Raw genomic sequence first — 54385 nt, forward strand, 5'->3', positions numbered from 1 at the left:
CGCCGTGGCAGACGCCGCCTTGGCCGTAGCGGCCGTGCCAGCCGCTGCCGCCACGGCGCGCCGCAACAGCGCCACCCGTACCCAGCAGGCCGCGCGTGGCGTGGCCAGCCGTGTCGCCGAGCCGGTGCGTGCCGTGGCCAGCCAGGCGCCGCTGGCGCCGACCGTCCCGGCGGCGTCGGCACGCGCGCTGCCGTTTGGCGACGTCAGCAGCCTGCAGGCCCGGCCGTGGCCGCGTTCGACCCTGGGCGACAACGGCGCGATCAACGCCAGCTTCCGCGCCCAGCAGCCGCCGGCCGCGTTCTATCCGTTCGAACCGCGCCTGCAGGATGACGGCGCCGATTGAGCCTGCTGCACGCCCTGTTGCTTCCCTCTCCCCCTGATACCCCTGACCCGGAGGTTCGAGTCTGATGACCGCCCGTATCCGTACGCATGCCCTGGCCCTGCTGGCCATCACCCTGCCGCTGGTGGCCTGCGCGCAGTCGCCGTCCCCGGCCGCACCCGCCGCCCAGGCCACGGCCGCGCCGCGTGCGCCGGCCGCGCCGCTGGTCAGCGGGCTGCCCGATTTCACCCACCTGGTCGAACAGGTCGGCCCCGGCGTGGTCAACATCGAAACCACCATCGTGCGCAGCAACCGCCAGGCGCGGGGCCCTGCAGGTCCAAGCGATGACGAGATGCCGGAATTCTTCCGCCGCTTCTTCGGCCCGGACTTCCAGATGCCGGGCCAGCCCGGTGGCGGCGATGACCAGGGCCCCAGCATCCGCGGCCGTGGCATGGGCTCGGGCTTCATCATCTCGCCCGACGGCTACGTGCTGACCAACCACCACGTGGTGGCCGACGCCGGTGAGGTGAAGGTCAAGCTGGGCGACCGCCGCGAGTTCACCGCCAAGGTGGTGGGCAGCGACCAGCAGTACGACGTGGCCCTGCTCAAGATCGACGCGAAAAACCTGCCGACCGTGCGCGTGGGCGATTCCAATACGCTCAAGCCGGGCCAGTGGGTTGTCGCGATCGGCTCGCCGTTTGGCCTGGACCACTCGGTCACCGCCGGCGTGGTCAGTGCGGTCGGGCGCAGCACCGGCGGCCAGGACCAGCGCTACGTGCCGTTCATCCAGACCGACGTGGCGATCAACCAGGGCAATTCCGGCGGTCCGCTGCTGAACACCCGCGGTGAAGTGGTCGGCATCAATTCGCAGATCTTCTCCGCCTCGGGCGGCTACATGGGTATCAGCTTCGCGATCCCGATCGACCTGGCCATGGGCGCGGTCGAGCAGATCAAGAAGAATGGCCGGGTCAGCCGTGGCCAGCTGGGTGCGGTGGTCGGTGCCATCACCGGCGACGTGGCGCAGGGCTTCAACCTGCCCGACAGCCGCGGTGCGCTGGTCAATGAACTGGTTCCGGGCAGCGCTGCCGCCAAGAGCGGGCTGGAAGTCGGTGACGTGATCCGCTCGGTCAACGGCACCCCGATCAACACCTTCAGCGACCTGCCGCCGCTGATCGGCGCCCAGGCGCCGGGCAGCAAGGTCCGCCTGGGCGTGCTGCGCGACGGCCGCGAGCGTGAAATCACCGCGACCCTGACCGAGCTGGCCGAAGACGCCGAACGCGGCGCGGCCGCCCCCGCCGCCCCGGATGCGGCGCCGCAGACCGGTGCCAACGCCCTGCTGGGCCTGGACGTGGCCGACCTGACCGCGCCGCAGCGCCAGCAGCTGGGCCTGGATCCGGGCGAGGGCGTTCGCATCACCGGCGTGAAGGGCCAGGCCGCGCGTGACGCCCGCCTGTCCCCGGGCATGGTGGTGCTGCAGGTCGGGCGCACCCCGGTCGGCAACGTGGCTGCGCTGAACAAGGCGCTGGCCGGCTACAAGAAGGGCGACGTGGTGATGCTGCTGGTCCGTGCCAGCGGCAACACCGCCTTCGTGGCGGTCCGCACCGGGGAGTAAGCCCCCGCCACCGCTGCGTTTCCGGGCCCGCTTCGGCGGGCCCGGTCGTTTCCGTGCGATAATCACCCGTTACCCTGACGACGCGCCGCGCCGCCGCCACCTATGTCCTCTGATTCGATGCGGAATATCCGCAACTTCTCCATCATTGCCCATGTCGACCATGGCAAGTCGACGCTGGCCGATCGCATCATCCAGCTTTGCGGCGGCCTGCAGGCCCGCGAAATGGAGGCGCAGGTGCTCGACTCGAACCCGATCGAGCGCGAGCGCGGCATCACCATCAAGGCCCAGTCGGTGTCGCTGCCGTACGTGGCCAAAGATGGCCAGACCTACCACCTGAACTTCATCGACACCCCCGGCCACGTCGACTTCTCCTATGAAGTCAGTCGCTCGCTGGCCGCCTGCGAAGGCGCGCTGCTGGTGGTTGACGCCGCCCAGGGCGTGGAAGCGCAGTCGGTGGCCAACTGCTACACCGCCGTGGAGCAGGGCCTGGAAGTGGTGCCGGTGATCAACAAGATCGACCTGCCCACCGCCGACATCGAACGCGCCAAGGCCGAGATCGAAGCGGTCATCGGCATCGACGCCGAAGACGCGGTGCCGGTCAGCGCCAAGACCGGCCTGAACGTGCAGGACGTGCTGGAAGCGATCGTGCACCGCATTCCGCCGCCGGTGCCGCGCGACACCGACAAGCTGCAGGCGCTGATCATCGACTCCTGGTTCGACAACTACCTGGGCGTGGTCTCGCTGGTGCGCGTCATGCAGGGCCAGATCAAGGCCGGCGACAAGCTGCAGGTGATGTCCACCGGCCGCAACCACCAGGTCGACAACGTCGGCGTGTTCACCCCCAAGCGCAAGGTGCTGCCGGCCCTGCGCGCGGGCGAGGTGGGCTGGGTCACCGCCAGCATCAAGGACGTGCACGGCGCGCCGGTCGGCGACACCCTGACCCTGGCCGCCGACCCGGCGCCCAAGCCGCTGCCGGGCTTCCAGGAAATGCAGCCGCGCGTGTTCGCCGGCCTGTTCCCGGTCGACGCCGAAGACTACCCGGACCTGCGCGAAGCGCTGGACAAGCTGCGCCTGAACGACGCCGCGCTGCGCTTCGAGCCGGAAAGCTCCGAAGCGATGGGCTTCGGCTTCCGCTGCGGCTTCCTGGGCATGCTGCACATGGAAATCGTGCAGGAGCGCCTTGAGCGCGAGTACAACCTGGACCTGATCAGCACCGCGCCGACGGTGGTCTATGAAGTGCTCAAGACCGACGGCACGATCATCAACATGGACAACCCGGCCAAGCTGCCGCCGGTGAACATGGTGACCGAGATCCGCGAGCCGATCATCCGTGCCAACGTGCTCACCCCCGAGGAGTACATCGGCAACATCATCAAGCTGTGCGAGGAAAAGCGCGGCAGCCAGATCGGTATCAACTACATGGGCAGCCAGGTGCAGATCAGCTACGAGCTGCCGATGGCCGAAGTGGTGCTGGACTTCTTCGACAAGCTCAAGTCGGTCAGCCGTGGCTATGCCTCGCTGGACTACCACTTCGTGCGCTTCGATGCCGGTCCGTTCGTCCGCGTGGACGTGCTGATCAATGGCGACAAGGTCGACGCGCTGTCGCTGATCGTGCACCGCAGCCATGCCGACCGGCGCGGCCGCGAGCTGTGCGAGAAGATGAAGGACCTGATCCCGCGGCAGATGTTCGACGTGGCCATCCAGGCCGCCGTCGGCTCGCAGATCATCTCCCGCACCACGGTCAAGGCGATGCGCAAGAACGTGCTGGCCAAGTGCTATGGTGGCGACGTTTCGCGCAAGAAGAAGCTTCTGGAAAAGCAGAAGGAAGGCAAGAAGCGCATGAAGCAGGTCGGCCGCGTGGAGATTCCGCAGGAAGCCTTCCTGGCCGTGCTGCAGATGGACAAGTAAGGCCCCCGTTCCCAAGGACACTGCATGAAACTGTTTGAGATCCTGCTGGTCGTACTGACCCTGGCGTCGGGCCTGATCCTGCTCGCCGACAAGCTGTACTTCGCAAAGCGCCGCGCCCAGCGGGCCGGCCTGCTCGACAGCGAGCCGGTGCTGGTCGACTACTCCCGGGCGTTCTTCCCGGTGCTGGCGATCGTGCTGATCGTGCGCAGTTTCATCGCAGAGCCGTACAAGATCCCGTCCAGCTCGATGATGCCCAACCTGCTCATCGGCGATTTCATCCTGGTCAACAAGTTCGCCTACGGCCTGCGCCTGCCGCTGAACAACGCCAAGGTGGTCCCGATCGGCGAACCGGCCCGCGGCGACGTGGTGGTGTTCCACTTCCCGGGCCATTCGGACAACGACCCGAACAAGGGCGAGAACTTCATCAAGCGCGTCATCGGCGTGCCGGGTGACGAGATCGCCTTCCAGGGCGACCAGGTGATCCTCAACGGCACCCCCCTGAAGTACGAGAACAAGGGGTTGTATGCTGGGCACCGTGGCCAGGGGGAGGGCACCTCGCTGCTGGTGGAGCACCTGCCGGGCCGCACCCACACCATCCTGGAGACCGATTACCCGCGGGGCGAGGGGCAGTGGACCGTACCGGCGGGCAAGTACCTGGTGATGGGCGACAACCGCGACAACAGTGACGATGGCCGGTTCTGGGGCCTGCTGCCAGAAGAAAACCTCCGCGGCAAGGCGTTCCTGATCTGGCTGAACTGCTCGGGCTGGTTCTGCAAGGACGGCTTCGAACCGTCCCGGATCGGCACCGGGATCAACTGATCCACTCACACAAGCGCATCTGGGGAGATCGCAATGAAGATGATGAAGACGCAGCGTGGCATGACCCTGACCTCGTTCCTGGTCGTGCTGGCGGTGGTGGGGTTCGGGCTGTACATCGGCATGAAGCTGTTCCCGATGTACTCCGAGTTTTACGCAGTGAAGAGCGCGCTCAAGGGCGTCGCGCAGGAACCGGGCGTTGCCAACAAGGAGCCGGGCCAGGTGCAGGAGATGTTCTTCCGCCGCCTGTACATCAATTACTCCGACAACGTGAAGCCGTCCAACGTGAAGTTCGAACGAGTCAGCGGTGGTTGGAACATGAAGGTCAACTACGAAGTGCGTCGCCCGATGATCGGCAACCTCGACGTGGTTGGAAAATTCGAAGCACACCAGGAACTGACCCTCAGCGGTGCCGACTAACACTTTTCAACGTGGTGACCGCATCGGTCACGTCTTCTCCGATCCGGGCCTGCTGCAGCAGGCCCTGACGCATCGCAGCGCCGGAACCCCCAACAACGAACGGTTGGAATTCCTCGGCGACAGCATCGTCAACATGATGGTGGCCCACGCGCTGTACCAGCGCTGGCCCAAGGCCGACGAAGGGGCCCTGACCCGGGCCCGCGCCGAACTGGTGCGCGAAGGCGCGCTGGCGGTCATTGCCCGCACCCTGGAACTGGGCGAGCGCCTGACCCTGGGGCCGGGTGAAATGAAATCCGGCGGCCACCGGCGCGACTCGATCCTGGCCGACGCGGTGGAAGCCGTGGTGGCCGCGATCTACCTGGATGCCGGCTTTGCCGCGTGCCAGGCGGTGGTCCTGCCCTGGTTCACCCCCTCCATGGAGGCGCTGCCGGCCACCGGCAAGCCCGCCAAGGACCCGAAGACCCGCCTGCAGGAATGGCTGCAGGGCCGACAGAAGGCGCTGCCCCAATACGAATTGGTGTCAGAATCGGGCGACGATCATGCCAAGACTTTCCGGGTACGCTGCTGCGTAGCCGACCCCGCTGTCAGCACCGAAGGCGAAGGTGCCTCGCGACGGCTGGCCGAACAACAGGCGGCTGCCGCCGCCCTCGAGCAACTGGATTCCAAGTGAGCGAAGCAACCCCCCATCATTGCGGCAGCGTGGCCGTCATCGGCCGCCCCAACGTCGGCAAGTCGACCCTGACCAACGCCCTGGTCGGCGCCAAGGTCAGCATCGTGTCCAACCGGCCGCAGACCACGCGGCACCGGCTGCTGGGCATTGCCAGCTTCCCCGAGGGCCAGCTGGTGCTGGTCGACACCCCCGGGCTGCACCGCGTGCAGAAGCGCGCCATGAACCGGGTGATGAACCGCGCCGCGCGCGGCTCGCTCGAGGGCGTGGACGCCGGCATGCTGGTGATCGAAGCCGGTCGCTGGGACGAGGAAGACACCCTGGCCTTCAACGTGCTCAGCGACGCCGGCATTCCGGTGGTGCTGGTGGTGAACAAGGTGGATCGGCTCAAGGACAAGGCCGCGCTGCTGCCGTTCCTGCAGCAGGTCACCGACGGCCGCACCTTCGCCGCCGTGCATCCCATTTCCGCGCAGAAGCGCAACGGCCTGGAAGCGCTGGTGCGCGACCTGCTCAAGCTGCTGCCCGAAGCCCCGCCGATGTTCGGCGAGGATGAAATCACCGACCGCAGCCAGCGTTTCCTGGCCGGCGAACTGGTCCGCGAACAGCTCATGCGCCAGCTGGGTGAAGAGCTGCCGTATGCGACCACGGTGGAGATCGAGCGCTTCGTCGAAGACGGCAACCTGCTGCGCATCGGCGCGGTGATCTGGGTCGAGCGCGAAGGCCAGAAGGCGATCGTGATCGGCAAGGCCGGTACCCGGCTGAAGGAGATCGGCGCCAAGTCGCGCCTGCAGATGGAGCGCCTGTTCGGCGCCAAGGTCTTCCTGGAGACCTGGGTACGCGTGCGTGAAGGCTGGTCGGACGACGAAGCCGCGCTGAAGGCGTTCGGCTACGAGTAAACCCGGCAGGGTTGCCTCGCCACGCCCCTGGCCATGCGCATCGAAGACGAACCGGCGTTCGTGCTGCACGCCCGCTCCTGGCGGGAGACCAGCCTGCTGGTCGAGATGCTCACCGAACAGCACGGACGGATCGGGGTGCTGGCGCGCGGCGTCAGCAGTCCGCGCAGCCAGGCGCTGCGCGCCGCGCTGCAGCCGCTGCAATGGATACGGCTCGGCTTCGTGCAGCGGGGCGAACTGGCCCAGTTGCGGGGCGCCGAAGCGCTCGACGCAGCGCCGCGATTGAGCGGCGATGCGATGCTGGCCGGCTTCTACGTCAACGAGCTGGTGATGCGGCTGGCGCCCCGCCAGGACCCGCTGCCCGAGCTCTACGCGTATTACGGCCAGATGCGACAACGGCTCGGCGCCGGGGAATCGCTGGCTTGGACCCTGCGCCGGTTTGAGCGCGATCTGCTGGAAGCCTTGGGGTTTGGTTTTGACCTGTCGCATGGCAGCGATGGCGAACCGATCGACCCGGCGGCCCGCTACGAGCTGGACCCGCTGGAAGGGCCGCGGCGCCTGCTCAGCGAGCGGGGCGCCGATCCCCGGCGCGGCACCGCCACCGGCAGCGCCTTGCTGGCGCTGGCCGAAGATGAAATGCCGGGCACCGACGACCTGGCCAGCCTGCGCCGTGGGATGCGCGCGGTGTTGTTGCACCACCTGGGCGGGCGCGGTCTGAAGTCTTGGGAAATGCTCGAGGACCTACGCCGGTAGAGCCACGCCCTGCGTGGCTGTTGTTCGCGGGTTGCCGCAGCCACGCAGGGATTTACGTGCGCAGGGTCATGGCGTTGACACGCATGGCGTGTCACTACGATCCTTGGTCGCTCGGGATTGGGGTCGAACGTTGACGGTGGGTTGCATGTGTCGACCGTCGAACGTTGGCGGCACCCGCGTAGGGACACGCCATGCGTGTCTGCTCTTCGCCTAATGCAACAGGGAATCGACCGCCGCTTTGAATTGTGTGTGGGCGCCGTTCGACTCGGGCGCCTGGTGCAGCTGCCGCACGGCGCGGCCCAATCGGGCGGCGCCGACGAACCCGCAACTCGCCTGCAGGCGGTGCAGCTGACCTTGCAAGGTCCGCACATCGTGCTGCTGGACCGCCTGCGCCACCGCGTCCCGGACCCCGGGCAGCTCGGCCAGGAACAGTTCGCGCAGGGCGATCAGGTGGTTGCGCTGTCCATTCAGGGCGGCCAGCGCGGTGATTTCGTCCCAGTCCTCACGCTCGCCCACGCCCACGCCCGCGCCCTCGCCGGGGGCGGCCGGGGCGCTGGGGCCGGGGCTGTTGACCAGCGCACGGCGGACCGCCTGCAGCAGCTGCTCGCGGCTCAGCGGCTTGACCAGGGTTTCGCTGAACCCGGCTTCGCGCAGGCGCGCATGGATGCTGGTGTCGCCATCGGCCGTGTGGGCCAACGCCGGGGTCTCTGGATGGGACTGGCGCAGCGCCTTGAGCAGCTCGCTGCCATTGCCGTCGGGCAGGTTCACGTCGATCAGCCAGAGGTCGTGCTCGCTGCGGCGCCCGCGCTCCAGCGCGGTGGCCAGCGAATCGGCGGTTTCGACCTGCGCCGGCAGGGTTTCCAGCGCGGCCCGGAAAAAGCCGCGACTGATGGTGTCGTCCTCGACGAGCAGGAATCGGGGCATGGGAACCCTCGGGGTCATCTGCATTGGGGCTGCCTCCATGTCAGCTATGCGCATATTAAACACGATATGGCGCCCTGCAAGCCCTGCAGCCTGAACGCGGCAGGCCACGCCGCGTATCTGCGACAATACGCACCCTTTTTGCCCGCAGCCTGTTGCCACGTGGCCCGATCCCGCTCCCGACTCGACCGTACCCCGTTCCAGACCGACATCCTCGACCTCAGCCATGACGGCCGTGGCGTTGCCCGCCGTGAAGGCGAGGGTGGCAAGGTCACCTTCATTTCCGGCGCGCTGCCGGGCGAGGTGGTATGCGCCGAACCGACCGCCCGCAATCGCCATTTCGATGAAGCGCGCACCGTGGAGGTGCTGCAGGCCTCGCCGCAGCGCGTGACGCCGCGCTGCCCGCATTTCGGCGTCTGCGCCGGCTGCGTGCTGCAGCACCTGGACGAAGACCAGCAGATCGTGGCCAAGCAGCGCGTGCTGCTGGACAACCTGACCCGCATCGGCCACGTCACCCCCGGCACGGTGCTGCCGGCGCTGGTCGGCGACAGCTGGGGCTACCGTCGCAAGGGCCGCTTCTCGGTGCGCCGGGTGGAAAAGAAGGACAAGACCCTGGTCGGCTTCCGCGAGCAGGACCCGCGTTTCGTGGCCGACCTGACCCAGTGCCTGACCGTCATCCCGGAGATCGGGCTGAAGGTGGCGGCGCTGTCGGCGTTCATCGAAACCCTGGATGGCAAGCGCGACATCCCGCAGGTCGAATTCATTGCCGGTGATGACGCGATCGTCCTCACCATCCGCCACATGCAGCCGCTCAGCGACGCCGACAAGGCCGCGTGGGCCGGCTTCGGGGCCGAGCATGGCTTTGCGATCTTCCTGCAGCCGGGCGGCGTGGAATCGGTGCACCCGCTGCTGCCGGGCGAGGTCCCGCTGTCGTTCCGGCTGGCCCCGTGGAACGTAGAACTGGCGTTCCGGCCGCTGGACTTCATCCAGGTCAACGCCAAGCTTAACGAGAAGATGATCGCGCTGGCACTGGAACTGCTCGATGCCGGTGCGGACGAGCGCGTGCTCGACCTGTTCTGCGGGCTGGGCAACTTCACCCTGCCGCTGGCGCGCACCGTGCGCGAAGTGGTCGGCGTGGAAGGCGAGGCCGGGCTGGTGGCGCGTGCGAAGGAAAATGCCGCGCGCAATGGCCTGGACAACGCGCAGTTCTTCGCCGCCGACCTGACCCAGGACCAGCGCCAGACCCCGTGGATGCGCCAGGGCTTCGACAAGCTGCTGCTGGACCCGCCGCGTTCGGGCGCGATCGAAGTGCTGCAGCAGCTGCCGCTCAAGCAGTTCAAGCGCATCGTCTACGTCAGCTGCCACCCGGGCTCGCTGGCCCGCGATGCCGGCTACCTGGTCAACGAACAGGGCTTCACCCTGGTCTCGGCCGGCGCGATGGACATGTTCCCGCACACCGCGCACGTGGAAAGCATCGCCGTGTTCGAGAAGCGCTGAGATGGGCGTCGAGATCGAGCGCAAGTATCTCGTGACCAGCGATGCCTGGCGGACCGCCGCGCATGCGGTGATCCCGATGGCGCAGGGCTACCTCAACGACACCGCCTCGATCGACAGCGGCGCCCAGAAGGCCTCGGTGCGCGTGCGCATCCAGGGCGACCAGGCGTTCCTGAACATGAAGTCGCGCGAGATCGGCCACACCCGGCAGGAGTTCGACTACCCGATCCCGGTCGAGGACGCGCGCGCCCTGCTGGCCCTGTGCGTGGGCGGCCTGATCGACAAGCGCCGGCACCTGGTCGAGCACGGCGGCCTGCTCTGGGAAGTGGACGAGTTCCTGGGCGACAACGCTGGGCTGGTGGTGGCTGAAGTGGAATTGGCGTCGGCCGACCAGGCCATCGACCTGCCTGAATGGGTGGGGGAAGAAGTCACGGACCAGGTGCGGTATTACAACCTGGCCTTGGCCGCCAATCCGTACACGCGCTGGTAAAGCAGCCGGGCAGAGCCCGGCTCTGCGCCCGTAGCGCCGGGCTCTGCCCGGCCGGTAGAGCCACGCCCTGCGTGGCTTGCGTACATCATGCGACAATGCCGCAGTGCGCCATCGCGGCGCCCCGTACTGGAGATCCACCCATGCTTCTGATCGGCGTTGCCGGCACCGAACTGACCGCCCAGGAACGCGACTGGCTGCAGCACGATGCCGTGGCCGGGGTGGTGCTGTTCAAGCGCAACTTCGATTCGCGCCAGCAGGTCGGCGAGCTCACCGCCGCCATCCGCGCCGCCGCGCCGCGCCCGCAGCTGATCTGCGTGGACCAGGAAGGCGGCCGCGTGCAGCGCTTCCGCGAAGGCTTCAGCGCGCTGCCGCCGCTGCAGGAGATCGGCGCGCTGTACGCCCGCGACCCGGAGCAGGCCCTGGCCCTGGCCGAGCAGCACGCCTGGCTGATGGCCAGCGAAGTGCGCGCCAGCGGCGTAGACCTCAGTTTCGCCCCGGTGGTCGATCTGGGCCGCGGCAACCGCGCCATCGGCAACCGCGCCTTCGACGAAGACCCGCAGGTCGTCGCCGCGTTCACCGCCGCCTACGTGCGCGGCATGCACGCAGTTGGCATGGGGGCCACCCTCAAGCATTTCCCCGGCCACGGCACCGTGCTGGAAGACACCCACGTGGACACTGCGATCGACCCGCGCGCGCTGGACGAACTGCGCGCGCAGGACCTGGTCCCGTTTGCCGCCGGCATTGCCGCCGGTGCCGATGCGGTGATGATGGCGCACGTGATCTACCCGCAGGTCGCGCTGGAACCGGCCGGTTACTCGCCGCGCTGGATCCAGCAGATCCTGCGCGACGAGATGGGCTTCCGCGGCGTGGTGTTCTCCGACGACATCGGCATGGCCGCCTCGCACAGCGCCGGTGGCGTGCCGGCGCGCGTGCATGCGCACCTGGACGCCGGCTGCGATGTGGTGCTGGTCTGCCACCCCGAACTGGTCGACGACGCACTGCAGGCCGTGCAGGGCCGCACCCTCAATTCCGCTGCGCTGCTGGGCCTGATCGGCCGCGGCGGGCTTGGCTGGGACGGCCTGCTGGCCGACACCCGCCACGGCAGCACCCAAACCCGTTTGCTCGAATCCCTTGGAAGAACCGTCTGATGCCCAACCTCACCATTTCCCAGGCCCTGGCCCAGGCCGACCTGCTGGTCGACCGTCCCACCATCGATGCGGCCATCGCCAGCATCGCCGATGGCATTGCGGCCGACTACAAGGGCGAGGTCCCGCTGTTCCTGTCGATCATGCACGGCGCGCTGCCGTTCGCCGGCCAGCTCGCGCTGGAACTGGGCGCACGTGGCCAGGACCTGCAGTTCGACTACCTGCATGCCACCCGCTACCGCGGTGAACTGACCGGCGGCGAGCTGGTCTGGAAGCACAAGCCGGCCACCTCGCTGTTCGGCCGCCGCGTGCTGCTGGTCGACGACATCCTGGACGAAGGCTTCACCCTGCAGGGCGTGCGCACCTGGTGCCTGGAGCAGGGCGCCACCGACGTGCGCATCGCCGCGCTGACGGTGAAGAAGCACGACCGCGCGCTGCCCGACGTCAAAGCCGACTACGCCGGCATCGAACTGCCCGACCGCTACGTGTTCGGTTTCGGCATGGACGTCAACGAAGGCCTGCGCGGCGTGCCGGCCATCTATGCGATGAAGGAATAAGCAGCGGCCATGGAACCTATCGCCCTGGCCGTGATCGGCGGCACCGGTGTGTACAAGCTGGCCCAGCTCGATGATGTGAGCAGCCATTCGGTGGAAACCCGCTATGGCACGCCGTCCGGCCCGATCCGGGTCGGTACGCTGCTCGGCCAGCGCGTGGCGTTCCTGGCCCGCCATGGCGAGGGGCACTCGCTGCCGCCGCACAAGATCAACTACCGGGCCAATCTTGCTGCGTTGCAGCAGATCGGTGCCACCCGTGTGCTCGCCCTCAACACCGTGGGCGGCATCACCGAGCACTTTGGCCCGCGCGTGCTGGCCTGCCCGGACCAGCTGATCGACTACACCTGGGGCCGGATCTCCACGCTGAGCGAAGAACCGGGCAGCGACGTGCTGCATGTCGATTTTGGCCATCCGTACACCCCGATCCTGCGCAGCAAGGTCCTGGCTGCGGCCAAGGTTACCGGCGTGCGCCTGCAGGACGGTGGCTGCTACGGCGCCACCCAGGGGCCGCGGCTGGAGACCAATGCGGAAATCGCGCGGATGCGCCGCGACGGCTGCGATCTGGTCGGCATGACCGGCATGCCCGAAGCAGGCCTGGCAAGGGAGTTGGGGCTGGACTACGCCTGCCTGGCGATCGTGGCGAACTGGGCCGCCGGCTGTGGCGATGGCGACGAGATCACGATGGCCGAAGTGCTGGCCAATGTCGACGCGGCATCGGCCGGATTACCGGAACTGATTGGCGAATTGGCGCGCGGGTGATTGTCATTGCATGACAAGCTTTGCATACTCCGCCAGTGCGCTGGTTGAGCGTACACCACCCATTCATTGAAGAAGGTCTCGCATCACCATGCCGAACGGTACCGTCAAGTGGTTCAACGACGCCAAGGGATTTGGCTTTATCTCGCCGGAGGACGGCAGCGCCGACGTCTTCGCGCACTTCTCCGCGATCAACTCCAAGGGCTTCCGCAGTCTGCAGGAAGGCCAGAAGGTCACCTATGACGTGACCCAGGGCCCGAAGGGCGCCCAAGCTTCGAACATCCAGCCCGGCGAGTAATCCCCACGCCGAGCTTTGAAAACCCCGCTTCGGCGGGGTTTTTTTTAGCGCCCGACAGGACGTCAGATGAAAAAACGCAGCATCGCGATCGTTGGCTACGGCACCGCAGGCCAGACGCTTTCGATCCTTCTTTCACGCGACCATCACAACGTGCACGTCTTTGAGCGGGCACCCACGCCCGGCCCGGTCGGCGCGGGATTCCTGCTGCAACCCAGCGGGCTGGACGTGCTCTGGCAGATGGGTCTGTTGCCGCAGGTGCTGGAGCACGGCGCCAGCGTGCGTCGCCTGTACGGCGACACGCCGTGCGGGCGTGCGGTGATGGACATGCGCTACACGGCGCTGCATCCGCACCTGCACGGCATGGGCATGCAGCGGGGGGCGCTGTTCTCGTTGCTGGCGCAGGCGTGGAACGAGCCGGGCAACCTGCAGGCCGACACCCCGATCGTCGAGGTCGATACCGACACCGGCCGCGTCCGCGATGCACGCGGCACCTGGCACGGTCCGTACGACCTGGTGATCGCGGCCGATGGCGCGGCGTCGTCGCTGCGTGCGCAGGTGCAGGGCACGCGACTGGACCGGGAGTACCCGTGGGGCGCGTTGTGGTGCCTGCTGCCCGGTAGGGACTGGCCGCATCCTGACGAGCTGCGCCAGCGCTACGTCGCTGCGCGCAAGATGATCGGGCTGCTGCCGGTCGGCACCCGTCCCGGCGATGCGCAGCCACGGCTCAGTTTCTTCTGGAGCCTGCCGCGAACGCAGTTCGCGCAATGGGAGCGCGACGGCATGGAACGTTGGCTCGATGAGATTGCAGCGCTGTGGCCGGAAGCCCACCAGCGCCTGCAGGGCGTCAGCGAGTGCGCGCAACTGGCCCGCGCGGGTTACCGCGACGCGGTGATGACGCGCTGGCACCGCGGGCGGCTGGTGCTGGCAGGCGATTCGGCGCATGCGATGAGCCCGCAGCTGGGGCAGGGGGTGAACATGGCGCTGATGGACGCGCTGGCGCTGCGCGATGCGTTGCGCGCGCATGCCAACGCTGATGCGGCGCTGCAGGCCTACCAGGCCCAGCGAAGCGCACACGTGGCCATCTATCAGTTCTGGAGCCGCTGGCTGACGCCGCTGTTCCAGTCCGAGCGCGATCGGCTGGCACAGGCGCGCGATGTGCTGTTCAAGCCGATGGGCGCGCTTCCCGGTGGTCGCGGCCACATGCTGCGCGTGCTCAGCGGGACCCAGCGCGGCTGGTGGGGAAAACTCGGACTGTCGCCGGGTTTCGTCGAGGCCATGGCGGCGCGTTGACGATCATGTGTGCGCGGGCAGCGCGATCGCCGCGTCCTCCACGCAGGCCACCAGCTGCTCGCCAGCCTGCATCACCGGCGCGATGCCGGCGGTGAATCGCGAATAGGCGGGCAATACCGTCAGGCGATCGCGCAGCCAGAATGCGGGCCAGCGGCGCTGCATGCCCGGCAGTCGAACGAGCGGATGCAGGTGGCCGCACAGCACGTGCAGGGTGGGGTGCGGCTGCGGGTCATGGCGTAGCAGGAACGGGCCCTCCTGCACGCGTTCGCCCAGCAGCGTGATGCCCAGGTCGGCCTTGGGCAGCACGCGGTCGTGGTTGCCGGCCAACGCGCCGATCTCCAGCGCGGCATGCTGTTCGCGCCAGCCCTGCCATTGCCGGTACCACGCCGCGCGATGCGCCGCCCCGTGCAGTACGTCGCCCAGGATCCACAACGTGCGCACCGGTCGCTGCTCGACCAGTCGCGTCAACCGCGCAAGGTCATCACCGGTACCGCCCACCGGCAGCCCGATGCCGGCGCGCCGGAACAGGTCGGCCTTGCCCAGGTGCAGGTCGGCGATCAGCAGCGCCTCGCGCGCCGGCCAGTACAGCGCACGGTCGCCGAGCAGGTGCATCTGCTCGTCGGCAAGGGTCAGCACGCACTTATTCGGCATGGCGTTTCTCCAGCTGGCCGACCGCGCGCAGCACGCGCGTCTTCCAGTCTTCGTTGCTGAGCTGGCCGCGCAGGCGCTCGGCCCACAGCGGGAACGAGAGCGGCCCCAGCGTGGCCGGCTGCTGCACGCACAGCGTACGCGCCTGGCAGCGCTGCAGCGTGGTGGCCAGGCTGGACAGGTCGAGCTGGCCGTGCAGCACTTCGCGTTCGGCCAGGCCCAGCAGGATGTGATCGGGGTCATGCTGGCGCAGCACGTCGTAGAGCAGTCCGGCCGAGGCCTGCAACTGGCGCAGGCTGCGCGGCGTGCGTCCCGGCAGCGCCGGAATCAGCAGCCCGGACACGCGTGCGATGTCGCGGAACTGGCGGCGTGCCAGCTCGCCCAGGTTGAGGCTGTCGCGCAGGTCTTCGAACAGGCCGTCGGGCTGCAGCAACGCGGCGATGCGCCCCGCGTCGACCTCGACCGCGCGCGCTGGCGCCAGGACGAAACCGTAATCGTTGGCCGCATAGCCGAAGGTGTTGGCCTGCAGCCGGGTCCAGCGCAGCGCCATCAACGCGGCAATGCCTTCGTTGACCTGGCGTCCGGCGAACGGATACACGAACACGAACTGTCCTTCGCGCCGCCGCACGCTTTCCACCAGCAGCAACGAAGGACCGGGCAACGCCGACACGCGTGCCTGCAGGCGCAACAGCGGTTCCAGCCAGCGCATTTCCGGGCTGTCGGCGGCGCTGCCCAGCACCGCCTCCATTTCCTGGCCGAGCGCGTCGGACAACGGCAGGCGGCCGCCCTGCCAGCGCGGCACCACGCCGTCGCCACCGCGCGCCAGTTTCACGTACGCGGTCAGGTTCTCCAGCCGCACCAGCTCCAGCAGGCGGCCGGCGAACTGGAAGCGGTCGCCCGGGCGCAGCCGTCCGACGAACTGTTCTTCCACCGTGCCCAGCCGGCCGCCACGCAGGAACTGCACCACGGCGCTGCCGTCGCTGGTGATGGTGCCGATCGACAGCCGGTGGCGCAGCGCCACGCGACGGTCGTGCACGCGGTAGAGGCCGTCGTCGTCGCGCACGACCTTGTGGAAGTCCGGATACTGCGCCAGCGCGTGGCCACCCTGCACGATGAAGTCGAGCACGCCCTGCCAGTGCGCGGCGTCGAGCGATGCGAAGGCGTGCGTGCGACGCACCTGCGCGAGCAGTGCATCCGCTTCAAAGCCACCGCCGAGCGCACAGCTCACGCAATGCTGGGCCAGCACATCCAGCGACAGCTGCAGCGGCCGCCGCGCTTCGATCACCCCATCGGCCAGCGCGCGTCGCGCCGCCGCGTACTCGACCAGCTCCAGCGCATGCGAAGGCACGCAGACGATATGACCCGATTCGCCCGGTCGATGCCGGGCGCGTCCGGCGCGCTGCACCAGCCGCGCGATGCCCTTCGGGCTGCCGATCTGCAGCACCTGGTCCACCGCCGGGAAATCCACGCCCAAGTCCAGGCTGGAGGTGGCCACCACGCAGCGCAGTGCGCCGTCACGCAGGCCCTGTTCGACGATGCGGCGTTGCGCCGGGTCCAGCGAGCCGTGGTGCAGCGCAAGCGTGGCCGGGTCTTCCGGCCACACTGCGGCCAGCGCCTGGTGCCACAGTTCGGCCTGCGCGCGGGTGTTGGTGAACACCAGGCTGGTGCGCACCGCGAACAGTTTCTGCTGCACGCGCTGCAGTTGCGACAGGCCCAGGTGCCCGGCCCAGGGGAAGCGTTCGCCCTGTGCCGGCAACAACGTCTCCACCGCCACCGGGCGCGGTCGCGCGCCGGACACCAGCGGTGCATCGGGCAGATCGGGCAGCAGGACCTGGCGCGCTTCGTCCAGGTTGCCCAGCGTTGCCGACAGTCCCCACACCTGCAACGCCGGCAGCGCATCGCGCAGCCGGCGCAGGTTCAACTGCAGCAGCACGCCACGCTTGTTGCCCAGCAGTTCATGCCATTCGTCCACCACCACGCAGCGCAGCTGGCGCAGCCTGTCCATCGTGTCCGGGTAACTCAGCAGCAGTGCCAGCGACTCGGGCGTGGTCACCAGCACATCCACCCGGCCTTCGCGGGCCAGCCGTTTGTCGCGCGCGCTGGCGTCGCCGGTGCGCAGTCCGACCTGCCAATCCAGCCCCAATCCTTCAATCGGTTCGCGCAGGGCGCGTGCGGTGTCGCTGGCCAGCGCGCGCAGTGGGGTGATCCACAGCACCTGAAGCGCCGGCACGGTCTTGCCGCCGCGTCCGCGTTTCGCGCGTGGTATCGGGTCGGCCAGCGCCTGCAGCAGCGGCCCGCCGAACATCGCCAGCGTCTTGCCGCTGCCGGTAGGCGTATGCAGCAGCCCCGAGTCGCCGGCCAGGTAGTGCCGCCACATCGTCTTCTGGAATGGCAGCGGTGCCCAGCCACGGCTGGCAAACCACGCGGCCATCCGCGCCATCGCCGCGCGTCGGCTCACCGCGCCAGGGCCTGCAGCTGCGCCAGGGTATCTGCTTCACTGGCGGGCTTGTCGTGGCGCCAGCGCAGGATCCGCGGGAAGCGCACCGCAATGCCCGACTTATGCCGGCTGCTGCGGTTGACCGCTTCAAAGCCGAGCTCGAACACCTGCTCGCCGCGCACGCTGCGCACGGGGCCGAAGCGCTCCACGGTATTGGCGCGGATCCAGCGGTCCAGCGCCAGGATCTCCTTGTCGTCCAGGCCCGAGTACGCCTTGGCCACCGGCACCAGCGTTTCGCCGTCCCACACGCCGAAGGTGTAATCGGTGTACAGCGTGCTGCGGCGGCCGTGACCGGCCTGCGCGTAGATCATTACCGCATCGATGGTGAGTGGCTCGATCTTCCACTTCCACCAGTCGCCGCGCCGGCGCCCACTCTGATAGGTGGAACTGCTGCGCTTGAGCATCAGGCCTTCCACCCCGCGTTCGCGCGCCTGGGTGCGCTGGGTTGCCGCGTCGTCCCAGTTGGCCGCATCTACCGTGGGTGAAAGCACCACGCGCGGATCGCCAAGCGCAGCGAGTACCTCCGCCAGCTGCGCGCGACGTTCGACGAGCGGTTGCTCGCGCAGGTCGACGCCCTTCAATTCCAACAGGTCGTACGCAAGCACCCGCACCGGCGTATCGGCCAGGGTTTTTGGCCCGGGCTTGCGGCGCTGGATGCGGGTCTGCAGCGCGGTGAAGGGCATCGGCTGCGTTTCGCCGTCGCGCCAGGCCAGCAGCTCGCCATCGATCACGGTGCCGTCGGGCAGCGCCATGGCCGCGGCTTCGATTTCCGGAAAGCGTCCGTCCAGGCGTTCTTCGCCACGCGACCACAGCGCGACCTCGCCTTTCCGCCGCAGGAGCTGCAGACGGATGCCGTCCCATTTCCATTCCAACGTCCAGTCGCCAATCGGTCCCAGCCCGGCGACATCGGTTTCAATCGGCGAGGCCAGGTAGAACGGGTAAGGCTGCTGGCGGTCTTCGGGGAGTTCTTCCGCGCTCAGCAGCGTGGCAAGCAGGCCGGGAGATGGCACCCAGTCGCCCAGCATGCGCTGCGCGATGCGCGCGATATCGATGCCCGACAACTCGGCCAGCGCCTGCTGCACCAGCCGTTGCGACACACCCACCCGCAACGCGCCGGTCAGCAGCTTGTTGAAGACCAGCCGTTCGGACGCCGGCAACGTGTTCCAGCCGGCCTCGACCGCCGCGCGCCGCACCGGTTCGGGCTGGTTGGCCACGGCAAGCAGGTGCGTTTCAATCCAGTCGGCCAGCGGACGGTCCGGTGCGCTCTCCACCGGATCGTCGAGCAGCAGGGTCAGGGTTTCGGCGAGGTCGCCCACTTGGTCGTAACTGTCGGCCACCAGCCACGTCGGCAGATCGGCAGCCTCGGCGATCCACGCACGCAGTTCGCCGCTGGCGGCAATCTTCCGCCGCGCACCGCCGACCTTGCCGCCGCTGAGCAGGTACAGCGCCCACGCGGCATCGTGCGCGCGCGCATCGCGGAAATACGCGACCAGCGCCGCGCGCTTGTCCAGCGTTGCGGTGCTGCGATCCAGGCGCTGGTACAGCGCGGCGAAGGCTCTCATTCCTCGCTCCCGAAATCGGTGCGGAACGCTTCGGCGGCAATGCCGCGCTCGCGCAGGAAGGGAATCAGCGCATCGGTGTTGCCGTGGGTGGCGATCACACGCTGCGCGCCGGTCTGTTCGATGGTCTGCAGCAGCGCCGGCCAGTCGGCGTGGTCGGACACCACGAAGCCGCGGTCGTAGTTGCGCCGGCGACGGTTGCCACGCAGCCGCATCCAGCCCGAGGCAAACCCGAGCTGATGCTTGCCGAAGCGACGCAGCCAGGTGGTGCCTGCGGCGGACGGCGGGGCCAGGATCAACTTGCCGGCCGCGTCCGGTTCGCGACCCTGCTCGGCCACGGTATGCGTTTCCAGCATCGGGATGCCGGCCTCGCGGTACACCGCCACACCGTTGGCGATGGCGCCGTGCAGCCACGCCGGCTGGTCGTCCAGCGGCAGCAGTTCGGCCAGCACGCGCTGCGCCTTGCCCAGTGCATAGCAGAGCAGGATCGCCGCTTCGCCACGCTGTTCGCATTCGCGGCGCCACGCCACGATCTCGGCTGCAACCTCGCGCGTGTCCTGCCAGCGGTAGATCGGGAGGGCGAAGGTGGCCTCGGTGATGAACACGTCGCAGGGCACCACCTCGAACGGCGCGCAGGTCGGGTCGGGCTGGCGTTTGTAGTCGCCCGAGGCCACCCACACCTGGCGGCCATCGTCGATGCGCACCTGTGCCGAGCCCAGCACGTGGCCGGCCGAATGCAGCGAGACCTGGACGTCGCCCAGCGTGAACGGTTCACCGTAGTCGTACGCCTGCAGCGGTACGTCGCCCAACCGCCAGCGCAGGATCGGCACGCTGCCGGTGCTGCTGTAGTACTGCCCCATACCGCTGCGTGCATGGTCGCCGTGGCCATGGGTGATCACCGCACGCGGCACCGGGCGCCATGGGTCGATGTGGAAATCGCCGGCCGGGCAATACAGCCCCTCCGGACGCAGCACCACCAGGTCGTTGGATGCAGCACGTTCGCTCATGCCTGCACTGTGCCGCCGCGCTCGTGCAGGAGGTGAGAATCCGGCTGAACGGCGGCCCGCGCGCGGATGCGGCAGAATCAGGGCTTCTGCCAGGAGGCCCGCACCATGATGTCCGCTCTGCCTGCATTTGAAACCCACGAGGTCACCAACCAGCCACCGCCGTTCGGCGGGCGCAACCTGTGGGCCGACGATGTGGCACTGGCTGACGCCGTGCAGCGCGAAGGCGGCGCCGCATTCATTGGTGCACTGCAGGCGTACGGTGGCATCGCGGGCGATACGCTGTACCGGCTCGGCTTCGACGCCAATCGGGATCGGCCACGGCTGCGCACGCACGACGCGCAGGGCCACCGCATCGATACGGTGGAGTTCCACCCGGCCTACCACCAGCTGATGGACCTGGCCAAACGCCACGGCGTGGCCGGGCTGTCGTGGCAGGACAGACGAAGCGGCGCGCACGTGGCGCGTGCAGCGCTCAGTTTCCTGCATCACCAGGCCGAAGCGGGTACCAGCTGCCCGCTGACCATGACCCATGCGGCGGTGGCCGTGCTGCGCCAGGATCCACTGCTGGCCGACTGGGCCGAGAAGGCTGCCGCGCCGGTGTACGACCCACGCGATGTGCCGATGGCCGACAAGGCCGGCATTACCCTCGGCATGGGCATGACCGAAAAGCAGGGCGGTTCGGACGTGCGCAGCAACACCACCCGTGCCGAGCTGCGCGAAGACGGCAGCTATGCGCTGGTCGGGCACAAGTGGTTCTTCTCCGCGCCGATGTCCGATGCATTCCTGGTGCTGGCACAGGCGCCGGCCGGGCTGACCTGTTTCCTGATGCCGCGGCGGCTGGCCAACGGCAACCGCAATGCGTTCCGCGTGATGCGCCTGAAGGACAAGCTGGGTGACTGGTCCAACGCGTCCAGCGAGGTGGAACTGTGCGGCGCCTGGGCGCGCCGCGTCGGCGAGGAGGGCAGGGGCGTGGCCACCATCATCGGCATGGTGATGATGACCCGGCTGGACTGCATGCTCGGCGCGGCAGCCGAAATGCGCATGGCGCTGGCCCAGGCGCTGCACCACACCCGCCATCGCAGCGCGTTCGGTCGACGGCTGAGCGAACAGCCGTTGATGGCCAACGTGCTGGCCGACCTGGCGATCGAATCCGAAGCCGCCACGGCCTTTGCGATGCGTGTGGCGCGCGCGGTCGACCAGGCGCCGCACGATGCACACGAAGCCGCCTTTGCGCGGATTGCCACGGCGTTAGGCAAGTACTGGGTGTGCAAGCGCGCGGCGGTGTTCGTCAACGAAGCGCAGGAGTGCCTGGGTGGGGCTGGCTACGTGGAAGAGTCGATGCTGCCGCGCCTGTACCGGCAGGCGCCGTTGAACTCGATCTGGGAAGGCAGCGGCAACATCCAGTGCCTGGATGTGCTGCGCGCACTGGCGCGCGAACCGCAGGCGCTGCCGGTGCTGGAGGCGGAACTGGAAACCGTGTCCGGGATCGATGCGAGCTACGACGCGGCGGTGCAGGCGCTGCGTGCGGTGTTGTCGGCAACACCTTCAGAAGCCCAGGCGCGGGTAGTGAGCGAGCGCCTGGCGTTGTTGCTGCAGGCAGCGGTGTTGCTGCGTGCGCAGAGTCCGGTGGCTGAGGCGTTCGTACGTTCGCGGCTGGCCGGCGAACATGGCATGGCGTTTGGTACGTTGCCGGAAGGCATCGACCTTCAGGCGGTGATGGCGCGGGCGCTGCCCTGACCCGGTGACCGTAGAGCCGGGCTCCGCCCGGCTCTACGCAACACATCAATGCTTCGCTTCGTCCGCGTTCTGGCGGGCGTCGTCGGCCACGTCACGTGCCTTGTCGGCCACTTTCTCAGCCGCGTTGGCGGTAGCGTCGCTGGCATGCGCGGCGGCGTCGCGCGCAGCCACCTTGGCATCGGCCGCCGCCGCAGCGGTCGCATCCGCCGCACGGTCCAGCGCCGGCTGCACATCGGCGGCAGCGCGTTCGGACGCAGCAGCGGCTTCGTCGGCGGCATTGCGGGTGGAGGCGGCCGCCTGGTCCACGGCAGCGCGCGCAGCCTCGCCGGTGCTGTCTGCAGCCTGCGCGGCATCGGCGCGCGCCTGCTCGGCTTCCGGGCCCTTGCAGGCGACCAGCGCCAGCAGCAGCGAAGCGGCCATCAGCGGGGTGGTGATCGAACGAATCTTCATGGCGCTCTCCGTCACGTGTAAGGGAGGCCGATCCTATTCACCGGCCCGTGAAGGCGCGGTGCGTGCCGGAAGGCACCCAAAGAAAAAGCCGCTGGCGAACCAGCGGCTTCTTCAGACTTGCTTGAAGAAAGAAGTTATTACTTCTTGGCTTCTTCAGCAGCGTCCTTGGCCTGCTCGGCGGTGGCTTCACCGGCCTTGGCAGCGTCGGCAGCAGCGTCGGCGGTCGCGTCGGTGGCAGCGCCAGCAGCCTGGGCAGCGGCATCAGCCGAAGCGTCAGCAGCGGTGGTGGCGGTGTCGGCAGCAGCCTGGGCAGCGTCGGCGGTCTGGGCGCCAGCAGCAGCGGCCTGGTCGGCAGCGACCTGGGCGTCGGCAGCGGCTTCGTTGGCCGAAGCGGCGGCGTCAGCAGCCTGTTCCTGCTTCGAGCAGGCGGTCAGAGCCAGGCCCAGGGCCATTGCGATCAGCAGCTTGTTGATGCTCATTAGTGTGAATCCTCGTCGTTAGATTAGGCAACGCGCTATTGCGCGCCCGGCAACATGATGACAAGCCACGTTGGGCTGTCAAGCGATCCCGCATTCATTTTTGCGAAACGGGTGTTAATTCCAATCAAATCAATTCGATGGCGATGGCCGTTGCCTCACCGCCGCCGATGCACAGTGTAGCAATTCCGCGCTTTGCATCACGCTTGCGCAAGGCGTTGACCAGGGTGACCACCAGCCGCGCACCCGAAGCACCGATCGGGTGGCCCAATGCGCAGGCACCGCCATGCACGTTGACCTTTTCATGCGGGATGCCCAGTTCGCGGATCGGGGCCATGGCGACAACCGCGAACGCTTCGTTGATCTCGAACAGGTCGACCTGGTCCAGGCTCCAGCCGGCTTTTTCCAGCACTTTGTGGATCGCGCCGATCGGTGCCGTGGTGAACCATTCCGGTTCCTGCGAGTGGGTGGCATGGGCGACGATCCGGGCCAGCGGCTGCAGACCACGCGCGGTCGCGTCGTCTTCAGCCAGCAGGACCACGGCGGCGGCGCCGTCGGAGATGCTCGAGGAGCTGGCGGCGGTGACCGTGCCGTCCTTCTTGAACGCCGGGCGCAGGGTCGGGATCTTGGCGATGTCCGAGCGGCCCGGCTGCTCATCCTGGGCGTACTCGACCTCGCCCTTGCGACCGGCGACCTTCACCGCGACGATCTCGTCGTCGAACGCACCGGCCGCCTGCGCAGCCTGGGCCCGGCGCACCGATTCGATGGCGTAGGCGTCCTGCTCCTCGCGGGTCACCTGGTACTTGTCCACCGCGCACTCGGCGAATTCGCCCATGGCCTTGCCGTCGTAGGCGTTGACCAGGCCGTCGTGGGCCATGTGGTCGACCGCCTGGAAGTTGCCGAAGCGGTTGCCGGTGCGCGAGTTCGGCAGCAGGTGCGGCGCATTGGACATCGACTCCATGCCGCCGGCGACCACGATGCTGGCGGTGCCGGCCTTGATCAGGTCATGGCCCAGCATGATCGCCTTCATGCCCGAGCCGCACACCTTGTTGAGGGTGGTGGCGCCGGTGGAATAGGGGATGCCGGCGGCGACCGCAGCTTGGCGGGCCGGGGCCTGGCCGAGGTTGGCCGGCAGCACGCAGCCCATGATCACTTCGGAAACGTCCGCTGCCGGCACGCCGGACTGGGCCAGGGCGGCCGCGATGGCGGTGGCGCCCAGGGTCGGGGTGGGCACGCCGTTGAACTGGCCGAGGAAGGAGCCGATGGCGGTCCGCTTGGCCGCGGCGATGACAATATTGGACATGGCAATCTCGTTTGTTGCGTGAGCGATTTACGAAATGGGAACCCATGCCATGGATTACGGCGCGGTTTCCCGTCAGACTGCGTGGGGGGACCCAGTATAGGGGGTCAAGCTTTACCACCGGTGTCGGCCGGCCAGGCAGGACGCTGTACGTGGTTTTCAATTACGTTTCGGGGGAGCAGGGATGAAGCAGGCAGTCTTTAGCAGGAACGTGCTGGCCGGTGCGCTGGCCGTAGGGTTGACCGCGTGTGGCGGCGGCGGTGGCGGAAATACCCGGGGCGACATGCCGCCGGCGCCGGTCGTGCCGCCCGTCGCGCCGCCGGTCGTTCCGCCGGTCACGCCGCCGGTGGTTCCGACCCAGCCGGCGATCAACAGCCACCTTGCGCTGACCAACGCGCTGGATCGCCAGGACCTGACCGGCCAGGGCGTGCGCATCGGCATCGTCGACTCGGGCGTCAACCGCGCCCATCCGACGCTGGCCGGCCGGGTCGTGGCCAGCCACACCTACGTGGATCCGGCCACCAACAACCTCCGGGTCGACGACGTGGTCGGGCACGGCACCACGGTGGCCGAGCTGGCCGCCGGCGCCGCGTTCGGCGACTGGCCGGGCGGCATCGCCCCCGGTGCGCAGATCGTCTCGGCGCGGATCATCGCCGACAAGGCGCCGGTCGACGACGGTACCGGCAACGGCAACCAGGTCAACGGCGCGCTCGGCCTGGCGGCGGTCCACCAGGACCTGATCGCCGACGGCGTGAAGATCATGAACAACTCCTGGGGTGGCCTGTACTGGACCAACCCGGCGGCCACCGCGCCGATTGCCGCGGAATATCGTCCGTTCATCACCACCAACGGCGGACTGGTGGTGTTTGCGACCGGCAACGAGAGCAAGCCCAACCCGTCCAGCATGGCCGCGCTGCCCAGCCAGGCCGGTCCGAACGACACGCGTCCGGCCGCCGACCTGGAGAAGGGCTGGCTGGCCGTGACCGCGGTCAACTTCGCCAAGCCGGACACGCTGTCCAGCTACGCCAATGCGTGCGGCGTGGCGGCCAACTACTGCCTGGCCGCGCCGGGCGAGTCGGTGTTCGTAGACCCCGCCAGTACCGGTGGGACGCCTGTCTACAAGTGGGGCGGCGGTACCTCGTATGCTGCGCCGCTGGTGTCCGGTGCGGCTGCGCTGGTCTGGCAGAAGTACCCGTATTTCAGCAATGACCTGGTCCGCCAGACCCTGCTGGGCACGGCAACCGATCTCGGCGCGCCAGGCGTGGATGAGGTGTTCGGACATGGCCTGCTGAACGTCGGCAAGGCGATCAACGGCCCGGCCCGCTTCGATTGGGGCACGGTGGCCGTAACGGTGCCCGGCTCGTCGAACTTCAGCACGTGGAGCAACGACATCAGTGGCGCCGGCGGGCTGGAGAAATCCGGCGCGGGCACCCTGGTCCTGGGTGGCAAGAATTCCTACACCGGCGGGACCAAGGTAGTCTCCGGTGCACTGTCGCTGCGCGATGGCGCGTCGCTGGGGTCGGACGTCCAGGTCGCGGCTGCCGGTGGACTGCAGTTCCGCGCCGGTACGACCGGGATCACTGGCAACGTCGTCAACAACGGCACGCTCTACATGTTCGAGGCCGGCGTCACCGCGGTCATCTCGGGCAATTACACCCATGAGGCCGGGGCTGTTTTCTCGACCGCACTGGGCGCGACCTCGCTCAAGGTCACCGGGACGGCGCAGTTGAACGGCGGTACGGTGCTCATCGACCGCGCGGTTGAAGGCTACGTTCCGCAGGACGGCTCGCGGCAGGCCCTGATTGTGGCCGCGCAGGGAGTCAACGGCCAGTTCGCCAATTACAGCGCCGTCGACAACGTGACGCTGCTGGATGCAACGTTCTCGTACGACAAGTACACCGCGTATCTGGATATTGCCCGGGTCAACGTGGCCACGGCCGCGGCTACTGCCGGGCTCGGCACCATTTCTGCTGCCTCGGCCCTGCGCGTGGAGCAGGCGTTCGGCGTGCTCGACACCGGCACGCTTCCCGGCACGTCCGGCTTTGCCGGCGCGGCGGGCGAGCTGCAGCGGGTGCAGGGCAATGCCGGCCTGCAGGCCAGCCTGGACAGCCTGTCCGGCAAGGCGCACACCCTTGCCACCAGCATGACCTTCGACAACCTGGACATGAACCGCCGCGCGTTGTCGTCGCGCTTCGACACCGTGTCGGCCTCACCGCGCCTGCGCGGCGCCTGGCAGAGCACGCTGGGTGAAGCCGGGCAGGGCAGCTTTGCCGGCAGCGGGTTCCAGACCCAGGGCTGGATGATGGGCCAGGACATGGCGCTGGGCAGCAACGGCGTGCTCGGCTTCGCGTTCGGCGAAACCCGCAGCAACAGCAGCCGCGAGTGGGGCGGCGACAGCGGTCGCGACCGCCAGTCGCAGGCGCAGATGTATGCCGGCTGGAGTAACGGCAATGCGTACACGCTGGGCCAGCTCGGTGCCGGCCAGTTCACCCGCGAGATCGACCGCCAGCTGCTGCTCGGCGCTGCCCAGTACGGGGTGAATACCCGCTACAGCGGTGACTTCAGCACGGCCAGCGCGGAATCGGGCTACCGCTTCGGTGACAGGACGATGTCGCTGACCTCGTACGTCGGCGCCGACTATGCGCGCGTGGGCAGCAACGGCTTCAGCGAAGACGGGGGCTTCGGTTTCGGTCTGCGTGCCGACAGCCGCACCTCCAGCCGCAGCCAGGCGCTGGCCGGCCTGCGGGCCGAGACGCTGCTGGGGGGCTGGTCGCTGCGCGGCTATGCCGAGTGGCAGCACACCCTGTCCAGCCAAGGCCTGGGCTTCGACGCCAGCTTCGTCGGCGTGGACGCATGGGCACCGGTGGCCGGCCTGCAGCCGGCGCGTTCCGGCGGCCTGTTTGGGGTGTCGGTGCAGTCGTGGCTGACCCGCACCTCGCAGCTGTCGTTCGGTTACGACCAGCGCTTCGGTCCGCGCGGCGATCTGAGCCAGGTGGCGCTGCGTTATTCGGCAGCGTTCTGATGAAATGAAGACGCCGGGGCATGCCCCGGCGTCTCGATCCACGATGCGCGTCAACCGCCGCGCAATTTCCCAAGACGCGGCGTTGCCCGTCCCAGCGGCATCTTCAATTTTCCAATCGAATGGATGCGCTGTTCGGCGATCTTGTCAGCCGCACGCTGCGGCGCGATGCCTTCCTGCTGCGACAGCGCGAAGATCCGGCCCAGGTTGTGATAGATGCTGCGGATCAGGCGCATCGCGCGTTCGCGGTTGTAGCCGTCGATCTCCAGCGAGACATTCATCACGCCACCGGCGTTGACCGCGTAATCGGGCGCATACAGGATGCCGCGCGCGTGCAGCTCGTCGCCAACCTCTAGGCTGGACAGCTGGTTGTTGGCGGTACCGCAGACAATCTTGCACTTCAGCCGCGGCAGGGTCTGAGGGTTGATCGCGCCTTCCAGTGCGCACGGCGCGAACACGTCGGCATTCACGTCGTAGATGTCGTCCGGCTTCACCGCTTCGGCACCGTATTCGGTGACCGCGCGCTCGACCAGGCTGCTGTCCAGGTCGGTGACGAAGAGCTTGGCGCCACGGTCGCGCAGCAGCTTCACCAGTTCCATGCCAATGTGGCCCAGGCCCTGCACCGCGATGCTGACCTTGCCGACTTCTTCATGGCCCAGCTTGTGCTGCATGGCCGCCATCAGCGCCTGCAGCGCGCCATAGGCGGTGAACGGTGCCGGGTCGCCCGAGCCGCCATGCACCTGGTGCACGCCGGTAACGAACTCGCTTTCCAGGTAGATGTTTTCCATGTCGTTGACGTCGGTACCGACGTCCTCGGCGGTGATGTAACGCCCGCCCAGCGAATCCACGTAGCGTCCGAACGCGCGGAACAGCACTTCGGTCTTGTCCCTGCGCGGATCGCCGATGATCACCGCCTTGCCGCCGCCCACGTTCAAGCCGGCCAACGCGTTCTTGTAGGTCATGGTGCGGCTGAGCCGCAGTGCATCGGCCAACGCCTCGTCGGTGCTGGCATACGGCCGCATGCGCACCCCGCCCAGGGCCGGGCCCAGGGTGGTGTTGTGGATGGCGATGATCGCCCTCAGGCCGGCATCGCCGCTGTGGCAGAACACCACCTGTTCGTGACCGGACGTTTCGAGGGTTTCAAATAACATGGCGACTCCGATGGTGCGAACGTCGGCCAACAGCGGCGAACGAACCAGCAAAAGGTGGGGTGCAAAACAAAAAAAGCGACGTCGTCGGTTCGGCAGGACGGGTCGCGCGGCGCCATTCTAGTGCATTCCGCCCGACGACGTTGTCAGCGGGCGGTGACCGCCGTGGGACAACCCTAAAGTTGACGGGTTCCGGGCCGATGCCGTGGCAACGGTGCGCGGTACCGGCAAGCCAGGACAGGTCAGACGTGGGTGCAGTGGCAACAATCCAGAAAAAGAGCCCCGCCCCGACGGGTCCGGGCCGATGACCGCGCTTCTGGTCGGGGCGGCGGGCTTGCTGGTGGCCGCGGGCGTGGGCTGGGGTCTGTATCGACGCCCGGCAGAGGCGCCCGTGGCACGGCGCGCGGCTGCCGCCGATCCACACCTGCCAGTGGCCGCTGTGCCCACCGCAGGCGACCCGGCAGGGACCTTGCAGGCCGGGCTGCATGCGCTGGCCCTGGGGCCCGGCAGCGGCGGGGTGGATCGCGCAGCGGGGGCCCAGGACGCCGCGCTGCAGGCGGCCGTGGCGGCGGCGCTGGAGGCGCAGGACTGGTCGGCCCGGCACCTGCCGCGCCGTCCGCAGCTGTTGCCGCAGCTGATCCAGACCGTGAATGACAGCGACGCCTCGGCCCGCAGCATGGCTTCGATCATCGGCCAGGACGCGGTGCTGACCGGCAACCTGCTGCGCATTGCCAACAGTCCGGTCTATCGGCTGCAGGCCAAGCCGGTGGACAGCCTGCAGCGCGCGGTGACCCTGGTGGGCACCGACGGCATCCGCCAGATCATCAGTGCGGTGCTGGTGCAGCCGGTCATGCAGCTGCACAGCGACGCCTTCCCGCAGTTCGGCACGGTGGTCTGGGAACACGCGTTGCTTGCCTCGCGCGCGGCGGCCGACCATGCACGCCTGGTGACCCACGAAGACGGGTTTGCCGCGCAGTGGATGGGCCTGACCCAGGGCCTGGGCGCGGCATTGGTGATGCGGCAGCTGCTGGACGCCGCCTGGCAGCATGGCGCGGTGCCCTCGCAGGCGCTGGCCAGCACGTTGCTGGACACCTGGAGCCTGCCGGTCGCCAGCCGGATTGCTGCGGCCTGGGAGCTGCCGCCGTCGGTGCATGAAGCCCTGCTGCGCGACGGCGAGGCCCGTGGCGGTGGGTTGGCGGCCAGCCTGCGCTTCGCGCGCGCGGCGGCGTCGGCCAGCTTGTTGTGCCGGCACGGCCGGATCAGCCAGGCCCAGGCCTCCGCGCTGCTGGAGCAGCTGGAGGGTACCCCGACGCACGCGTTGCAATGGATCTGGCGCCGGCTGCATGGGCGCGGGGTAGAGACGTTGGATGGGGATGAGGTGGGAGACGCGTAGCGACACGCCGCGCGTGTCCCACGGAACCCCTCACAACTGCGATTCCAGCGGCAACCAGCTGATCACCCGTGCCACGGCCCGTTGTTTGAACGACGTATCCGGTTCCCGGTCCAACAACGTCGGCGGCGTTTCCGCCCAATCCAACCACCGCACCTCATTGTCCGGCGTGCGCGTCACCCAATAACTCATCTTCGGGCTGGCCAGGCGTAGGTATTCCTGCCGCAGCTCCGCTGCCAATGCGCGGTCCTCGAACATCACGCCCATCTCGGTGTTGAGATACGCCGAACGCGGGTCAAGATTGAATGAACCGACAAAGCCGCGCTTGTCATCGATCAGGAACGCCTTGGTATGCAGGCTCGCGCCGCTGCTGCCGAACGGGCCGCTGCCACCGCCGCCCGGACCGCGCGACTTCAGTTCGTACAGGTGCACGCCGTCCTGCAGCAGCGGCAGGCGATAGTGCATGTAGCCGCTGTGCACTGCCGCCACGTCGTTGGCCGCCAGCGAGTTGGTGACCACGCCAACGTACGCACCGCGCTCCACCAGCGCCGCCAGCCCGCGCTCGCCTTCGTCGCCGGGCACGAAGTACGGCGAGATCAGCAGCGCCTTGTCGCGCGTCGCGCCAAGGTCGCGCACCAGCCGGGTCACCAGCCAGTTGGCCTGGTCGTCGCGGCGATGCTTCATTGCCGGGTCGGAAATGATCTCCACATTCGGCGACCAGTGCAGCTTGACCTCGTTGAGCCCAAACCTGCGCGCTGACTCCGAACGCTCCACCCGCTGCAGGTAGGGCTGTGCCGCGTCGAGCTTGGCCTCGTGCGCCGATTCCAGCATCAACAGGCGCAGCTGGGCCGGGGTATGGAAGGCGAGGGCCGCCACCGGCACCGCCGCTTCGCTGTTCCAGTACGCGTCGAAAATGGTGTTGGCCTGCTGCACCGCCTTGCCCGCCACCAGCAGGTCCAGGTCCCGGAAGTTCACGTCGCTGCGCGCGCTGAAGTACTCCTCGCCGATGTTGCGTCCCCCCACGATCGCCACGCGCCCATCGGCAATCCACTGCTTGTTGTGCATGCGGTGGTTGACGCTGAAGAAGCGCTGCACCATCTCCACCAGCCGCCACAGCCCGTCGCGGTTGCGGAACGGGTTGTACAGGCGGATCTCGATGTTGGGGTGCTCATCGAGCGCCATCATCAGCGCGTCCTTGTCCTGCGCGTTCATGTCGTCCAGCAGCAGGCGCACGCGCACGCCGCGCTCGGCGGCCTGGTACAGCTCCTGCGCCATCAGGTGGCCGATCAGGTCGTCCTTCCACATGTAGTACTGCAGGTCCAGGCTGCGCGCCGCGTGGCGGGTGACCACCGCGCGCGCGGCATAGGCATCCAGCCCTTCGGACAGGAACGCCACGCCCGACTGGCCCGGGTGTTGGGCCTGCAGGCGCACCACTTCGCGGTCGATCGGGCCCTGGGCCGGCTGCAGGGGCAGCACCGTGCTGTGTGGCCCCATCGCCTTGGGCGTGAGGTGGTCGCCCAGCAGCAGGCCGCTGAGCACCAGCAGGATCAGGATCGCCAGCACCACGCACACGCCGCGCAGCAACCGGCGCCACAACGGCATCTTTTCGGTCATGCGCCGATCCTAAGCGGGGCGCGCGTGCACTGCGAGTGCACGGCACCGGGCGGGATCAGAAGCGCTCGTCGGGGGCCAGGTAGCGCCACTGGCCCGGCGCCAGCTTGCCCAGGGCGACCCGGCCCACGCGCAGGCGGCGCACGCTGACCGCCTCCAGCCCAACCTGGCCGCACATGTCGCGCAGCTGGCCCGGGTGCACCGGCTTGATCGCAAAGCGCAGGCGGGTTTCGTTCTGCCAGCTGACCTTGCACGGCGGCAGCGGCCAGTTGCGGAAGCTCAGGCCATGGGCCAGCCGGCGCATGCCGTAGGGGGCCAGCTCGCCGGTTACTTCCACCAGGTATTCCTGTTCCAGCGTCGCGCCGCGGTCCCTCAGGTAGGACACCACGCGCCCGTCCTGGCTGACCACGACCAGGCCGCTGTCTTCGGCCGGCAGCGGCATCGCCAGCTGCAGGCCGTGGAAATGCCGCTGCAGCAGGGCCACGCCGGTGGCGTCCAGTTCGCTGCGGCTGTCCGGGGTGACCATCGCGCACAGGTCGGCCGCCGGCATGCCGGCCGGCTTGTGCAGCAGCATGGTCACGGTTTCGGCGCGGGTCGCCTCCGCGTTGTCGCGCAGCACCACCACTTCGTCGGTGACCATCGCCTGCGGCTGTTCGACCACGGTGCCATTGACCGTGACCCAGCCGCCCTCGATGTAGCGCTGGGCGTCGCCCCGGGAGCAGCCGATCAGGCTGGTCAGGCGTTTGTCGAGTCGGATCGGGTCGGTCATGGGGCAGGCAGCAGGAAGCGGGGTGGGGGCGGGCAGTGTACTGGCTCGGGCCGTTCGCCGCGTTCAGGCGCCGGGCCGCTCCAGGTGGGTCAGGTACAGCCGCAGGTCGAATTCCAACTGGTGGTAGTCCGCCTCCATGTGCGTGCACAGCTGGTAGAAGGCCTTGTTGTGGTCCGCTTCCTTCAGATGCGCCAGTTCATGCACCACGATCATCTTCAGGAACGGGGCCGGGGCCTCGCGGAACACGCTGGCGATGCGGATCTCGCGGCTGGCCTTGAGCCGGCTGCCCTGCACCCGTGAAATGGTGGTGTGGGTGCCCAGCGCGTGCTTGAGTACCTGCAGGCGGCTGTCGTAGATCACCTTGGACAGCGGCGCCGACTGGCGCAGGTAGCGCTCCTTGAGGGCCTGGGTATAGTCGTACAGCTGGCGGTCGTTGCGCACCGTATGCAGCTCGGCATAACGGCGCTCCAGCCACGGCCCCAGGCGGTCGGCCGCGATCAGCGCGCGCACCTGCTGCTGCAGGGCGTCGGGGTAGCCGGCGAGGTATTTCAGGGCGGTCATGCAGGGCAGTATGATGGCCCCTGGATTCCCGCAACAACAGACGTACAGGCAATGGCGAAGGCAAATCCCCTGCAGGAACAGCTGCTCAAGGCCGGGCTGGTCAAGAAGTCCCAGGTCTCCCAGGCCGCGCGTGAACAGGTGAAGGCCCGCCACGGCAAGGCCCCGGTCGCCCCGACCGACAGCCAGCGCGAGGCCGACCGGCTGCGCGCCGAAAAAGCCGAGCGCGACCGCGCGATCGAAGCCGAACGCAAGGAAAAGAGCCGCCAGCACGAGCTGCAGGCGCAGGTCCGGCAGATCATCGAAAGCAACCGGGTCAAGCGTGACGGCGAAAGCGAATACCGCTTCAATGATGGCAGCCTGATCCGCACGATGCTGGTCAACGAGCTGCTGCGCCGGCAGCTGGCGGCGGGCAGCCTGGTGATCGTGCGTCTCGGCGAGGGGTTCGAGCTGGTACCGCGCGCTGCAGCCGACAAGATCCGCGAACGCGACGCATCAGCCATCGTGCTCGACAACGGCAAGGTCCGCGGCAATGCCGAGCCCAGCACGGGCAATGCGGAAGACGACGCCTACTACGCGCAGTTCCAGGTGCCAGACGACCTGATCTGGTAATCAGCCATCGCCCTGGATGCCACCCGGGGCCTGCGATGGATCGCGCCAGCGGCGCACGGTGCGCTGGAAGAACATGTTGTTGGGAATCTGAAGCACGGTGCCTTCGTGGCCGCCCGCGTTTTCCTGCAGCGTGGTGTAGATCAGGTTGACGTCGATCACCCGGCCCTTGAGGCCTGGTTTTTCGCCGTTCTCCAGCACTTCGATGTAATCGTGCAGGCGGAACGGGCGGGTGGTGAAGATCAGCAGCGTGCAGAAGATGTTGGAGAGCACGCTCCATGCGGCGAAGAAGGCCACCGCGCCGACCGCGGCAAAGCCGGTGAACGCCGTCCACAGCACGCTGGCCTGCACCCCGATGATCTGCAGCACCACCATCAGTACCGCGAAATACACCACGAAGGTGAACACGCGGCGCGCGCCCATCACCATCTCCGGCGGCAGTGTGTAGTGCTCGCCAAGTCGGCGCAGCAGGCGCCGCGCAATGAGGCGAACGAGCCACGCGACCAGCAGGGTCAGCAGGATCTGCAGTGCGGGCGCGCCGTATTGCAGCCACTCATGGGTCCAGGCAGGCAGGTGTTCTTTCATGCCCGCCAGTTTACCAACCCCGACACGCACAACGGCGCCCGCTGCTCGTACTGCACGCACAGGTCGGCACGCGGCGGTGGCGACACGCGCACCGTCACCGGGCTGCCGGGCAGGGTACAGGCGGTGGCAAGCGACAACAGCAGGGCAAGACACGTGGGCGACATGCGGACCTCCTGGGGCGATCCTTCGCGGGAACAGGAGATTGGATGCAGCCGCGGGCGAAAAGGTTTAACCGGCCGGGCTTAAACCTTTTCGATGGCGGCCGCATCCAAGGGATATGCTCGATACGACCATGCCCGCCCTCCGCGCCGCCAACGACGCCGACCCCACCGACGAGTCCGCCCTGGTGCGGGCCGCCGTGGCCGGCGACACGGCCGCTTACGAGCGCATTTACCACCGGCATGCGCCGCGCCTGTATGCGGTGCTGTGGCGGCTGTGCGGTGGCCAGGCCGCTCGTGCCGAGGATGCACTGCAGGAAGCCTTCCTGCAGGCCTGGCGCGCACTGCCGGGCTTCCGTTTCGACAGCAGCCTGGCCACCTGGCTGCACCGGTTGGGGGTCAACGCCGCGCTGATGGAGCTGCGTGCCAATGCGGCGCGCGATGCGGCCGACAGCGGCGAAGACGACGGCGAAATGCTGGCCGCAGTGCCCTCGATCGACCGCTGCGCGGGCACCACGCTGGACCTGGAGCGCGCGCTGGAAACGCTGCCGCCGCGCGCCCGGGCGGTGCTGGTGCTGCACGATATCGAAGGCTGGAAACACCATGAAATCGCCGAACAGCTGCAGATGGCGGTCGGCAGTTCCAAGGCACAGTTGCACCGTGCGCGCGGCCTGCTGCGCGCGCGCCTGGGAGAACCCGCATGAACGATCACGACGACAACGCTTCCCATGACGACCTGCAGGCGCGCCTGCGCGCGCTGCCGGCCGAACGATTGCCGCCTGCCCACGCCTGGCAGCGCATCGCCGCGCGGTTGCCGCCCCGCACGGCCGTGGTGCCCATGCCTGCGCCCACGCGTCCGGCGTGGCGCTGGCCGCTGCGCATCGGCCTTGGCCTGGCCGCTGCGCTGGCGGTGCTGATGGTGGTGCCGACCGCGCCGCCGCCGACCCCGCGCCCCACGCCGCTGCAGCGCCAGGCCGATGTCCTGGCCGCCGAGTACCAGCAGGCCATGGCGGCCCTGCCGGCGGATCGGATTGGCGCGGACTGGCAGCCGGCGCTGCACGAACTCGATTCCAGCGCGGGCACCATCCGCGCCGCCCTTGCCGAGAACCCGCGCTCCGGGTTCCTGCTGACCCAGCTGCAGCGTACCTACGCGCTGCGCCTTGAACTGACCCAGCAGGCCGTCAACGCCGCTGGCCTGCCATCCTGAAGGAGAGACCCATGCCCCTGTCCAAGCGTTACCTTGTTGCCCTCGCGCTGCTGCTGCCGCTGGCCGCGCAGGCCGCCACCCGCGTCGACGAACGCCACCCGCTGGCCGCCGGTGGGCGGGTCGAACTCAGCAACATCGCCGGCAAGGTCACTGTGCGTGGCTGGGACCGCAATGAAGTGGCCCTCAGCGGCAGCCTGGCCGACGGCCTGCGCCTGCAGCAGGACAAGAGCGCCAACCGGGTACGGTGGGAGGTGATCTACCCGCGCAACGGCAACAGCGGCGGCGCCACCCTGGAACTGCGGGTGCCGCGTTCGGTGGAAGTGCAGCTGGGCACGGTCAGTGCGGACATCGACGTGGCCGAGGTGGACCTGCGTCGGCTGCAGGCAAACGCGGTCAGCGGCGATGTCGCCGCCAGCGGGCGCAGCGGCGAAACCAACCTGGCCTCGGTGAGTGGCAGCATCCGCTCGCAGGTGCAGACCCCGCGGCTTGAACTGCGCGCGGTGAGCGGCTCCATCCAGGCCGGTGGCGGCGCAGGCGACGTGTCGGTAGGCACCGTGTCGGGCAACATCACGCTGGATGCGGCGAAGGTGCAGCGACTGGCGGCCGAAGCGGTGTCGGGCAGCCTGAAGGTCGGCGCAGCCGGGCTCGCGCCGGGCGGCAAGGTGACCCTGGAGACGGTGAGCGGTTCGATCAGCCTGAGCCTGCCGGCGCAGGTGTCGGCGCGTCTGGCGGTGAAGACCTTCAGCGGTGACATCAGCTCACCGGTGGGTCAGGTGGAGAAGCCACGTTATGGCCCGGGGCGCAGCCTGGACACGCGCCTGGGAGGTGGCGACGGTGATATTTCGATCAATGCCCACTCGGGCAGCGTGAAGGTCACGCTCGGCGGCCGCTGAGTGCGGCCCCCGCACCGGCCCAGGGCCGGTGCGGACGGCTGCGGCATCAGCCGGCCTTTTTCAGCGCCAGGGTATTGCCCAGTACTTCGATCTTGCCACCGCTCTTGCGGAACGCGGCCAGGTCGGCGGCGATGCTGGCGCTGCTCATTGCGGTGTTGGAACCCTGCTTGCGGTCAACGCGAACGGTGTTGCCTGCCTTGGGGGAGGTCTTTGGCGAACGGGCCATGGATGCTCCTGTCATGGGTACTACGTGGGAAAAAACGTCGACGCCTCGTGCTGCTGTCGACGGTAGTCCTGCCGCACGGTGCGGCAGTCATCGCCGCCCATCGAAAACTGGCGGCAGATCGCGGGGCGCTGCGAATAGATCGTGCAGCGCAGGTGATAGGGGTCGATCGCAGCGCACCAACCTTCGTCGTTGCGTGCCATCACGGTACGGCCGGCTTCATCGGTATCCAGCAGATAGGCCGGCACCGCGTCGTCGGGCATCACCGTTACCGACAACCGACAGCACACCGCGTCGCAGCGGCGGCAGTCGATGGTGTCCGGCTCGGCGCATGCGCCCAATCCAGTTTCTCCTGGCGAAAGACGATCCCGACGCCACGGACAGGTCCATGGCACCAACATCGGCGGGGATGATGGCCTCTACGAGGCTGGAGACGACATGCGCATTGCGCATCGAAGCCGAAAGATGATAGCGCTTTCGGCGTAACGTTTTGTTAATGCGGCGGTTCCACGGCTGGAAACCCTTGCCGCGCAAGGGCTTCAGACGTTGCCTGCCGCCGCCCAGGCCAGCCCGTGGACCACGCCGAACGAGGGATTGCCCCGCACCAGGGTCGACCCCGGGAAGGCCGCGGCCACTGCCTGCTGCAGGTAGCCGGCGCGCGACATGCCGCCGGTGAGGAAGACCGCGGCCGGGTCGTGGCCGATGTCCGCCCGGACCTGTTCCAGCAGGCCGGTGAGCTCGCCCAGGTACTGCCCGGCGGCCCCTTCCAGGCGCGCGCGCTCCACCGCCACGCCGAGGTCGCGCTCGATGAAGTCCAGCGCACTGGCGTGCTGCGCGTCGCTGCTGAGCGCGATCTTGCAGCGCTCCACTTCGCGGTACAGGCGCGCGGTGTTGCCGGTGTCCTGCAGCGCCTGCAGGCGCTTGCCCCACGGCGCGTCCACGTCGCGGTAGGCGTGCTGGCGGAAATCGCGCTGGCGGGTCATGTCCTGCACCATCGCCGCTTCCACATAGTGGTGCGCCGGCACGCGGCTGCTGCCACGGCCGAACAGCGGCATGTACGCGCCCAGGCTCAGCGCCAGGTCGATATCGGTACCGCCGCGCGCGATACCCCATGCACGGTGGATCTTCGGCGCCTGCGTGCCGCCCACGCGGGCATGCGCCACGTCGGTGGTACCACCGCCGATATCCACCACCACCGTGTCGTGTTCCTGCGCGCTCTCGGCGTGGTAGTGCATGGCCGCTGCGGCCGGCTCTTCCAGGAAATCCACGCTGTCGAAACCGGCGGCGATCGCCGCGGTATGCAGGATCTCCAGCGCCTGGTCATTGCCCGCCGCGCCGATCGAACTGCGGAACTGCACCGGGCGGCCGAGGGTGGCGGTGCGCACCGCGGTGTCCAGCTGCCGCGACGCGGTCAGCCGGATGTGTTCGAGGATGTGGGTGGCGATGCCGGTGATGGTCTGGCGCGCGCGCGGGTGCAGGTTGTAGCCCAGCATCGACTTCGGGCTCTGCACCAGGTTGCCTTCGTTCTCCTCGAAGTAGGCTTCCAGCGCTTCGTCGCCGTACACCGCGTTCTGCAGCAGCTTGGTCGAGGTCAGCGGCGCCCGCATCTGTTCCTCCATCCACTGCCGGCGCACCACGCGCAGCGCTTCGCGGCGCAACGCGTCCGGTGCGCGTTCCTGCCCGGCCGCGCGTGCATCGCGCGCGGCCGCGTCGATCAACCGCGCCAGCTCATGCTCCAGCGCCGGGGTCAGTGCGAAGTCGTTGGGGTCGCGCATTACCTCGGGGAAGTACACCGTGGTGCGGAACTGTTCGGCCTCGCCGAAGCGGATCGGCACGACCCGGCCTTCGACCACGGCGGCGGCGGCGGAATTGCTGGTACCAAAGTCGATGCCGATTTTCATGCGGGCCGGGCCGAAGGGTCAGGGGGCGCGCACTGTGCGGCAAGCGGACCGCCGGTGCAAGGCCCGTCCGGGCCGGGCGGTTACAATGGCGGCTGTTCCGTTCCTGAAGGCTTCATCATGTCCGCCGTACCCGCCTGCCCGCAATGCACCCTGGAAAACACCTACGCCGACGGCGCGCTGTGGATCTGCGCCGACTGCGGCTTCGAGTGGGCGGCCGGAGACGCGGGCACCCAGGTGCTGGTGGTGCGCGACAGCAATGGCAACGTGCTGGAAGCTGGCGACACAGTGACGGTGATCAAGGACCTCAAGGTCAAGGGCTCGTCGATCCCCCTGAAGCAGGGCACCGTGATCCGCAACATCCGCCTGGTCGAGGACGACGCCGAGCACATCGAAGGCAACTCGGACAAGATCAAGGGGTTGGTCCTGAAGACCTGCTTCCTGAAAAAGGCCTGACCTTCAATTGGCGGCGGTGCGCTGCCGCCATCGCTGGAGGCTGTCCAGCTTGGCCTGGTAGGTTGCGCGCAGCGTGTCGGCGTTCTCGCCGGAGAGGTCGCGGGCGCGGGTCATTTCGCGCGACGCGCGGCGGCTGTCGCCGGCCAGGAACAAGGCGCGCGCCAGCCCGAAGTGGAACTGGTGCGCCGTGCCGTACAGGCGGATCGCGCGCTGGTAGTGGTCGATGGCGTTGGCATAGTCATGGCGCTGTTCGGCCTCGTTGCCCAGCCGGAACTGCGCGAACGGGTCGGTTTTCTGTACCTGCTGCAGGCGCACGGCCAGGCGGTCGGCGCGGCGCGTGTCGCCCAGCTTCCGGTACAGCGCGCTGGCATTGGTCAGCGCGGCCACGTGCCGGGGTTGCAGCTCAAGCGCCTTTTCGTAGTCCTGGCGTGCCTGGTCCAGCCGGCCCAGGCGGGTATCGAGGACGCCCAGGTTGTTCCAGCCGGCGGGGAAGTCGGCCGACATCGCGATCGCGGCATCCAGGTACGCACGCGCCTGCGCGGTGTTGCCGTCGGCCATCTGCGCGGCCCCGCGATTGTTGTAGAAGTGGGCCAGCGCACGCTGTTCGGTGATCGGGCGCGGTCCGTAGCGGTCGTACAGCACGTTGCGGTCGAGGTCGACCACGGCGGTGTGCCCGTTGACGGTCAGCCCGACATTGACGTGGCCGACGTTGTAGATCACGCCTTCGTCCTGGTGCCAGGTGACCACCTGCGCCACCTCCTGCACGCGTGCGTCGATCCCGGCGGCGCGCGCCAGGGTCACGAACATCAGGGTGAGCGACAGGCAGTTGGCGCGCCCGGTCTGCCAGGTTTCGGCAATGGTGCTGGTGGCGTAGGGGTCGTACTCCAGGTGCATGCCGTCTTCATCGAAGATCAGGTGAACCAGGCGCTCCAGCCGCTGTTCGCGCGAGGTGCCCGCAGCGATGACGCGTTGCTGGAGCAGCGCCCGCAATGCGGGCGGAATGGCCACGATCTGCTCGGGGGAGGGGACCGGCTGCACCGCTGTCTCGGGCGAGGCGGTGGGCACGGCGGCGGGCGGCGGCGCCGCAGGCGCAGGGCAGGCGGCCGATCCCAGCAGGGCCAGCAGGGCAAGCGATTTCCAGCCGTTCATCGCGGTCACCTCGCAGCGGCGACGGAGCATTCGTGGATTCAGTCTAGGCCCGGTCGCGGCGCTCCGCACGCCGCTTGTCGGGCTGCTGCGCCCATGGTCGTGCTTGCCATCGGCCCCGGGCCCGGCCAATGATGCGGCCATGACCTTCGCACCGCTCTCCCTGCCGGCGGCCATGCAGGCCGACCTGGAAGCCGCCTACGCGGCACCGCCCCGGGCGTATCACGGGTATGCGCATGTGCGCGCCGTGCTCGAGCACTGCCAGGCCGTCGCCAACGGGCCCGGTTGGCAGCATCCCCGCGAAGTGCAGCTGGCCGCGCTCTATCACGACGCCATCTACGATGCCGGGCGCAAGGACAATGAGGCGCGTTCGGCAGCGCTGGCGCTGGCGCAGATCGAACGCTGGCTGCCCGGCGCGGGCGTGGACGGGCCGCGGGTGGAGCAGCTGATCCTGCTGACCGCCCGGCACGGCACGCTCGGCGCCAGCGACGTGGACGCGGAAGCGGCGTTGTTCCTGGACTGCGACATGGCGATCCTGGGCGCCCCGGCCGAAGTGTTCGACGCGTACGACCGGGGCATCGCCGAGGAATATGCCGGGCATGTCCCCGGCTTCCTGTTCCGGCTCAATCGGCGGCGCTTCCTCAGCCACCTGCTGCGCAGCCCGCGGATCTTCCTGAGCGACTTCTTCCACCAGCGGCTGGACGCGGCCGCGCGCGCCAATCTGCGCCGTCGGCTCGGGCGCTGAAGCGGGTCGCTTACACTGGGCGCATGCCCGTGCCCCTGCCTACCTCCGCCGCCGACCCGGATCCGCGCCCGATCGCACCGGAAGAGCCCGGCCCCAACGAATGCTGCGGCAGCGGTTGCCCGCTGTGCGTGCTCGACCTCTACAGCGACGAACTGCAGCGCTACCGCATCGCACTGGCCGCGTGGCGGCTGCGCCACCCCGAGGCCGAGTCGTGAGTGACGCGCCGCGCTTACGCCTGCCCCTGCATGCCCATGTTGCGCAACTCGCGCTGCTGGCGCTGGCCGGGTTCGTGCTCATCGCGCTGTGGACGCAATGGGCGCGCCAGGACCTGGACTGGGTGCAGGCCACCCTGAGCCTGTACCTGCACGGGCCGTGGGGCCTGGCGCTGCGCACTGCCTACTGCGTGCTGGCGGTGGCGATCATGCTGCTGGCCTGGTCGCTCTACGCGGCCAGCCGCTCGCCCCGGCGCAGTGCGGCCGCACCGCTGCTGTTCTGCGTGGCCGGACTGGGCCTGATGGGCGTGGCGATCGGCGACAGCTGGCTGCCGGAGCAGGCGCCGCTGCTGGCGCCGCTGGTGCATGGCCTTGCCGCCAACACCGCGTTCCTGTGCGTGAGCGTGGCCATGCTGCTGCAGAGCTGGTACCTGCGTGCCGATCCGCAGTGGCGTCGCTGGGCCGGCCCGGCCTGGTGGTGGGCCTGGTTGTGCTTCGCGCTGCTGTGGCTGCACGTGCTGTGGCGCGGACCGCCGCGCGGTGCCGGACAGAAGCTGGTGATCGCCGCCGTGGTGCTGTGGCTGGTCGTGGCGGCGCTGCAGTCGTGGCGCCAGGCGCGACGCACCGCAGTGGCTGCGGCCTGCAGGGACTGATACAGCAGCCAGTCTGTGTACATGCCCTACGCAGGGGACAGGCGTATCGTGGGGCCACTTTTCCAGGATGCGTGACGATGCGGCGAGCCAGTGTGGGCAGGGCAGTGGGCGTGGTGATGGGCATGGCCTCGTTGTTGGGCGCGCTGCCGGCCTCGGCGGCACCGCAGCAGGTCAGTCACGGACGCTTCCAGGACATCCTGATCCATGCCCCGGACGGCCACCCGCAGCGCGTGGTGATCTGGTTCGATGGCGGCCATGACGCCGCACGTTCGCAGCAGCGCCTGGAAGCGCTGCGTGCGCAGGGCGCGCTGGTCGCGCAGGTGGATGTAGTCCGCCTGCGCAAGGCACTGGCGGCGGAAGGCGGCAGCTGCGCGTTCGGTGCGGGCGACGTGGAAAACTTCTCGCGCTGGGTGCAGGCCTACCTGCATGTGCCTGGGTACCATCTGCCGCTGATCGGTGGCGACGGCAGCGGCGCCGAGCTGGCCTATGCAGTGGCCGCGCAGGCCGATACCCAGATCTTCGCCGGCCTGGTCACCACCGGCTTCTGCCCGGACCAGGCGCGCGAGCGGGCGGTGTGTGGTGCCGGTGTCAGCCACGGCCGCCTGCAGCCGGCCGAATTGAGTTTCCCGTGGTTGAACGCCGCGGGCGACCACCACTGCGCGGCCGGCGATGCCGCCGCGTTCGTGCGCCGCGTGGACATGGGGCGTCAGTTCCAGCGCACCGCCAGTGGCTCCGACCTGCCGGGCCTGCAGGCCGCCGTGCAGGTGATCGGCGCGCAGAAAGGCATCAGCCTGGCGCCACCGCCGGACGACCTGAAGGGGTTGCCGGTGGTGGAAGTGCCGTCGCGCACCCCGGGCGACACGCTGGCCATCTTCGTCTCCGGCGATGGCGGCTGGGCCGGCCTGGACAAGGACGTGGCGGCCGCGCTGAGCGAGGGCGGCATCCCGGTAGTCGGCGTGGACTCGCTGCGCTACTTCTGGACCGCGCGCACCCCCGAAGGCTTTGCCCGCGACCTGGAGCGCATCGCGCAGCATTACGGCCGGCAGTGGCAGCGCAAGCGCCTGCTGCTGGTCGGCTTCTCGCAGGGCGCCGATGTGCTGCCGGCGGCGATCAACCAGCTGGATCCGGCCACGCGCGACGCGGTGGCGCTGATCGGGTTGATGTCGGTGGGCCGCAAGGCCGACTACGAATTCCATGTCAGCAACTGGCTGGGCGGTGGCGGCGGTGGACTGCCGATCGCGCCTGAAATCGCGAAGCTTCCGGCCGGCCGCACGCTGTGCCTGTATGGCGAGAATGACGGGGACGCCCTGTGCCCGGAGCTGCCCAAGGGGCAGGCCACCGTGATCGCGCTGCCCGGCGATCATCATTTCAAGGGCGACTATGACCGTTTGGCGAAGACGCTGCTTGAGCATCTTGGCCGGGCAGAGCCCGGCGCTACGGGAGCAGGTTCGCCGCGCTAGCCGGGCAGGGCAGCCGGGCAGGGCCCGGCTCTACCCTTTGCGCGGGGAGAGTGAGATCAGGCGCGTGGCATCCAGCAATGCCGCCGGCAGGTGCATGCCGCCGGGTGCGGCCAGGTAGCGGGCGCGCCACTGCGGGGCGAACTTGGACTTGAAGCGGCGCAGGCCGCTGAAGCCGTAGAAGCGTTCGCCGTGGCGGGCTACGACATTGGCGAAGCGGTTCCACCGCCCGGCCAGCCGGTGCTGGGCCAGGCCCGAGAGCGGCGCCATGCCCAGCGAGAAACGGTGGAAGCCGTTCTCGCGGCCCCACAGGAACAGCTCGATGAACAGGAAATCCATCGTGCCCTTGGGCGCGTCGTCCACGTGCCGCATCAGGTCCACCGACAGCTCATGGCCGGCCGGTGCCTGCCACAGGTTGGCGAAGGCCACGATGCGGCCTTCCGCTTCCACTACGGCGATCGGGAAACGGGCCAGGTAGGCCGGATCGAAACTGCCCAGCGAGAAGCCCTTCTCGTCGCCGGCCTTGTCGTCCAGCCATTGCTGCGAGACCACCGCCAGTGCGGGAATCAACGCCGGTACCTCGGCTGGCGGCACCACGCGGAAGCGGAGTCCGCCGCGCTTGCCGCGGTTCCAGGCCTGGCGCAGGTCGGCGCGCTCACGCCCCTCCAGCCCGAAGTCCTGCAGCGGCACCATCGCTTCCTCGCCCAGCTTGACCAGGGTCAGGCCGAGATCCAGGTACGTCTGCCAGTAAGCCTCACCGACCTGGTAGAACACCGGGCGCAGGCCGAGCCGGTCGGCTTCCTCGCGGAAGCGCCAGATCAATGCGCGGGCCACCTCCGGCGGTCCCACCGGGTCGCCCATTGCGATCAGCGAACCGCCATAGCGCTGCATCATCACGAAGCCGTGCCCGGCCGCGTCGCGCAGGACCGCCTTGTCGGCGGTGAGCACGAGGCAGGCCTGGGTGTCCTGCGCTTCCTGCAGGATCGGCGCAAGCGCCTCCAGGGTGGCGCCGTCAGCAGCCGGCAACGGTGTGCGCGTGCTGTGCAGCAGTCGCGCCAATCCGAAGATGGCCAGTGCGATCGCCACCACCAGCAGTGCGCGCAGCGCACGTGGCGCGTTGCCCTGTGCGGCGAACTGCCACCACAGCTCGTTCTGGTACTCCACGTGGCTGTACACGAAGAACAGCAGCCAGATCACCGCCACCAGCACCAACCCCAGGTTGCGGATCCACGGCCACGACCACGCTTCGTCCAGCAGCGCGCCCTGGCGGTAGAACTCGCGGCGCGAGGCCCACAGCGCCATCGCCACCAGCACCGAGGCCAGCGCGATCAGCACTTGGCCGCCGCGCAGCCAGATCGGCAGCGGCGCGATCACGCAGATCGCCAAGGCCAGCACCCACGCCGCATGGCTGCGGCGCTGCAGGCCCTGGCCGATCAGCAGCAGCACCACGCCGGCCAGGCTGCCGAGCAGGTGCGAGGTTTCCAGGATCGGCAGCGAGGCGTGCAGCAGGTGTCGGCGCGGCGTCGGCAGGGTGCCGTCGATCACCAGCGCCGCGCCCACGCTGAACACCGCCAGCGCGATGATCTGCGGCAACCACGGACGCAGCGCGGTCCAGCCGGCGCGGGTGGCACCCGCGCCCACCTTGAGCGGCCGACGCAGCGCCGGCACCACCGCCAGCAGCGTGGCCAGCAGCAGCGGCAGCACGTAGTAGGTGACGCGATAGATCAGGGCGGCCGCCAGCACGGCGGCCGGTGCCACCTGCGGCAGCAGTTTGAGCAGGCTCCACTCGAACACGCCCAACCCGGCCGGTACGCTGGAGATCAGGCCGGCCAGCACCGCCACCAGGTACAGGCCGACGAAGCCGGGCAGGCCGGTCGGGGTATCCATCGGCAACAGCACGTAGAACGCGGCGCTGGCCAGCACCAGCTCCACCACGCTGAGCGCGGTGACCCCGAGCATGGTGCGGCGGTCCGGCAGCCACAGCGCGTGGCCGCGGATGTGGAAGGTGCGTCCGTCGCGGCCGACCAGCAGCACGGTGCCCACATACGCCAGCAGCGCGACGCCCCCGAGCACGCGCACCGCCTGTGCGGACACCGGCAGCGCCAGTGCCGCCGCGCCGGGTTCGAGCAGGAACGCGAGCGCCAGCAGCAGCCACGCGCCAAACACGAAGCCCAGCGTGCTCATCAGCACCACCTGGCCGATCTCGGCCAGGCCCAGCCCGGCACCGCCGTAGCCGCGCAGGCGCACCGCGCCGCCGGTGAGCGCGGCAAAGCCCAGGGTCTGTCCCAGCGTGTGCGCGAGGAAGGCGGTGATGCCCACGCGCGCCGGATGCAGGCGTTTGCCGCTGCGGCGCAGGCCGATCGCATCGAACCCGATCAGGCAGGCGTAGCTGGCCAGCCCCAGCACCACCGCCAGCGCGATCTGGCCGGCGCCGAGCGGGTGGAATGCGTCGCGAATGGCACGGTAACCGTGATCGTCGAACTCATTGGCCAGGCCACGCAGGGCCAGTGCCAGGATCCCCAGGCTGAAGAGGATGGTCGCCGCGCGGCGCCAGCCGAGGCGGGACGAAGGGGCAGTGACGGAATCGGTCATCGAGGCAGCGGGTTCCGGCACGACACCGTGCCTTGCCGGGGAATCGTGCGCTTCCGGCCCGCCGTTGCCAAGCGGGGTGCGTGTGCGCGGTGTGGCGGCATCGGCGACAATGGCCGCACCATCACAGAGGAGTCCACGCCATGATCGAACGCTACGATGTCGGTCCGCGCATGTCCGAGATGACCGTGCACAACAAGGTCGCCTACCTCTCCGGGCAGATCCCCGAAGACACCAGCCAGGACATCACCGGCCAGACGCGCCAGGTGCTGGAAGAGATCGACAAGCTGCTGGCGCTGGTGGCCAGCGACAAGCAGCACGTGCTGCGGGCCGAGATTTTCCTGGCCGACATGGCCGAATTCGCCGGCATGAACGCCGCGTGGGACGAATGGGTGGTGCCCGGCATGACCCCGGCCCGCGCCACCGTGGAAGCGAAGCTGGCCGACGCGGACTGGAAGGTCGAAATCGTGGTTACGGCTGCGCTGCCCTGACGTGATCCGTGGGTACCAGCTCGATGCAATCCACCGGACACGGTGGAATGCACAACTCGCAGCCGGTGCACAGGTCGGCAATCACCGTGTGCATGTACTTGGCACCGCCTACGATCGCATCCACCGGACACGCCTGGATGCACTTGGTGCAGCCGATGCAGTCGGCCTCCACCACCCGCGCCACCTGCGCGGGCAGGTGCTGGCCGCGGCTGCGGTCGTAGGGCAGGGCCGGCACGCCGAGCACCTTCGCCAACGCGCGCGCGCCGGCATCGCCACCGGGCGGGCAATGGTCCACGCCCGCCGCGCCACGCGCCATCGCCTCGGCATACGGGCGACAGCCGTCGAAGCCGCATTGCCCGCACTGGGTCTGCGGCAGCAACCGGTCGAGGCGTTCGACAAGAGCGATCATTTCAGCAGCTTGCCGCGATACCAGCGCTCATGCGCGAGGACCAGCATCGGGCGGTCTTCGCGGCTGTCGCCGTAGGCGTGGATGCGCAGGTAGCGCGACAGGTCGTAGCGGCTGCGGATCCGCTCGGCCTTGCGCGGGCCCACGTCACCGTCGGCGTAGCGGCCGGTCAGTCGCCCGTCCCTGCCTTCCAGCCGGTTGCACAGCATCTCCACGCCCAGGCTTTCGCACCAGGGGCGCAGATACAGGTCCAGCGAGCCGGACACGACCACCACGGTGTGGCGCTGCTGCTGGTGCCAGCGGATCTGCTCGAGCATCTTCGGATGCACCACGCCCGGCAGCACGTCGCGCGCGAAGCCGGCGGCCTGGGCGGCGATGTCGTCGCCATGGCGGCCGCGCATCACCAGCCAGGTGACGCGCGCGCGGATGCGCTCGGCCGAGATCAGTTTCAGCCGATACGCCAGCAGCCACGGTCCGACCTTCCACCAGGCATGCGCCAGTTGTTCCGGCGTGGCCACCCGGCGCAGGAAACGCGCGTAGGTGTCGCAGTCGGTAATGGTGTTGTCGAAGTCGAACAGCGCCAGTTCCACGGTGTTACCGGACCGGCATGCCCGGCAGCGCGCTGCTGTCGGCGTCCAGCAGCGCCAGCGCGCCACCGTCGAAACCGGCCGACAGGATCATGCCTTCGCTCAGGCCGAAGCGCATCTTGCGCGGGGCCAGGTTGGCGATGAACACCACGCTGCGGCCGACCAGCTTTTCCGGCTCGCCGTAGCTGGCGCGGATGCCGGAGAAGATCTGGCGCGTGCCGAGGTCGCCGGCGTCCAGTTCGAAGCGCAGCAGCTTGTCCGAGCCGTCCACGAACTCGCAGGCCAGCACCTTGCCGATGCGCAGGTCGAGCTTGGCGAAGTCGTCGATGCCGATGTAGGCCGGGCCTTCGGCAGCGGCGGCAGCGGGCGCGGCGGCCGGTGCAGCGGCGGGCGCTGCCGGCTTGGCCGGCTTGACCGGGGCGGCAGGCGCGGGGGCGGCGAGGGTGTCCTTGGAAGCGTCGGTCATGGCGTCAATCATTTTCGGGTCGATACGGGTGAACAGCGGGCTGTACACGGCGATGGTGTGGGCCAGCAGCGGCGAGGCGATATCGGTCCAGCGCTGCACCGGCGCGGCCAGGAAGGCCTCGGCCTGCGTGGCGGTGGCCGGCAGCACCGGCTTGAGCGCGGTGACCAGCACCCGGAACAGGTTCAGGCCCTGGGTGCAGACCGACTGCAGCTGTGCGTCGGCGCCGTCCTGCTTGGCGATCACCCACGGCTTCTGCTCGTCGATGTAGCGGTTGGCTTCGTCGGCCAGCGCCATGGTCAGGCGCAGCGCGGCCGCCGGATCATTGCGCTCATAGGCTTCGCGCACCGGTGCCAGCGCCGCGACGAAGCGGTCGTACTGGGCGGCATCGGGCAGCGCGTCGGCCAGGCGGCCGTCGAAGCGCTTGCTGATGAAGCCGGCGCAGCGGCTGGCAAGGTTGACGAACTTGCCGACCAGGTCGGCATTGACCCGCGCGATGAAGTCGCCCAGGTTCAGGTCCAGGTCGTCCACGCCGCCGGAGGACTTGGCCGCGAAGTAGTAGCGCAGCGCCTCCGGCTCCAGTCCGGCGTCCAGGAAGGTGCGGGCCATCACGAAAGTGCCGCGCGACTTGGACATCTTGGCGCCGTCCACGGTCAGGTAACCGTTGACGTGCAGGCGGGTCGGCGCGCGGTGGCCGGTGCCGTGCAGCACCGCCGGCCAGAACAGGCCGTGGAAGTTCACGATGTCCTTGCCGATGAAGTGGTGCAGCTCGGTGCCGGTGCCGGCGCGCAGGTGCGCGTCGAAGTCTTCGCCGGTCTTCGCGCACAGCGCCTGGAAGCTGGACAGGTAGCCGATCGGCGCGTCCAGCCACACGTAGAAGTACTTGCCCGGGTGGCCGGGAATCTGGAAGCCGAAGTAGGGCGCATCGCGCGAGATGTCCCACGCGCGCAGGCCGCCTTCGGCATTGAGCCACTCGCCCAGCTTGGCCTTCACGCCGGGCAGGGCCACGTCGCCGGCCAGCCACTCGCGCAGGAAGCTCTCGAAGCGGCCCACTTCAAAGAAGAAGTGCTCCGAATCGCGGATTTCCGGGGTCGCACCGGAAATCACCGAACGCGGGTCCTTCAGCTCGGTCGGCGCATAGGTGGCGCCGCACACTTCGCAGTTGTCGCCGTACTGGTCGGGCGTGCCGCAGTTCGGGCAGATGCCCTTGATGTAGCGGTCGGGCAGGAACATGCCCTTGGCCGGGTCGTAGAACTGGGCCACCGAACGGCGCGTGATGTGGCCTTCCGCCTCGAGCTTGAGGTAGAACGCTTCGGTCAGCGCCTTGTTGCCGGCCGAATTGGTCGAGTCGTAGTGGTCGAATGCGACACCGAACGCGGCGAAATCGCGCTCGTGGCTGGCCTGGATGTTGGCGATGAACGCCTCCGGGGTCACCCCGGCCTTTTCCGCGGCCAGCATGATCGGGGTGCCGTGGGTGTCGTCGGCGCACACGAACCAGGTCTTGCCGCCGCTCATTCGCCGCGCGCGCACCCAGATGTCAGCCTGGATGTAGCCGACCAGGTGGCCCAGGTGCAGCGGGCCGTTGGCGTAGGGCAGGGCGGTGGTGACGAGAGCGGTGCGGGTCATGGTCTGCGTGGGTGCCGGGGGAACGCGGGATTATCGCATGCTCCCCGCAAAGACGAAGGGCCGCAGCGGTCAACCCGCTGCGGCCCCATGTGCTTGATCCTGCGGGGTTTGCGCTTACTCGCGGACCCAGGTCTGGGCGCGGCAGATGAAGGCCACGCAGCCGGACATGTCCAGCTTCTTGCCGCCCTGGTGCAGTTCCACCTTGGACTTGTAGGTCTTGCCGTTGGCCGGGTCCAGCACGGTGCCGCCGGCCCACTTGTGGTCGCCGTCCGGCTTGAGGTTCCACAGGATGGTCATGCCCTTGACCGGCTTGCCCTTGTTGGCGCCGCTGCAGTCGTCGCAGACCGGGTTCGGGCCCTTGTCCGACTTCAGCACTTCCACCACTTTGCCGCTGAGGGTGCCGTTGGTGGCCTGGGTGATCTCCACGATCGACTTCACCTGGCCGGTCTTGTCGTCGATGGTCTTCCAGCGGCCCACCGGGCTGTCGGCGGCCGAAGCGGACAGTGCGGCCATCACCAACGGCAGCGCCAGCAGCAGGGTCTTGAACGTCTTGCGCATGTTTCCCCTCCCAGGGATGTACGTGGATGCCGGCGCTCGGCCGGGACAGCTGGACTGTATACCCATTCGCTCTGGTACGGAACGGAAGTTTTTCGTCGACTACAACCTATTCAGTTGACTTCATAGAGTTCCAGTGGCAGCCCGTCGGGGTCGGCGAAGAAGGTGAAACGCTGGCCGGTGTACTCATCGGTGCGGATCGGTTCGCAGGCCACGCCCTCAGCGGCCAGGCGCTCGATCATCGGCTCCAGCGCCTTCACCCGGAACGCCAGGTGGCGCAGGCCCTGCGCCTCCGGGCGGCTGGGCCGGGGCGGCGGCGCAGGGAACGAGAACAGCTCCAGCTGCCCGCCGTCGGGCAGCGCCAGGTCCAGTTTCCACGAGTCGCGCGCGGCGCGATGGTGCTCGGCCTTCACCGTCAGGCCGAGGATGCGCACGTAGAAATCGCGCGATCTGTCGTAATCGGCGCATATCAGGGCGACGTGGTGGATGCCGAGCAGCGGTGTCATGGGATCGATTCCTGGTGGCGCGAACGCGCAACTGTCTGAGCGGGACCGATACAAATACCCCAACTCGCGTCGGCTTTCTAACTTCTTGTAAAGCCTTGCCCCCACCCCGTCTTCACCATGCAGCCCTTGTTGAAGGGAGGGGTCGGATGTACGTCATCGTCAATGCAGGGCAGGCGCCGGTCCCGATCAGCGCCGGTGGCCAGCGTGTGCAACTCGCGGCCGGTGAGCGTCTATTGCTGGCCGGCCTGCCTTTGCCGCGTGGCACCGGGCTGCAGGCGGTGGCGCTGGCGGGCAGTGGCATGGCCCGCGCGCTGGCCCACTACGACCACGCCTCCGGCGTGCAGCGCCCGGTCGCCGAGCCGCCGCCGCTGTGCTGGGCGGTGCCGGTCGCGCTGGACGTGCCGGACGTGGCGGCTGCGTGGTTGATCGGCCAGTTGGCGCGCGGCGCCGGGCAGGACGAAGACACCCCGGCCGCCTGCCTGCTTCGCCACCTGGCCCGCAGCGAAAGCTACGGGCTGATGCGCTTCCTGCTCGAGGAAGGCGGCGAAAGCACGGTCGCTGCGTTGGCCGAGCGTTACGGCCTGTCCTCGGCCCAGTTCCACCGGCGCTGCCGCCAGGTGCTGGGCCGCCCGCTCAAGCGCGAGCTGCGCATCCAGCGCGCCGCGCGGGCGCTGCTCGCCTATCCCGGGCGCGCGCGCTCGTTCACCTACCTCGCGGCCGACCACGGCTACGCGTCGCTGTCGCATTTCTGCACCGACGTGAAGTCGCTGATCGGCTGTTCCCCCCTTTCCGTCTACCGGGCCGTTCCGACGCCCAACGAGTGATCCATGCGTTCCCTGTCGTTGTTCCTGTTGTTGCTGTTCGTCAGCGCGCCTGCACTGGCGCAGACCCCGTTGGAAGGCACCGCGATCTCCGACCGCGCCGACCTGCCGCATGCCACCGGCTTCGTGTCGCGCGCCGACAGCGCCGACCACCTGCTCAATGCGATCGGCGCACGCGCGCGCCAGGCCGTGGTGATCAGCCCGAAGGCCCACAAGAAAAAGGTGTCCGGCAGCTTCGACCTGGCCCGCCCTTTCGACACGCTGGCCAAGGTCACCGCCGAGCTCGGCCTGGTCTGGTACAGCGACAGCACCTCGATCTACGTGTACGACGCCAGCGAGCAGAAGAACGCGGTCGGCCGCCTGCGCTCGACTTCGGTGGCCACCCTGGCCGACTTCCTGCGCAAGGCGCGGCTCTCGGATGCGCGCTATCCGGTGCGCGGGGGCGGCGCGGACGGCACGTTCTACGTGGCCGGACCGCCGGTGTACGTGGATATCGTGCTCAACGCAGCGCGCTACCTCGACGACCTGTACGAAGGCGCCGACGCCAGCCCGCACCATGTGGAAGTGCTCAAGCTGGAGCACAGCTTCGTCAATGGCCGCCGCTTCGGCCTGCGCACCGCCGAAACCTCGCTGCCGGGCATGGCCGACGTGCTGGCCGGCGTGCTGCAGCTCGGCGATTTCGGTGCCGTGGTCAAGCAGCCTTCGCTGCCGGTCGACCCGGCCAGCATCACCGAGGAACTGCTGCCCGCCACGCCCGCGCCGGCTGCGGAGACGCAGCGTGTCGGCAGCGTGCCGGTCGGCCCGTCGCCGGCGGTGATCATGGCCTACGCCGAAACCAACAGCCTGATCGTGCGCGGCACCCTGGCCCAGATCGAACAGGTCAAGCGCCTGGTCGGTGAACTGGACGTGCCGCGCAAGCAGATTGAACTCTCGCTGTGGATCATCGACATCCGCAAGACCCAGCTCGACCGCCTCGGCGTCACCTGGAGCGGCGGCATCAACGTCGGCAACCGGCTCAAGATCGGCATCAACCAGTCCGGTTCGGTCAGCACGCTGGACGGCACCCGTTTCCTCGCCTCGGTGCAGGCCATGGCCAGCAAGGGCGACGCGCACATCGTCTCGCGCCCGGTGCTGCTGACCCAGGAAAACATCCCGGCCTACTTCGACAGCAACCAGACCTTCTACGCCCAGCTGGTCGGCGAGCGCGCCACCTCGCTGGAGCCGGTGACCTACGGCACGCTCATCAGCGTGCGGCCGCGCATTTCCAGCAGCAACGAAGTGGAAATGCAGCTGAAGATCGAAGATGGTGCTGCCGATACCAGCCGCCTGGTGGACACCCTGCCGCTGGTCAACCGCACCGTGATCGACACCGTCGCGCGTGTGCCGCAGGAGCTGAGCCTGCTGGTGGGTGGCTACACCCGCAGCCAGTCCGACGTCGGCCATGCCGGTATTCCCGGGCTGCGCCGCATTCCCGGCGTGGGCAAGCTGTTCGGACAGGACAGCCAGTCCGCCGAAAACCTGGTGCGCGTGTTCCTGATCCAGCCGCGCCTGCTCAACGGCAGCGACCCGGTGGACACGTACCGCATGCCGGAGGTCTACGGCCCCGGCGTGGGCGAAGCCGTGCACGACACGTTCCGCGCACTGCACCCGGGCTTCAACGCTGTGGAGGGCGCGCATGGCACTGCCGGCCATTAATCGACCGCAGACCGCACCGCTGCCGATCACGCCGCGCCAGGCCACCGCGCAGGGCGACCGCGACGACGCATCGCGCGACATCACGGCCGCCTCGGGCAAGCCGTCGCGCCCGGGCATGCTCAGCACGGCGTTGTCCATGCAGGATGACCTCGGCGCGCTCGTTGCCTCGCTGCAGCGCCGCCGCGACGGCCAGCAGACCAGCGGCAGCAGCGAGTCGCAGGCCTGGATCGACCATGTGCTGGACGACGAGGTGTACGGCAAGGTCAGCAACCTGCGCGCGCTGCTCGACGGCATGCGCAGCCCGGTTCAGCTGCTCGCCCTGCTCAAGCAGTTCTTCCCGGATCCCAGCGACATGCTGGCCGTGCTGCGTTCGCTGCTGGCCGATGACGAACTTGAGGAGGTCCGCGAGCTGCTGCAGCAGGCGATGGAGCAGCTGCTGGCCGAACAGGCGGCGCTGGGGCAGGGTGCCGCCCTGCGCGGCGGCGTGAATGTCGCGGTCAAGGCGCGCCTGGCCGCGCGCGGCAGTCAGTTCTCCGCACGCGCGTTGCGCCAGAGCTACCGCGACTTCATCGGCAACCACCAGGACTGCGTGGGTGAATACGCCGGTTGGATCGCGCTGTACGGCTTCGAGCGTCGCGCCCAGGTGGTCGACTTCATGGAACAGGCGCTGGGCGCGGACATGTATTCGCTCGACCCCAGTGCCTCGCACCTGGAATTCGGCCGCCTGCTGCGCCAGGTGCGCAACCTGGCCGTGCTGCGCTCCACCGACCAGCTGCTGGTCCAGGAAGCCACCCGCGACCGCCTGCTGGCGCGGCTGTCCACCACCGCCGAAGCGGTGATCGGCGGCCTGCTGGACGTGGTGCGCGGCCTGCAGGACTGGGCCGGACTGTTTGCCGGCCCGCTGGCCGATGCGCGCGTGGCGCTGTCGGCGCCGGAGCGCGCCCGGCTGGTGCAGGCATTGCGACGCGCACTGGGCGGCCTGCCCGACGCGGTGTGGAGCGATGACGTGGCGCGCGAACGCGCGGTGCAGTCTCTGGAGGTCGTGGTGGTGGAAAGCATGAAGCGCGAACGCTGGCAGGCCAGCCACGTCGCAGGGGTGAACGTATGAACAGCGTGACCAACCCGTCCACGACGGGCTTTGCCGCCCGCGCGCGTGGCGTGCTGCGCCCGGAACTGGCGCTGGTGGTGCTGATGGCGGTGATCGTGGCGATGCTGATCATCCCGCTGCCGACCTTCCTGGTCGACCTCCTGATCGGCCTGAACATGGCCGTGGCGATCGTGATCTTCCTGAGCTCGTTCTATGTCGAACGCATCCTCAGTTTCTCCACGTTCCCCTCGGTGCTGCTGTTCACCACGCTGATGCGGCTGGCACTGTCGGTCAGCACCAGCCGCCTGATCCTGCTCGACGCCGATGCCGGCCAGGTCATCAGCGCCTTCGGCGATTTCGTGGTCGGCGACAACCTGGTGGTCGGTGCGGTGATCTTCGCGATCATCACCCTGGTCCAGTTCATCGTCATCACCAAGGGCTCGGAGCGTATCGGTGAAGTGGTGGCACGCTTCTCGCTGGACGGCATGCCCGGCAAGCAGATGAGCATCGACGCCGACCTGCGCGCCGAAGCCATCACCTCCGAAGAAGCGCAGCGCCGCCGCCGCGACGTGGAGCGTGAAAGCCAGTTGTATGGCTCCTACGACGGCGCCATGAAGTTCGTGAAGGGCGACGCCATCGCCGGCATCGTGATCGTGTTCGTGAACCTGTTCGGCGGCATCGCCGTCGGCATGCTGCAACATGGCATGGCGTTCTCGCAGGCCCTCAACACCTTCACCCTGCTGACCATCGGCGACGGCCTGGTCGCGCAGATCCCCGCGCTGCTGATCTGCATCAGCGCCGGCTTCATCGTC

55 protein-coding genes and 1 pseudogene (1 of these 56 cut by a window edge) are annotated in these 54385 nt (G+C 68.6%); 32 read left to right on the forward strand and 24 right to left on the reverse strand.

The window, feature by feature from the left end:
- From C2U58_RS02455 to recO, 8 genes and pseudogenes are all read left to right on the forward strand, one after another.
- A pseudogene (locus tag C2U58_RS02455) lies at window positions 1–343 on the forward strand (anti-sigma factor); the annotation flags it as partial.
- A 64-nt stretch (window positions 344–407) separates the two neighbouring features.
- The gene (locus C2U58_RS02460) at window positions 408–1931 is read left to right on the forward strand and encodes a DegQ family serine endoprotease (RefSeq protein ID WP_102944391.1); all 1524 of its coding nucleotides are present in this window, start codon (window positions 408–410) and stop codon (window positions 1929–1931) included.
- A gap of 117 nt (window positions 1932–2048) precedes the next feature.
- Window positions 2049–3839: a translation elongation factor 4 gene (lepA, locus tag C2U58_RS02465; protein ID WP_172448059.1), complete on the forward strand. Its 1791-nt coding sequence runs from the start codon at window positions 2049–2051 to the stop codon at window positions 3837–3839.
- A 24-nt stretch (window positions 3840–3863) separates the two neighbouring features.
- Window positions 3864–4658 carry a signal peptidase I gene (gene lepB / locus C2U58_RS02470; protein ID WP_102944393.1) on the forward strand — a complete coding sequence of 265 codons (795 nt, stop codon included), beginning with the start codon at window positions 3864–3866 and terminating at the stop codon, window positions 4656–4658.
- A gap of 39 nt (window positions 4659–4697) precedes the next feature.
- A complete protein-coding gene (locus C2U58_RS02475) occupies window positions 4698–5075 on the forward strand; it encodes a DUF4845 domain-containing protein (RefSeq protein ID WP_070207873.1) in 378 nt (125 codons plus the stop codon).
- The gene (gene rnc, locus C2U58_RS02480; protein ID WP_102944394.1) at window positions 5065–5745 is read left to right on the forward strand and encodes a ribonuclease III; all 681 of its coding nucleotides are present in this window, start codon (window positions 5065–5067) and stop codon (window positions 5743–5745) included. The genes C2U58_RS02475 and rnc overlap by 11 nt, the downstream gene beginning before the upstream one ends.
- A complete protein-coding gene (era, locus tag C2U58_RS02485) occupies window positions 5742–6638 on the forward strand; it encodes a GTPase Era (RefSeq protein WP_102944395.1) in 897 nt (298 codons plus the stop codon). Before rnc ends, era begins: the two co-directional genes overlap by 4 nt.
- 33 nt (window positions 6639–6671) lie before the next feature.
- Window positions 6672–7388 (forward strand): DNA repair protein RecO, encoded by a 717-nt coding sequence (gene recO, locus C2U58_RS02490; RefSeq protein WP_102944396.1) that lies wholly within the window; start codon window positions 6672–6674, stop codon window positions 7386–7388.
- Between the two features lie 210 nt (window positions 7389–7598).
- Here the strand turns inward: recO and C2U58_RS02495 are convergent, their stop codons facing one another.
- Complete coding sequence (locus C2U58_RS02495) at window positions 7599–8336, reverse strand: response regulator (RefSeq protein ID WP_102944397.1); 738 nt, start codon at window positions 8334–8336, stop codon at window positions 7599–7601.
- Window positions 8337–8471: 135 nt separating this feature from the next.
- Between C2U58_RS02495 and rlmD the strand changes: the two genes are divergently transcribed.
- The 7 genes from rlmD to C2U58_RS02530 all read left to right on the forward strand — a co-directional run bounded on the left by rlmD (window position 8472) and on the right by C2U58_RS02530 (window position 14336).
- Window positions 8472–9806, forward strand: a complete 1335-nt coding sequence (rlmD, locus tag C2U58_RS02500) for a 23S rRNA (uracil(1939)-C(5))-methyltransferase RlmD (RefSeq protein WP_102944398.1) — start codon at window positions 8472–8474, stop codon at window positions 9804–9806.
- A 1-nt stretch (window position 9807) separates the two neighbouring features.
- On the forward strand, window positions 9808–10293 hold the full coding sequence (locus tag C2U58_RS02505; protein WP_102944399.1) for a CYTH domain-containing protein: 486 nt from the start codon (window positions 9808–9810) through the stop codon (window positions 10291–10293).
- A gap of 140 nt (window positions 10294–10433) precedes the next feature.
- Window positions 10434–11441, forward strand: a complete 1008-nt coding sequence (gene nagZ / locus C2U58_RS02510) for a beta-N-acetylhexosaminidase (RefSeq protein ID WP_102944400.1) — start codon at window positions 10434–10436, stop codon at window positions 11439–11441.
- Entirely contained in the window at window positions 11441–11995 is a 555-nt protein-coding gene (locus C2U58_RS02515) for a hypoxanthine-guanine phosphoribosyltransferase (protein WP_102944401.1), read from the forward strand. Before nagZ ends, C2U58_RS02515 begins: the two co-directional genes overlap by 1 nt.
- A 9-nt stretch (window positions 11996–12004) precedes the next feature.
- Entirely contained in the window at window positions 12005–12751 is a 747-nt protein-coding gene (locus C2U58_RS02520; protein ID WP_102944402.1) for an S-methyl-5'-thioinosine phosphorylase, read from the forward strand.
- A gap of 88 nt (window positions 12752–12839) precedes the next feature.
- A complete protein-coding gene (locus C2U58_RS02525) occupies window positions 12840–13046 on the forward strand; it encodes a cold-shock protein (RefSeq protein WP_102944403.1) in 207 nt (68 codons plus the stop codon).
- Window positions 13047–13112: 66 nt separating this feature from the next.
- Entirely contained in the window at window positions 13113–14336 is a 1224-nt protein-coding gene (locus C2U58_RS02530; protein WP_102944404.1) for an NAD(P)/FAD-dependent oxidoreductase, read from the forward strand.
- A 3-nt stretch (window positions 14337–14339) separates the two neighbouring features.
- Here the strand turns inward: C2U58_RS02530 and pdeM are convergent, their stop codons facing one another.
- The 4 genes from pdeM to C2U58_RS02550 are packed head-to-tail and all read right to left on the reverse strand — an operon-like array spanning window position 14340 to window position 20047.
- Window positions 14340–14987 (reverse strand): ligase-associated DNA damage response endonuclease PdeM, encoded by a 648-nt coding sequence (gene pdeM / locus C2U58_RS02535; RefSeq protein WP_102944405.1) that lies wholly within the window; start codon window positions 14985–14987, stop codon window positions 14340–14342.
- Entirely contained in the window at window positions 14977–17424 is a 2448-nt protein-coding gene (locus tag C2U58_RS02540) for a ligase-associated DNA damage response DEXH box helicase (RefSeq protein ID WP_102944406.1), read from the reverse strand. The genes pdeM and C2U58_RS02540 overlap by 11 nt, the downstream gene beginning before the upstream one ends.
- A 14-nt stretch (window positions 17425–17438) precedes the next feature.
- Window positions 17439–19043: an ATP-dependent DNA ligase gene (locus C2U58_RS02545; RefSeq protein WP_102944407.1), complete on the reverse strand. Its 1605-nt coding sequence runs from the start codon at window positions 19041–19043 to the stop codon at window positions 17439–17441.
- Window positions 19040–20047 carry a ligase-associated DNA damage response exonuclease gene (locus C2U58_RS02550; RefSeq protein WP_102944408.1) on the reverse strand — a complete coding sequence of 336 codons (1008 nt, stop codon included), beginning with the start codon at window positions 20045–20047 and terminating at the stop codon, window positions 19040–19042. The genes C2U58_RS02545 and C2U58_RS02550 overlap by 4 nt, the downstream gene beginning before the upstream one ends.
- A gap of 105 nt (window positions 20048–20152) precedes the next feature.
- Here C2U58_RS02550 and C2U58_RS02555 point away from each other — a divergent pair, with 105 nt between their 5' ends.
- Window positions 20153–21784: an acyl-CoA dehydrogenase family protein gene (locus C2U58_RS02555; protein WP_102944987.1), complete on the forward strand. Its 1632-nt coding sequence runs from the start codon at window positions 20153–20155 to the stop codon at window positions 21782–21784.
- Between the two features lie 45 nt (window positions 21785–21829).
- On the opposite strand, the gene C2U58_RS02560 is transcribed toward C2U58_RS02555, so the two are convergent.
- The 3 genes from C2U58_RS02560 to C2U58_RS02570 all read right to left on the reverse strand — a co-directional run bounded on the left by C2U58_RS02560 (window position 21830) and on the right by C2U58_RS02570 (window position 24013).
- Window positions 21830–22234: a hypothetical protein gene (locus C2U58_RS02560; RefSeq protein WP_102944409.1), complete on the reverse strand. Its 405-nt coding sequence runs from the start codon at window positions 22232–22234 to the stop codon at window positions 21830–21832.
- Window positions 22235–22371: 137 nt separating this feature from the next.
- Window positions 22372–22713, reverse strand: a complete 342-nt coding sequence (locus tag C2U58_RS02565; protein WP_102944410.1) for a hypothetical protein — start codon at window positions 22711–22713, stop codon at window positions 22372–22374.
- 124 nt (window positions 22714–22837) lie between these two features.
- Window positions 22838–24013, reverse strand: a complete 1176-nt coding sequence (locus C2U58_RS02570; protein WP_102944411.1) for an acetyl-CoA C-acyltransferase — start codon at window positions 24011–24013, stop codon at window positions 22838–22840.
- A gap of 181 nt (window positions 24014–24194) precedes the next feature.
- On the opposite strand from C2U58_RS02570, the gene C2U58_RS02575 reads away from it, so the two are divergent.
- On the forward strand, window positions 24195–27032 hold the full coding sequence (locus C2U58_RS02575) for an autotransporter serine protease (protein ID WP_102944412.1): 2838 nt from the start codon (window positions 24195–24197) through the stop codon (window positions 27030–27032).
- A 50-nt stretch (window positions 27033–27082) separates the two neighbouring features.
- On the opposite strand, the gene C2U58_RS02580 is transcribed toward C2U58_RS02575, so the two are convergent.
- Complete coding sequence (locus tag C2U58_RS02580; RefSeq protein ID WP_102944988.1) at window positions 27083–28180, reverse strand: Glu/Leu/Phe/Val dehydrogenase dimerization domain-containing protein; 1098 nt, start codon at window positions 28178–28180, stop codon at window positions 27083–27085.
- A gap of 301 nt (window positions 28181–28481) precedes the next feature.
- Here C2U58_RS02580 and C2U58_RS02585 point away from each other — a divergent pair, with 301 nt between their 5' ends.
- Window positions 28482–29570 (forward strand): HDOD domain-containing protein, encoded by a 1089-nt coding sequence (locus C2U58_RS02585; RefSeq protein ID WP_102944413.1) that lies wholly within the window; start codon window positions 28482–28484, stop codon window positions 29568–29570.
- Window positions 29571–29600: 30 nt separating this feature from the next.
- On the opposite strand, the gene C2U58_RS02590 is transcribed toward C2U58_RS02585, so the two are convergent.
- The 3 genes from C2U58_RS02590 to C2U58_RS02600 all read right to left on the reverse strand — a co-directional run bounded on the left by C2U58_RS02590 (window position 29601) and on the right by C2U58_RS02600 (window position 32508).
- Complete coding sequence (locus tag C2U58_RS02590) at window positions 29601–31181, reverse strand: phospholipase D family protein (RefSeq protein ID WP_102944414.1); 1581 nt, start codon at window positions 31179–31181, stop codon at window positions 29601–29603.
- A 55-nt stretch (window positions 31182–31236) separates the two neighbouring features.
- Complete coding sequence (locus tag C2U58_RS02595; protein ID WP_102944415.1) at window positions 31237–31947, reverse strand: rRNA pseudouridine synthase; 711 nt, start codon at window positions 31945–31947, stop codon at window positions 31237–31239.
- A 63-nt stretch (window positions 31948–32010) separates the two neighbouring features.
- Complete coding sequence (locus C2U58_RS02600) at window positions 32011–32508, reverse strand: M48 family metallopeptidase (protein WP_102944416.1); 498 nt, start codon at window positions 32506–32508, stop codon at window positions 32011–32013.
- Between the two features lie 51 nt (window positions 32509–32559).
- Between C2U58_RS02600 and C2U58_RS02605 the strand changes: the two genes are divergently transcribed.
- Window positions 32560–33117, forward strand: coding sequence for a DUF2058 domain-containing protein (locus tag C2U58_RS02605; RefSeq protein ID WP_102944417.1), 558 nt, complete (start codon window positions 32560–32562; stop codon window positions 33115–33117).
- Here the strand turns inward: C2U58_RS02605 and C2U58_RS02610 are convergent, their stop codons facing one another.
- Together C2U58_RS02610 and C2U58_RS20000 are read right to left on the reverse strand one after the other, a co-directional pair.
- Entirely contained in the window at window positions 33118–33699 is a 582-nt protein-coding gene (locus C2U58_RS02610) for a mechanosensitive ion channel family protein (RefSeq protein WP_102944418.1), read from the reverse strand.
- Entirely contained in the window at window positions 33696–33863 is a 168-nt protein-coding gene (locus tag C2U58_RS20000) for a hypothetical protein (RefSeq protein ID WP_172448060.1), read from the reverse strand. The genes C2U58_RS02610 and C2U58_RS20000 overlap by 4 nt, the downstream gene beginning before the upstream one ends.
- A gap of 113 nt (window positions 33864–33976) precedes the next feature.
- Between C2U58_RS20000 and C2U58_RS02615 the strand changes: the two genes are divergently transcribed.
- Genes C2U58_RS02615 through C2U58_RS02625 form a run of 3 tightly spaced genes read left to right on the forward strand, consistent with a single transcriptional unit; the run spans window position 33977 to window position 35957 of the window.
- Window positions 33977–34561 carry a sigma-70 family RNA polymerase sigma factor gene (locus C2U58_RS02615; RefSeq protein WP_102944419.1) on the forward strand — a complete coding sequence of 195 codons (585 nt, stop codon included), beginning with the start codon at window positions 33977–33979 and terminating at the stop codon, window positions 34559–34561.
- Window positions 34558–35064, forward strand: coding sequence for a hypothetical protein (locus C2U58_RS02620; protein ID WP_102944420.1), 507 nt, complete (start codon window positions 34558–34560; stop codon window positions 35062–35064). The genes C2U58_RS02615 and C2U58_RS02620 overlap by 4 nt, the downstream gene beginning before the upstream one ends.
- A gap of 11 nt (window positions 35065–35075) precedes the next feature.
- Window positions 35076–35957 carry a DUF4097 family beta strand repeat-containing protein gene (locus C2U58_RS02625; protein ID WP_102944421.1) on the forward strand — a complete coding sequence of 294 codons (882 nt, stop codon included), beginning with the start codon at window positions 35076–35078 and terminating at the stop codon, window positions 35955–35957.
- Between the two features lie 46 nt (window positions 35958–36003).
- Here C2U58_RS02625 and C2U58_RS02630 read toward each other — a convergent pair whose 3' ends face one another.
- The 3 genes from C2U58_RS02630 to C2U58_RS02640 form a co-directional block, all read right to left on the reverse strand.
- Window positions 36004–36183, reverse strand: coding sequence for a hypothetical protein (locus C2U58_RS02630; protein ID WP_102944422.1), 180 nt, complete (start codon window positions 36181–36183; stop codon window positions 36004–36006).
- Between the two features lie 20 nt (window positions 36184–36203).
- Window positions 36204–36521 carry a YkgJ family cysteine cluster protein gene (locus C2U58_RS02635; RefSeq protein WP_301182347.1) on the reverse strand — a complete coding sequence of 106 codons (318 nt, stop codon included), beginning with the start codon at window positions 36519–36521 and terminating at the stop codon, window positions 36204–36206.
- Between the two features lie 198 nt (window positions 36522–36719).
- Window positions 36720–38081 carry an Hsp70 family protein gene (locus C2U58_RS02640; protein ID WP_102944423.1) on the reverse strand — a complete coding sequence of 454 codons (1362 nt, stop codon included), beginning with the start codon at window positions 38079–38081 and terminating at the stop codon, window positions 36720–36722.
- A gap of 117 nt (window positions 38082–38198) precedes the next feature.
- On the opposite strand from C2U58_RS02640, the gene C2U58_RS02645 reads away from it, so the two are divergent.
- Complete coding sequence (locus C2U58_RS02645; RefSeq protein WP_102944424.1) at window positions 38199–38534, forward strand: zinc ribbon domain-containing protein YjdM; 336 nt, start codon at window positions 38199–38201, stop codon at window positions 38532–38534.
- Window positions 38535–38537: 3 nt separating this feature from the next.
- Here C2U58_RS02645 and C2U58_RS02650 read toward each other — a convergent pair whose 3' ends face one another.
- Entirely contained in the window at window positions 38538–39713 is a 1176-nt protein-coding gene (locus C2U58_RS02650; protein WP_253256628.1) for a tetratricopeptide repeat protein, read from the reverse strand.
- Between the two features lie 109 nt (window positions 39714–39822).
- On the opposite strand from C2U58_RS02650, the gene C2U58_RS02655 reads away from it, so the two are divergent.
- From C2U58_RS02655 to C2U58_RS02670, 4 genes are all read left to right on the forward strand, one after another.
- Window positions 39823–40425, forward strand: a complete 603-nt coding sequence (locus C2U58_RS02655; RefSeq protein ID WP_102944425.1) for a hypothetical protein — start codon at window positions 39823–39825, stop codon at window positions 40423–40425.
- Window positions 40426–40448: 23 nt separating this feature from the next.
- Window positions 40449–40640 carry an oxidoreductase-like domain-containing protein gene (locus C2U58_RS02660; protein WP_102944426.1) on the forward strand — a complete coding sequence of 64 codons (192 nt, stop codon included), beginning with the start codon at window positions 40449–40451 and terminating at the stop codon, window positions 40638–40640.
- Window positions 40637–41290, forward strand: a complete 654-nt coding sequence (locus tag C2U58_RS02665) for a DUF998 domain-containing protein (protein WP_172448058.1) — start codon at window positions 40637–40639, stop codon at window positions 41288–41290. The genes C2U58_RS02660 and C2U58_RS02665 overlap by 4 nt, the downstream gene beginning before the upstream one ends.
- A gap of 77 nt (window positions 41291–41367) precedes the next feature.
- Window positions 41368–42750 carry an AcvB/VirJ family lysyl-phosphatidylglycerol hydrolase gene (locus C2U58_RS02670; protein WP_102944428.1) on the forward strand — a complete coding sequence of 461 codons (1383 nt, stop codon included), beginning with the start codon at window positions 41368–41370 and terminating at the stop codon, window positions 42748–42750.
- 30 nt (window positions 42751–42780) lie between these two features.
- Here C2U58_RS02670 and mprF read toward each other — a convergent pair whose 3' ends face one another.
- Entirely contained in the window at window positions 42781–45339 is a 2559-nt protein-coding gene (mprF, locus tag C2U58_RS02675) for a bifunctional lysylphosphatidylglycerol flippase/synthetase MprF (protein ID WP_102944991.1), read from the reverse strand.
- Window positions 45340–45479: 140 nt separating this feature from the next.
- Here mprF and C2U58_RS02680 point away from each other — a divergent pair, with 140 nt between their 5' ends.
- The gene (locus C2U58_RS02680) at window positions 45480–45827 is read left to right on the forward strand and encodes a RidA family protein (protein WP_102944429.1); all 348 of its coding nucleotides are present in this window, start codon (window positions 45480–45482) and stop codon (window positions 45825–45827) included.
- Here C2U58_RS02680 and rnfB read toward each other — a convergent pair.
- The 5 genes from rnfB to C2U58_RS02705 form a co-directional block, all read right to left on the reverse strand.
- Window positions 45808–46236: an Rnf electron transport complex subunit RnfB gene (gene rnfB / locus C2U58_RS02685; protein ID WP_102944430.1), complete on the reverse strand. Its 429-nt coding sequence runs from the start codon at window positions 46234–46236 to the stop codon at window positions 45808–45810. The genes C2U58_RS02680 and rnfB overlap by 20 nt on opposite strands.
- A complete protein-coding gene (locus C2U58_RS02690; RefSeq protein WP_102944431.1) occupies window positions 46233–46823 on the reverse strand; it encodes an HAD family hydrolase in 591 nt (196 codons plus the stop codon). The genes rnfB and C2U58_RS02690 overlap by 4 nt, the downstream gene beginning before the upstream one ends.
- Window positions 46824–46827: 4 nt before the next feature.
- A complete protein-coding gene (gene metG / locus C2U58_RS02695; protein WP_102944432.1) occupies window positions 46828–48909 on the reverse strand; it encodes a methionine--tRNA ligase in 2082 nt (693 codons plus the stop codon).
- Between the two features lie 114 nt (window positions 48910–49023).
- A complete protein-coding gene (locus C2U58_RS02700) occupies window positions 49024–49467 on the reverse strand; it encodes a DUF2147 domain-containing protein (protein WP_102944433.1) in 444 nt (147 codons plus the stop codon).
- 110 nt (window positions 49468–49577) lie between these two features.
- Window positions 49578–49970, reverse strand: a complete 393-nt coding sequence (locus C2U58_RS02705; protein ID WP_102944434.1) for a VOC family protein — start codon at window positions 49968–49970, stop codon at window positions 49578–49580.
- A gap of 146 nt (window positions 49971–50116) precedes the next feature.
- Between C2U58_RS02705 and C2U58_RS02710 the strand changes: the two genes are divergently transcribed.
- The 4 genes in view from C2U58_RS02710 to C2U58_RS02725 are tightly spaced (at most 3 nt apart) and all read left to right on the forward strand, a layout consistent with a single transcriptional unit that may run on beyond the window.
- Entirely contained in the window at window positions 50117–50794 is a 678-nt protein-coding gene (locus C2U58_RS02710) for a helix-turn-helix domain-containing protein (protein ID WP_102944435.1), read from the forward strand.
- A 3-nt stretch (window positions 50795–50797) separates the two neighbouring features.
- On the forward strand, window positions 50798–52486 hold the full coding sequence (sctC, locus tag C2U58_RS02715; protein WP_102944436.1) for a type III secretion system outer membrane ring subunit SctC: 1689 nt from the start codon (window positions 50798–50800) through the stop codon (window positions 52484–52486).
- Window positions 52467–53594, forward strand: a complete 1128-nt coding sequence (gene sctW / locus C2U58_RS02720) for a type III secretion system gatekeeper subunit SctW (protein ID WP_102944437.1) — start codon at window positions 52467–52469, stop codon at window positions 53592–53594. The genes sctC and sctW overlap by 20 nt, the downstream gene beginning before the upstream one ends.
- Window positions 53591–54385, forward strand: partial view of an EscV/YscV/HrcV family type III secretion system export apparatus protein gene (locus C2U58_RS02725; protein ID WP_102944438.1) — the start only. Its footprint extends 1272 nt past the window's final position; only the first 795 of its 2067 coding nucleotides appear in the window; it begins with the start codon at window positions 53591–53593; the stop codon falls past the right edge of the window. Before sctW ends, C2U58_RS02725 begins: the two co-directional genes overlap by 4 nt.

The organism is Stenotrophomonas sp. VV52, assembly GCF_002893095.1.
Classification (GTDB): domain Bacteria; phylum Pseudomonadota; class Gammaproteobacteria; order Xanthomonadales; family Xanthomonadaceae; genus Stenotrophomonas; species Stenotrophomonas aracearum.

Excerpts from the sequence above, each read along its gene's own strand:
- C2U58_RS02495 (WP_102944397.1), bottom strand. The coding sequence starts at position 8,336 with ATGCAGATGACCCCGAGGGTTCCCATGCCCCGATTCCTGCTCGTCGAG.
- C2U58_RS02545 (WP_102944407.1), bottom strand. The coding sequence starts at position 19,043 with ATGAGAGCCTTCGCCGCGCTGTACCAGCGCCTGGATCGCAGCACCGCA.
- C2U58_RS02575 (WP_102944412.1), top strand. The coding sequence starts at position 24,195 with ATGAAGCAGGCAGTCTTTAGCAGGAACGTGCTGGCCGGTGCGCTGGCC.
- C2U58_RS02645 (WP_102944424.1), top strand. The coding sequence starts at position 38,199 with ATGTCCGCCGTACCCGCCTGCCCGCAATGCACCCTGGAAAACACCTAC.
- C2U58_RS02560 (WP_102944409.1), bottom strand. The coding sequence starts at position 22,234 with ATGAAGATTCGTTCGATCACCACCCCGCTGATGGCCGCTTCGCTGCTG.
- rnfB (WP_102944430.1), bottom strand. The coding sequence starts at position 46,236 with ATGATCGCTCTTGTCGAACGCCTCGACCGGTTGCTGCCGCAGACCCAG.
- C2U58_RS02520 (WP_102944402.1), top strand. The coding sequence starts at position 12,005 with ATGGAACCTATCGCCCTGGCCGTGATCGGCGGCACCGGTGTGTACAAG.
- C2U58_RS02710 (WP_102944435.1), top strand. The coding sequence starts at position 50,117 with ATGTACGTCATCGTCAATGCAGGGCAGGCGCCGGTCCCGATCAGCGCC.
- C2U58_RS02505 (WP_102944399.1), top strand. The coding sequence starts at position 9,808 with ATGGGCGTCGAGATCGAGCGCAAGTATCTCGTGACCAGCGATGCCTGG.
- C2U58_RS02615 (WP_102944419.1), top strand. The coding sequence starts at position 33,977 with ATGCTCGATACGACCATGCCCGCCCTCCGCGCCGCCAACGACGCCGAC.
- C2U58_RS02595 (WP_102944415.1), bottom strand. The coding sequence starts at position 31,947 with ATGACCGACCCGATCCGACTCGACAAACGCCTGACCAGCCTGATCGGC.
- C2U58_RS02620 (WP_102944420.1), top strand. The coding sequence starts at position 34,558 with ATGAACGATCACGACGACAACGCTTCCCATGACGACCTGCAGGCGCGC.
- pdeM (WP_102944405.1), bottom strand. The coding sequence starts at position 14,987 with ATGCCGAATAAGTGCGTGCTGACCCTTGCCGACGAGCAGATGCACCTG.
- sctW (WP_102944437.1), top strand. The coding sequence starts at position 52,467 with ATGGCACTGCCGGCCATTAATCGACCGCAGACCGCACCGCTGCCGATC.
- C2U58_RS02655 (WP_102944425.1), top strand. The coding sequence starts at position 39,823 with ATGACCTTCGCACCGCTCTCCCTGCCGGCGGCCATGCAGGCCGACCTG.
- C2U58_RS02650 (WP_253256628.1), bottom strand. The coding sequence starts at position 39,713 with ATGCTCCGTCGCCGCTGCGAGGTGACCGCGATGAACGGCTGGAAATCG.
- C2U58_RS02555 (WP_102944987.1), top strand. The coding sequence starts at position 20,153 with ATGATGTCCGCTCTGCCTGCATTTGAAACCCACGAGGTCACCAACCAG.
- C2U58_RS02630 (WP_102944422.1), bottom strand. The coding sequence starts at position 36,183 with ATGGCCCGTTCGCCAAAGACCTCCCCCAAGGCAGGCAACACCGTTCGC.
- C2U58_RS02550 (WP_102944408.1), bottom strand. The coding sequence starts at position 20,047 with ATGAGCGAACGTGCTGCATCCAACGACCTGGTGGTGCTGCGTCCGGAG.
- C2U58_RS02660 (WP_102944426.1), top strand. The coding sequence starts at position 40,449 with ATGCCCGTGCCCCTGCCTACCTCCGCCGCCGACCCGGATCCGCGCCCG.
- C2U58_RS20000 (WP_172448060.1), bottom strand. The coding sequence starts at position 33,863 with ATGTCGCCCACGTGTCTTGCCCTGCTGTTGTCGCTTGCCACCGCCTGT.
- C2U58_RS02640 (WP_102944423.1), bottom strand. The coding sequence starts at position 38,081 with ATGAAAATCGGCATCGACTTTGGTACCAGCAATTCCGCCGCCGCCGCC.
- C2U58_RS02680 (WP_102944429.1), top strand. The coding sequence starts at position 45,480 with ATGATCGAACGCTACGATGTCGGTCCGCGCATGTCCGAGATGACCGTG.
- C2U58_RS02460 (WP_102944391.1), top strand. The coding sequence starts at position 408 with ATGACCGCCCGTATCCGTACGCATGCCCTGGCCCTGCTGGCCATCACC.
- C2U58_RS02570 (WP_102944411.1), bottom strand. The coding sequence starts at position 24,013 with ATGTCCAATATTGTCATCGCCGCGGCCAAGCGGACCGCCATCGGCTCC.
- C2U58_RS02605 (WP_102944417.1), top strand. The coding sequence starts at position 32,560 with ATGGCGAAGGCAAATCCCCTGCAGGAACAGCTGCTCAAGGCCGGGCTG.
- C2U58_RS02525 (WP_102944403.1), top strand. The coding sequence starts at position 12,840 with ATGCCGAACGGTACCGTCAAGTGGTTCAACGACGCCAAGGGATTTGGC.
- C2U58_RS02600 (WP_102944416.1), bottom strand. The coding sequence starts at position 32,508 with ATGACCGCCCTGAAATACCTCGCCGGCTACCCCGACGCCCTGCAGCAG.
- lepA (WP_172448059.1), top strand. The coding sequence starts at position 2,049 with ATGCGGAATATCCGCAACTTCTCCATCATTGCCCATGTCGACCATGGC.
- sctC (WP_102944436.1), top strand. The coding sequence starts at position 50,798 with ATGCGTTCCCTGTCGTTGTTCCTGTTGTTGCTGTTCGTCAGCGCGCCT.
- C2U58_RS02625 (WP_102944421.1), top strand. The coding sequence starts at position 35,076 with ATGCCCCTGTCCAAGCGTTACCTTGTTGCCCTCGCGCTGCTGCTGCCG.
- nagZ (WP_102944400.1), top strand. The coding sequence starts at position 10,434 with ATGCTTCTGATCGGCGTTGCCGGCACCGAACTGACCGCCCAGGAACGC.
- metG (WP_102944432.1), bottom strand. The coding sequence starts at position 48,909 with ATGACCCGCACCGCTCTCGTCACCACCGCCCTGCCCTACGCCAACGGC.
- C2U58_RS02705 (WP_102944434.1), bottom strand. The coding sequence starts at position 49,970 with ATGACACCGCTGCTCGGCATCCACCACGTCGCCCTGATATGCGCCGAT.
- recO (WP_102944396.1), top strand. The coding sequence starts at position 6,672 with ATGCGCATCGAAGACGAACCGGCGTTCGTGCTGCACGCCCGCTCCTGG.
- C2U58_RS02580 (WP_102944988.1), bottom strand. The coding sequence starts at position 28,180 with ATGTTATTTGAAACCCTCGAAACGTCCGGTCACGAACAGGTGGTGTTC.
- C2U58_RS02530 (WP_102944404.1), top strand. The coding sequence starts at position 13,113 with ATGAAAAAACGCAGCATCGCGATCGTTGGCTACGGCACCGCAGGCCAG.
- C2U58_RS02565 (WP_102944410.1), bottom strand. The coding sequence starts at position 22,713 with ATGAGCATCAACAAGCTGCTGATCGCAATGGCCCTGGGCCTGGCTCTG.
- mprF (WP_102944991.1), bottom strand. The coding sequence starts at position 45,339 with ATGACCGATTCCGTCACTGCCCCTTCGTCCCGCCTCGGCTGGCGCCGC.
- C2U58_RS02610 (WP_102944418.1), bottom strand. The coding sequence starts at position 33,699 with ATGAAAGAACACCTGCCTGCCTGGACCCATGAGTGGCTGCAATACGGC.
- lepB (WP_102944393.1), top strand. The coding sequence starts at position 3,864 with ATGAAACTGTTTGAGATCCTGCTGGTCGTACTGACCCTGGCGTCGGGC.
- C2U58_RS02700 (WP_102944433.1), bottom strand. The coding sequence starts at position 49,467 with ATGCGCAAGACGTTCAAGACCCTGCTGCTGGCGCTGCCGTTGGTGATG.
- C2U58_RS02475 (WP_070207873.1), top strand. The coding sequence starts at position 4,698 with ATGATGAAGACGCAGCGTGGCATGACCCTGACCTCGTTCCTGGTCGTG.
- C2U58_RS02515 (WP_102944401.1), top strand. The coding sequence starts at position 11,441 with ATGCCCAACCTCACCATTTCCCAGGCCCTGGCCCAGGCCGACCTGCTG.
- C2U58_RS02540 (WP_102944406.1), bottom strand. The coding sequence starts at position 17,424 with ATGGCGCGGATGGCCGCGTGGTTTGCCAGCCGTGGCTGGGCACCGCTG.
- C2U58_RS02585 (WP_102944413.1), top strand. The coding sequence starts at position 28,482 with ATGACCGCGCTTCTGGTCGGGGCGGCGGGCTTGCTGGTGGCCGCGGGC.
- C2U58_RS02590 (WP_102944414.1), bottom strand. The coding sequence starts at position 31,181 with ATGACCGAAAAGATGCCGTTGTGGCGCCGGTTGCTGCGCGGCGTGTGC.
- C2U58_RS02670 (WP_102944428.1), top strand. The coding sequence starts at position 41,368 with ATGCGGCGAGCCAGTGTGGGCAGGGCAGTGGGCGTGGTGATGGGCATG.